Source organism: Pseudomonas sp. PDM01 (genome assembly GCF_014852325.1).
Lineage (GTDB): Bacteria > Pseudomonadota > Gammaproteobacteria > Pseudomonadales > Pseudomonadaceae > Aquipseudomonas > Aquipseudomonas migulae.
Map to the genome: position 1 here is coordinate 1 of NZ_JACVBK010000006.1, position 57,179 is coordinate 57,179.

Sequence of the window (57,179 nt, forward strand, 5' to 3'; positions counted from 1 at the left end):
TCGACTTGGTCGACGACCGACAATTTAAAGGTCAGCGTGTAGTCTCGCTGACTACGCCTTTTTGCTGATTCCATTACGTCCTCCTGAAAATAGATCAGAAGGTGTAAACCTTATTCAGGACGGGACACAGACAACAAAAAAGGGCCCACCTTTCGGTGAGCCCTTCTAGACCGCCCAGCAGAGCGGATTTTGTTTGGTAGGCGCGATTGGACTCGAACCAACGACCCCCACCATGTCAAGGTGGTGCTCTAACCAACTGAGCTACGTGCCTGCTGTGAGGCGGCATTCTACGGAATTCCGGAGGGGTGTCAACACCTTTTTTCGAGCTAACCCTATGAATATGCAAAATATTTAATTTCGCGGCTGCAAGGAAGATTTTGCGGTGGCTGGCGGTCGATTTTTAACTCGGGTAGGATCGATGCACTCGTAAAATATATTAAACAGAGGCAGCAGGATGGCGAACACACCCTACCCAGAGTCCTACTACGCCGCATCGGCCAATGCGGTTCCGCCGCGCCCGGCCTTGCAGGGTGATGTAGAGACTGATGTCTGTGTGATCGGTGCCGGTTACACCGGCCTGTCCTCGGCCCTGTTTCTGTTGGAAAACGGTTTCAAGGTCACGGTGCTGGAAGCCGCCAAGGTGGGTTTCGGCGCATCGGGTCGTAACGGTGGCCAGATCGTTAACAGTTATAGCCGCGACATCGATGTGATCGAGCGTAGCGTTGGCCCCAAGCAGGCGCAGTTGTTGGGGCAGATGGCGTTCGAGGGTGGACGGATCATTCGTGAGCGGGTCGCCAAATATAATATTCAGTGCGACCTGAAGGACGGCGGAGTGTTCGCCGCGCTCACCAGCAAGCAGATGGGCCATCTGGAATCGCAAAAGCGTCTGTGGGAGCGTTTTGGTCACACGCAGCTTGAGCTGCTGGATCAACGCCGCATTCGTGAAGTGGTTAACTGCGAGCAATACGTTGGCGGCATGCTCGACATGAGCGGCGGGCACATTCATCCGCTGAACCTGGTACTCGGCGAAGCCGCGGCGGTCGAGTCGTTGGGCGGCACTATCTATGAGCAGTCGCCGGCGGTGCGCATCGAGCGCGGCGCAACCCCGATAGTGCACACGCCTCAAGGCAGGGTCAGGGCCAGGTTCATCATCGTGGCGGGCAACGCGTACCTCGGTAATCTGGTGCCGGAATTGGCAGCCAAGTCGATGCCGTGTGGAACGCAGGTGATTACCACCGAGCCATTGGGCGAAGCGTTGGCCAAGAGCCTGTTGCCGCAGGATTACTGTGTCGAAGACTGCAACTACCTGCTCGACTATTACCGTCTGACCGGCGACAAGCGCCTGGTTTTCGGCGGTGGCGTGGTGTACGGCGCGCGGGACCCGGCGAATATTGAAGCGATCATCCGACCGAAGATGCTCAAGGCTTTCCCGCAGCTCAAGGACGTGAAGATTGATTACGCCTGGACCGGCAATTTCCTGCTGACCCTGTCGCGTCTTCCGCAGGTCGGACGCCTGGGCGACAACATCTACTACTCCCAGGGTTGCAGTGGTCACGGCGTGACGTACACGCACCTGGCGGGCAAAGTGTTGGCCGAAGCGTTGCGCGGTCAGGCTGAGCGTTTTGACGCGTTTGCTGACCTACCGCACTACCCTTTCCCCGGCGGGCAATTGCTGCGCACACCGTTTGCGGCGCTGGGCGCCTGGTACTACGGATTGCGAGACAAGTTCGGCTACTGAGCAACACCGCACTACTTTGTGGGAGCGAGCCTGCTCGCTCCCACAGGTCCGATTCAGAAATCGACAGTCGCCGAAAGCAAGTACGTGCGCGGCGTCGACAGCGTCAATCCCGGCTCGCTGTCATCCGAAGCACCGGCCGAACTCCAGTAGCGCTTGCCCGCCACGTTCTCGATGTTGGCGCGCAAGGTGATGTTCTTTTCCTCGACCTTGAACGCATAGCGGGCGCCTACATCAAAACGCTCCCACGAATCGATTTCCTTGACGTTGGACTGGTCCAGATACTGCGAGCTGGAATAGATGCCGCGACTGGTCAGCGTCAGCCCCTGCATGGTCGGCACATCCCACTCGGCGCCGAGGTTGACGTTGTATTCCGGCGTCGCTGGCGCACGGTTACCGTCGAAGGTGCCGTTGGCGGTGTTGGTCAACTCGCTGTCGATGTACATGACACCGCCAAGCAGGCGGAAACCCTTGAGCGGCTCACCGAACACACTCAGTTCCACACCTTCGTTTTGGCGCTTGCCGTTCGGGCCGAAGACGCGGGTCGTGGCGTTGGTTTCATAGGCCGGCTGCTTGATCCGGAACACTGCGGCGGTGACGGCAAACGCACCTGCGTCATACTTGGCGCCAACCTCGACCTGACGGCTGATAAACGGCGGGAAGATTTCGTCCTCGTTCACTGAAGTCGATGGCGCGATCTTGCCCTGGCTCAAGCCTTCCATGTAGTTGGCGTACAGCGACAGCTTGTCGGTTGCCTTGAAGAGGATGCCGCCCGACGGCGAAACCTTTTCTTCATCGTAGGCCGTGTCGCCTTTGACATTGTCAGTCCAGTCATCAACCTTCACCCGCTGCCAGCGGGCGCCGAGGGTCAGCAACAGGCGATCATCGAAGAACCCCAGCGTGTCGGACAGCGCCAGACCGCTGAAGCGGTTCTCGGTGTAGACCTTCGAATCGAGTCGAGTGGGCCTGACAGGTGTCGGTGTTACCACCGGGCTATAGAGGTTGCTGTTGGCCGTGGCATAACGGGCGCCGCCATTTTCGAAATCCATGTAGAAATAGCTGGCCGCCAGGTTGACCTCGTGACTCACGGGCCCGGTATGGAACCAGTTGCGCACCCCGGCAGTAGCCGTCCGGACACTTTCGTCACGGATGAAGTCACGGGGTTGAACGCTGAAGTCGCCCCGGTTGTTGGTGACCGCAACAGCATGACGGAGGAATTCATGATTGCTTTCGCGCGCGCCCACACCGCCGTACAGCATCACGTTATCGCTGACATCGAACTCACCGTTCACCGTGCCGAACGTGTCGTTGGTACTCGCCTTGCTCCAGGGCTGCGCATAGTTGTGGCGGACATCGCTGGCATGCGGAACCTGTGCGGCGGCGCCAACTTGCACGCGCTCCTGCGGGGCGTCGGTATCGCGCTCGGTGCGCCCCAGGTCGGTCGAAAGTCGCAGGCGCTCACCGCGGAAATCCAGCCCCAGTACGGCCATCTCGCGGTCGACATTCTGGTGATCCCATTCGGTGTCGCCGGACTGTTTTACGCCGTTGAAACGAATGCCGAACTTGTTGTCTTCGCCGAAGCGCCTGCCGATATCCACGGCACCGCCGGTCTGGCTGTCAGACGCGTAGTTGCCGGTAAACGAAGTGATCGGCTTGTCGGTCGCGCGTTTGGGCACCACGTTGATCCCGCCACCCACGGAACCTCGCGGCGAGATGCCGTTAATGAGCTGGCTCGGGCCTTTGAGAATATCGACGCGGTCGGCCATTTCCATGTCGATCGTATAGGTCGGCAAAACGCCGTAGAGGCCGTTGTAGGCGACATCACTGTTGAACAGGCTGAACCCGCGAATGGTGAATTGCTCATAGCGCCCACCGGCCGGGTTGGTGGCGCGAACGGAAGGATCGCTGGCGATCAGCTCGCCCAGGGTACGCGCCTGCAAGTTCTTGACCGCCTCGCTGGTGTAGGTGGTCATGCTGAACGGCGTTTCCATGAAGTCTTTCGAGCCCAGCAAACCTTGCGAGCCGCGACGCGCAACCTGACCGCCGGCATACACCTCGCCGTCCGCCCCGCCGGTGGCACCGAGAATCGAGGTCGGGGCCAGTTGCAGGCTGCTGCCTTCTGGCGCCGGGGTCAGGATGTACGCCTGCTCGCCCACCGCTTGCAACTGCAGACCGGAACCCTGCAACAGTCGCGCAAAGCCCTCCTCGACCGCGTAATCGCCAGACAGCCCGGTACTGTTGCGACCGCTGACCAGCGCCGGATCAACCGAGAGATTGACCCCAGACAACCCCGCGAAACGGGTCAGCGCATCACTCAGGCTGCCGGCAGGCACCTGATAACTGCGTCGGGCACTGTCTTCGGCCCAGCTTGCGGTTATGAACAATGGACTGGCACTCAGGCCAAGCAGCAGACTCAGGTGCAACAACGGACGCAGACGCGGATAACAAGGTGCAGGCATTGAATTTGCTCTCTTGATTCGTTCACATGCCTTGAATGACAAGCGAGTCGAAAAAAGGGGACAGGCTTTACACACTATTTTTGCGCGGCAGCAACGTGACCCAGTAGCGGGTTCGGGAATGCACCTCCAGCGGCAGACTGGCCGCAAGCAGCGCGAGGACGCGATCCGTGTCGTCGAGACGGAAACTGCCGGTGACACGCAGACTTTCCAGTTCAGGCTCCCAGCGCAGAACGCCCGGTCGGTAAGTGCCGAGTTCGCGCAGGAAATCCCCCAGCGGCTGGTTCTTCGCCATCAGCACGCCTTCACGCCAACCCGGCGCAAGCGCATCGAATGGCGTGATCGCGCCGACACCCGCCGCTTCAAGGCTGACCTGCTGCCCCTCGCGCAATGCCAGTGCCGGCCCATGCAGGGGCTGCAACTGCACGCTACCGTTGAACACCGACACCCGACAGCCCCGAGCCTCCTGGCGCACGCAGACTTCGCTCTGGCTGAGGATAACGTTGCCGAACTTCGTCTGGATCGTCAGCGGCGCAGTGCCCGGCACCTTCAGCGACAGCTCGCCTTCTATCAGCTTCACGCGGCGGTTCTGCACATCCACATCGACGGCACTGGCGGTATTGAGCTGCAAGGAACTGCCATCGGCTAGCTGCACTTTTTTGCGCTCGCCAGTGGCGGTGTGCAGGTCGGCACGCCAGACGTTCAGAGGCAATTGTCGACTGATCAGCCAAGCCGTCGGCACCAACGCCACGGCGCCCAATGCGCGCTTCAGCACTGCGCGTCGGCCCGGATCAGGACGGTCCAGGCTGCTCAGCGCCAGCGCCGACGGCAGATCGGCGAAACGCTGACGCAAGGCCTGGGCCTTCTGCCAGGCCTGCTCGTGACTGGCGCAGGTGTCGCGCCAACGCTGCAAGTTCGCGCGATCCTGCTCATTGGCGCCGCCAGATTCGAGCAACGCAAGCCATTGCGCGGCAGCCCGGACGGCCTGACGGGGATCGGATGAAGACTGACTGTTCACAGTTCCACCAACAGGCAATGCTCGTAGGCTTGCGCCATGTAACGTTTGATCGTGCGCTCCGACACCCGCAGGCGCTCGGCGATTTGCTGGTAGTTCAAGCCTTCGAGCTGACTCCAGAGAAACGCCCGGCGCACCGCCCTTGGCAGTCCGTCGAGCAGCTCATCCAGTGCTTGCAGGGTTTCCAGCAGCAGCCAGCGCTGCTCGGGTGATGGCGCACAGTCTTCAGGCATCGACGCCAACGCAGCCAGATAGGCTTGCTCAAGGCTGCGACGCTGATAGAAGTTGCTCAGCAGGCGTTTGCCGACGGTCAGCAGATAGGCACGGGGCTCTTGCAAGTCAGCGATGCGCTGAGAGCTGGCGAGCACGCGCAGGAACGTATCCTGGCTCAAATCCGCCGCATCACAGCCGTTGCCCATGCGCCTTCTCAACCAGCCTTCCAGCCAGCCACGGTGATCGCGGTACAGGTCGTGGAGGGTTTGCTCCTTCGGCATCGCCGCATCACTCATCTCAAGAAGCCCTGTGCCAAGGAGTTATCGTAAATGAGAGTGATTCTAATTAATGTCGGAGCCACGAAGGAAGCCCTTTATGCAACGGCCGTGCAGAAAGGTCATATGGGTAAGCGTGAAGTGGCATAAAAGCCAAATTTCAGACACAAAAAACCCCGGTCTTTCGACCAGGGTCTTTGCTATCGACTCGAAGATCACCAGAGGTTTCTTCGTAGCTCCAAGGCGTTCAGTGGGCCTTGAGGCAGATATGGCGCAGCGGACGGGACTCGAACCCGCGACCCCCGGCGTGACAGGCCGGTATTCTAACCGACTGAACTACCGCTGCGTATCGCTTTGGACTTGCGTCCTAACTCGTCTGATTGAAGCTTCGAGACTTTTCAATCTCTCTTTCAATCTCTCTTTCAATCTCAAATCAGGGATAAACCTGACTTGGAAAATATGGCGCAGCGGACGGGACTCGAACCCGCGACCCCCGGCGTGACAGGCCGGTATTCTAACCGACTGAACTACCGCTGCGCGTCGGTGGAGGCTTTTCAGCTTCCCTCCTGCTTTCGCAAGAGTCTCAAGAAGTGGTGGGTGATGACGGGATCGAACCGCCGACATTCTGCTTGTAAGGCAGACGCTCTCCCAGCTGAGCTAATCACCCTTTGCTTCTCTGAGGCCGCGAAATTTACGCACCTAACGAAGCTAAGTCAATAGCAGGATTGAAGTTTTTCTGAAAAAGACAAAATCGTGTCATCCCCGGGGATGTGCGCGGCCGTCAGACCGCTTCGCGAGCAGGCTCGCTCCCACAGTGGGCCGCGTTTTTAATGTGGGAGCGAGCCTGCTCGCGAAGAGGCCGACACATTCGGCATCAATGCAGAAGACCGCCCCCGCACTGCTATTCGCTGTAAATCATCTTCTTGGTCATGCCGCCATCGACCACAAACTCCTGGCCCGTGACGAAACCCGCATTCTTCGACAGCAACCAGGCAACCATCGCCGCCACGTCCTCGACCGTCCCTACCCGGCCCGCCGGATGCTGCGCATGGTCGGCTTCGGTGAGGGGTTCGGCACGCCGCACCCCAGGGTCTCGCGCATCGATCCAGCCAGGGCTGACGGCGTTGACGCGAATTTCCGGCCCAAGACTGATTGCCAAGGCGTGAGTCAAGGCCAGCAGTCCGCCCTTGCTCGCCGCATAGGCCTCCGTGTCGGGTTCTGACTGCCCGGCGCGGGTCGAGGCCAGGTTGACGATCGCACCGCTGTGAGCACGCAGGTACGGCGCACAGTGCTTGGCCAACAGCATCGGCCCGCTGAGGTTTACCGCCAGTACCCGATTCCAGTAAGCCAGATCGAGGCTTTCCAGGGTGATGTTGTGCGGATCGGCCACTGCCGCGTTGCACACCAGCGCATCCAGACGCCCGAACTGCCCCAGCACTTCGGCAACACCCAACGCCACCTGCCCTTCGTTCGAGACGTCCATGGCGATGAACCAGGCGTTGTCGCCCAGCACCTTCGCCACCTTCGAACCACGCACCCGATCCAGGTCCGTCAGCACCACCTGCCAGCCTTCGCTGATCAGCCAGGCCGCAATCCCCAGACCAATGCCCCGCGCAGCACCGGTCACCAGTGCGACGCGGCCATTGGAACTGGTAGTCGGCGTGGACAACTCGATCACAAGGCAGCCAACCCGCGCGCCAGATCAGCCTGCAGGTCGGCCACGTCTTCCAGACCGACCGCAATGCGGATCAGGCTGTCACGAATGCCCGCTGCTTCACGCTCTTGCGGCGCCAGACGGCCGTGGGAGGTGGTGCTCGGGTGGGTGATGGTGGTCTTGCTGTCGCCAAGGTTGGCGGTGATCGAAATCAATCGGGTTGCATCGATAAAGCGCCACGCGCCCTCTTTGCCGCCCTTGACCTCGAAACTCACCACGGCGCCGAAACCTTTCTGCTGACGCTGTGCCAACGCGTGTTGCGGATGGCTTTTCAGGCCGGCGTAATGGACTTTCTCGATACCGTCCTGCTGCTCCAGCCACTCGGCCAGTTGCTGGGCATTGGCGCAGTGCGCCTTCATGCGCAGGTTCAGGGTTTCCAGGCCTTTGAGGAAGATCCACGCGTTGAACGGGCTCAAGGTTGGCCCGGCGGTACGCAGGAAACCGACCACTTCTTTCATCTGCTCGCTGCGACCGGCCACTACGCCGCCCATGCAACGGCCCTGGCCGTCGATGAACTTGGTCGCCGAGTGCACGACGATGTCCGCGCCCATCTTCAGCGGCTGCTGCAGCGCAGGTGTGCAGAAGCAGTTGTCGACCACCAGCATCGCGCCTTTGGCGTGAGCGATTTTCGCCAGTTCGGCGATATCCACCAGCTCGGCCAGTGGATTGGACGGCGACTCGACAAACAGCAACTTGGTGTTGGCCTTGATCGCCGCGTCCCAGCCGGACAGATCCGCCAGAGGCACGTAATCGACTTCGATGCCGAAGCGCTTGAAGTACTTCTCGAACAGGCTGATGGTCGAACCGAACACGCTGCGCGATACCAGCACATGATCGCCGGCGCTGCACAGACTCATCACCACCGCCATGATGGCGGCCATGCCAGTGGCGGTGGCCACGGCTTGCTCGGCGCTTTCCAGGGCGGCAATGCGCTCTTCGAACGCGCGCACGGTCGGGTTGGTGTAGCGCGAGTAAACGTTGCCCGGCACTTCCCCGGCAAAACGTGCGGCCGCGTCGGCGGCGGTACGGAATACATAGCTGGAAGTGAAGAACATCGGATCACCGTGTTCGCCTTCCGGCGTGCGGTGCTGACCGGCGCGTACGGCCAGGGTATCGAACGCTACGCCTTCGAGGTCGCTGTCCAGCCGACCGGCATCCCAATCCTGACTCATGCTGTCACTCCTTGCCCTACTCGCTAATAGATACAAAAACGGCCTGTAGGAGCATGGCTTGCCCGCGAAGGGGCCTTTGGGAACACCAAAAGCTTCGCGGGCAAGTCGGGTCGCCGCACCGCTCGCTCCTACAGGCCGCGCGTTTACTCAGTTGTTGTACAGATCAATGATCGCGCTGACTGCCTGCGTCTTGACCTTGGAGGCATCGTTGCGTGCCTGCTCGATCTTGTTCAGGTAAGCCTCGTCGACGTCGCCGGTCACGTACTGGCCGTCGAACACCGCGCAATCGAACTTGTCGATCTTGATCTTGCCGCCACCGACCGCTTCGATCAAGTCAGGCAAGTCCTGATAGATCAGCCAGTCTGCGCCGATCAGATCCGCGACGTCCTGGGTCGAACGGTTATGGGCGATCAGCTCGTGGGCGCTCGGCATGTCGATGCCGTAGACGTTCGGGTAGCGAACGGCCGGTGCCGCGGAGCAGAAGTAGACGTTTTTGGCGCCAGCTTCGCGGGCCATCTGGATGATTTGCTTGCAAGTGGTGCCGCGAACGATCGAGTCATCCACCAGCATCACGTTCTTGCCGCGGAATTCCAGTTCGATGGCGTTGAGCTTCTGGCGTACGGATTTTTTCCGTGCGGCCTGGCCCGGCATGATGAAGGTCCGGCCGATATAACGGTTCTTCACGAAGCCTTCGCGGAACTTGACGCCCAAGTGGTTCGCCAGCTCCAGAGCAGCGGTACGGCTGGTGTCCGGAATCGGGATAACCACGTCGATGTCGTGATCCGGACGCTCGCGCAGGATCTTCTCGGCGAGCTTCTCACCCATGCGCAGACGGGCTTTATAAACCGAGACACCGTCAATGATCGAGTCCGGACGCGCCAGGTAGACGTGTTCGAAGATGCACGGAGTCAGGGACGGGTTGGTCGCGCACTGACGGGTGTGCAGCTTGCCGTCTTCAGTGATGTAGACCGCTTCGCCCGGTGCCAGGTCGCGAATCAGGGTGAAACCGAGCACGTCCAGGGACACGCTTTCGGAGGCGATCATGTACTCGACGCCTTCGTCGGTGTGACGCTGACCGAAAACGATCGGACGGATGCCGTGCGGGTCGCGGAAACCGACGATGCCGTAACCGGTCACCATCGCCACGACAGCGTAACCACCGACGCAACGGTTGTGCACGTCAGTGACGGCAGCGAACACGTCTTCTTCGGTAGGCTGCAACTTGCCACGCTGGGCCAGTTCGTGCGCGAACACGTTAAGCAGCACTTCCGAATCGGAATTGGTGTTGACGTGGCGCAGGTCAGATTCGTAAATCTCCTTGGCCAGCTGTTCAACGTTGGTCAGGTTACCGTTGTGCGCCAGGGTGATGCCGTAAGGCGAGTTGACGTAGAACGGTTGAGCTTCGGCCGAGGTCGAGCTGCCCGCGGTCGGGTAACGCACATGGCCAATGCCCATGTGACCGACCAGACGCTGCATGTGACGCTGATGGAACACGTCACGCACCAGGCCATTGTCCTTGCGCAGGAATAACCGGCCGTCATGGCTGGTCACGATACCGGCAGCGTCCTGGCCGCGGTGCTGGAGGACGGTTAGCGCGTCATACAGCGCCTGATTGACGTTCGACTTACCGACGATACCGACGATGCCACACATGCGACGCAACCCCTACTTAATGGATCTGAACTGAACACAACTCACTGAGGCGTTTTGGCCGTCGGCAAGAGGTGCTCCTTGAACGGTATTTCAGCGGGTACGCTGATACCGCTGGCAAGCCACTGACTGCTCCACCCGAGAATCAGGTTTTTGGACCAGTCTGCGACCAATAGAAATTTTGGCACGAGTTGCGACTGTTGCCACCACCCGTCCTGCTGTACCGGCCCCAGGCTCAACAGCCCGACCGCCACGACCACCAGCAACACGCCACGCGCGGCGCCGAAGGCCATGCCGAGGAATCGATCGGTCCCGGACAACCCTGTGACGCGAACCAATTCGCCGATAAGATAATTGATCATTGCGCCTACGATCAGCGTGGCGACAAACATTATTGCGCAGCCCGTGATCACACGTGCCGATGGCGTTTCGATGTATCCGGCGAGGTATTCGGACAATGCACCACCGAACATCCAGGCGACGACTCCTGCGATGATCCAGGTCACCAGCGATAATGCTTCTTTGACGAAGCCGCGGCTCAGACTGATCAATGCGGAGATGGCGACGATTGCAACGATCGCCCAGTCAACCCAGGTAAATGGCACAGTGCAGCCTACAGACGGATAAGGCGGCGCATTTTAGCAGAGCCCATGCTTATCGGTAAGCTGCGATTGTCAGTGCATTTCAAATCGGGTCGATAGTTTTCAACCGCGCTCAGGCTGGAAGCGCACCACAAAACCCTTGAGGTTCTGCTGGCGGTTCAACAAGTCGCGCAGACGATCGGCTTCCGCACGCTCGATCAACGGCCCTACGAACACCCGATTCTTGCCGTCAGCCGTGCGAATGTAGGCATTGTAGCCTTGGCTACGCAGGGTTTTTTGCAGGTTTTCTGCGCTGGCGCGGCTCGACAGGCTGGCCAGTTGCACCGACCAGCTGACCGACAGGCCATTGGCGTCGACGCGGCTTTGAGTAGTATCCGGCTTACCCGGTGCGGCGGTAATCGGCTGGCTCGGCGCAGTCGTCGGCTTGTTGACCGGAGCCGGTGCCGGAGGTGGCGTTACCGGTTTTGCGGCAGGCGCAGGTGCGACGGGCGCAGTCGGCGCGATCGGCATTACGGGCTCTTCCTGCTGCGCGATGTCGTCATCACTCGGCACAGGCTCCTGCGGCAAGACTTGCGGCTCAGGCACCGCCACCGGCTCGACCTGCACCTGCGGCACCGAAGGCGCTTGCGGGGCGGCTGGCGCTTCGACCGTCACCTGACGCTGCTCATCCTGACGGGAAAACAGCATCGGCAGGAAAATCACCGCCAGCGCCACCAGCACCAAGGCGCCGACCATGCGCTGTTTGTAAGCCTTATCCAGCAATGCCATTTGCCGCTTCCTCCGTGGAGCGCCGGGCCAGCCATTCAAGGGCCTCGGCAACACAATAAAATGATCCGAACAACAGAATTTCGTCGTCGCTCGTCGCCAGCGCGCACTGCCCTTCCAGGGCGGCGGCCACGCTGTCATAGGACGCGACTGAAGCACCAAGGTTGTGCAGCACCCCGTGCAAATCGGCTACCGGTCGTGCCCGCGGCGAATCCAGCGGAGCAACAGCCCAGTGCTGGACACTAGCATTCAATTCGCCGACAACACCATCCAGATCCTTGTCCGCCAGCAATCCAAACACCGCCAGACGCTTGCCGGCCGGCGGTCGGCTCGCCAAACGACGGGCCAGGTATTCGGCGGCGTGAGGGTTATGCCCCACATCCAGCAACAGGTTCAGACGCTTGCCCTGCCAGTCGAACTGGCGGCGGTCGAGACGACCAACCACCCGCGTGGCTTTCAGCGCATCAATAATCTGCGCATCGACCCAAGGCAAACCAAGCAACAGGTACGCCTGCAACGCCAGCGCGGCGTTTTCCATCGGCAGATCGAGCAACGGCAGATCATGCAACTCGACTACACGCCCTTGAGCGTCAAGACCGCGCCATTGCCAGTTGTGATCGGTGACACCGAGGTCAAAATCGCGTCCCCGCAGGAAAAACGGGCAAGCCAGCTCGCGCGCCTTGTCCAGCAGAGGTTGAGGAGGATTCAGGTCTCCACAGAGCGCAGGCGCGCCCTGGCGGAAGATGCCGGCCTTTTCATAGGCCACTGACTCACGGGTGTCGCCCAGATAATCCGCGTGATCCACGCCGATGCTGGTCACCAGCGCCATGTCGGCATCCACCACGTTGACCGTGTCCAGCCGCCCGCCCAGACCGACTTCCAGCACCACGGCATCCAGCGCTGACCGTTGAAACAGCCAGAACGCCGCCAGGGTGCCCATTTCGAAGTAAGTCAGGGAAGTTTCGCCACGCCCCGCCTCCACCGCAGCAAAGGCTTCGCACAGCTCGGCATCCGTCGCTTCGACGCCGTTGACCTGCACCCGCTCGTTGTAACGCAGCAGGTGCGGAGAATTGTAGACACCAACCTTCAGACCCTGCGCCCGCAGCAATGAAGCCACGAATGCGCAGGTGGAACCCTTGCCGTTGGTGCCGGTGACCGTGATCACCCGAGGCGCCGGCTTGCCCAGCCCCATGCGGGACGCTACCTGTTGCGAGCGCTCAAGGCCCATGTCGATGGCCGAAGGGTGCAACTGCTCAAGGTAGGCGAGCCACTCGCCAAGGGTGCGTTGGGTCATATGTTTGCAGGCACCGGCGGAACGACGATCGGCTCGATTGGCGCGGCAACGAATTTCGGCGTCGGCTTGCCGGTCAGTTGCGCCAGCAGGTTACCCAGGCGCGGACGCAGTTCCTGACGGTGAATGATCATGTCGATCGCACCGTGCTCCAGCAGGAATTCGCTGCGCTGGAAGCCTTCCGGCAGTTTTTCGCGAACGGTTTGCTCGATCACGCGTGGACCGGCGAAGCCGATCAGGGCTTTCGGCTCGCCGACGATCACGTCGCCAAGCATCGCCAGGCTGGCAGAAACGCCGCCGTAGACCGGATCGGTCAGCACGGAGATGAACGGAATGCCTTCTTCACGCAGACGCGCCAGTACCGCAGAGGTCTTGGCCATTTGCATCAGGGAAATCAGGGCTTCCTGCATCCGCGCACCGCCGGAAGCGGCGAAGCAGATCATCGGGCATTTGTTTTCCAGGGCGTAGTTGGCGGCGCGTACGAAGCGCTCACCGACGATCGCACCCATGGAACCGCCCATGAAGGAGAATTCGAAGGCCGAAACCACCACTGGCATGCCCAGCAGGGTGCCGCTCATGGAGATCAGTGCGTCTTTTTCGCCGGTCTGCTTTTGCGCAGCGGTCAGGCGATCCTTGTACTTCTTGCCGTCACGGAATTTCAGACGGTCGACTGGCTCCAGGTCCGCACCCAGCTCGCTGCGGCCTTCGGCGTCGAGGAAAATGTCGATACGGGCGCGGGCGCCGATACGCATGTGGTGGTTGCACTTCGGGCAAACATCCAGGGTCTTTTCCAGCTCCGGACGATACAGCACAGCCTCGCAAGACGGGCATTTGTGCCACAGACCTTCAGGCACCGAGCTCTTCTTGACCTCGGAACGCATGATCGAAGGGATCAGTTTGTCTACTAACCAGTTGCTCATGCTTTCTTTCTCCAGTACCGGCGGCCCGAACGCTCTGGTTCGCAGCCCCGCGTATGCCCTTGAGCTAAATTCATGTGTGTGGCGATGATCGGTGGGTGGCCGGGTCAGTGAAGCGTGACCTGCGTACAACCCATCAATCCTCAGCCGTGCCTGCTTTGTGCAGCGCAGTGCATTTTGGGACGGCGGCAGTCTGCCAGCCGTCACATCAACTACTTGCTGCTGCGTACCGCGTTAATGAATGCCTGAATCTTTGCGTGATCCTTGATGCCCTTGCTCGCCTCTACTCCCCCACTGACGTCCACGGCGTAAGGCCGAACCCGGGCAATCGCTTCGCCGACGTTGTCCGGCGTCAAACCGCCCGCCAGGATGATCGGCTTGCTCAAGCCTTGCGGTATCAGAGACCAGTCGAACGCTTCGCCGGTTCCACCAGGGACGCCTTCAACATAAGCATCGAGCAGGATACCGCTGGCACTTGGAAACGCATTGCATGCCGCCGCGATATCGTCGCCGGCCTTGACCCGCAGCGCCTTGATGTACGGTCGATGCCAGCCTTCACAGTCGGCAGCGGTTTCGTCGCCATGGAACTGCAACAGGTCCAGCGGCACGGCGTCGAGCAACTCTCCCAACTCGCAACGGCTGGCGTTGACGAACAAACCCACGGTCGTCACGAACGGCGGCAGCGCCTTGATGATGTCGCGCGCTTGCTGGAACGTCACGGCCCGCGGGCTCTTGGCGTAAAACACAAACCCGATGGCATCAGCCCCGGCCTCGACCGCCGCCAACGCATCTTCTATGCGGGTAATCCCGCAAATCTTGCTGCGAACGGCTGACATGTCGATAAAACCTCAGGGTAAATCCGAGAAAGTCCCGGATGGTAACAAATGCGTTCGAGGGCGTCAGCCGTCAAGTTCGGTGAAACCGGTCAGGAAGTGTGGGCCAATGTAACGTTCAGGCAATTCGAACTCGTCGCGGTACTCGACCTGCACCAGATACAGGCCGAATGGATGCGCCGTTACCCCGCCGGAACGGCGAATGCGGCTCTCCAGCACTTCCTTCATCCACTCCACCGGACGCTCGCCGGCGCCGATGGTCATCAATACACCGGCAATGTTACGCACCATGTGGTGCAGGAAGGCGCTGGCGCGGATATCCAGCACGATCATCTTGCCGTGACGCGTGACGCGCAGGTGATGCAGCTCCTTGACCGGCGATTTGGCCTGGCACTGGCCGGCGCGAAAAGCGCTGAAGTCGTGGGTGCCGACCAGGTATTGCGCAGCCTCGGCCATGCGCTCGACGTCGAGCGGACGGTGATTCCAGGTAATTTCTTCGTTCAGGTGCGCCGGACGGATCTGATCGTTGTAGATCACGTAGCGATAGCGCCGGGCGATGGCCTTGAACCGCGCATGGAAATGCGCCGGCATGACCTTGGCCCAACTGACGCTGACGTCGTGGGGCAAGTTGATGTTGGCGCCCATGACCCAGGCTTTCATCGACCGCTCGACCTGTGTATCGAAATGCACCACCTGCCCGCACGCATGCACGCCGGCGTCCGTGCGCCCGGCGCACAGCAGCGACACGGGTGAGTCGGCAACTTTGGACAAGGCGTTTTCCAGGGTTTCCTGCACCGTGAGCACGCCGGAGGCCTGACGCTGCCAGCCGCGATAGCGAGAGCCTTTGTATTCAACGCCCAACGCGATGCGGAAAAAGCCGTCGGCCGCCATTTCGGCGGCCGGGTTATCTATATTTGCCAAGGAGTGACAGCCTGCTGATCTACGCAAAGGCGGGCATTATAAGGCCGCCGGACCGGGACGCCAGAGGCGTGTGTCGTTTGTGCCGTTGCAGTGTCCATACAGACTTCGCTATATAGACAACTACACAACGAAAAAAACAGAACACCACCGAGACCTGATGATGAATGCACCTCTCAAAGAAGCCGTCGGCCTGGCGTACAGCCTGGAAGGCATGCTGCACGCCAAACGCAAGACGTGGGAAGCCATCGACGAAATGGCCCGACGCATCAAACCCGGCATGCGTGAGTCCGAGGCACTGGCCATGAGCCTCGACGTATTGAACGAACTCGGGATGGACCGCATCTGGCACCCGTCAAAGATCCGCTTTGGCGAAAACACCCTGAAAACCTTCAAGCAACGCTCCGAAGGCGATCCGGTACTGGCCGAGAACGACATTTTCTTTATCGACCTCGGCGTGGTCTGGGATCGCCATGAAGGCGACTCCGGCGCAACGTTCGTCGTCGGCGACGATTCCGAGATGAAGGCGTGCGCGACGGCCGCGAAGACCTTGTTCGATCAGGTTCACGATTACTGGCGAACCCGGCAGGTGGCCGGTCCCGAGCTGTATCGCTACGCCGACGAACAGGCGACGGCGATGGGCTGGAAGCTGAACCTGGAAATCAAGGGACACCGGGTCAGTGATTTCCCCCATGCGATTTATCGTGCCGGGGATCTGGGGAATTTCGAGGAATGTCCGAATGTGGGGTTATGGATTCTGGAAATCCAGATCGCCCACCCTACCCGGCCGTTTGGTGCGTTTTATGAGGATTTGTTGGCCTGAACCGAAAAGCTTCGCGGGCAAGCCTCGCTCCTACAGGTTCGGAGAGCCCTGTAGGAGCGAGGCTTGCCCGCGAAGACACCTCAACAGACTCCATCGCATTATCGATAAAACAAAAACGGCAGCCTCAATGGGCTGCCGTTTTGTTTATGCCTTACCGATCACTCAAGCCAGACGCGAAAGCATTTCCTTGGCTTCGCTCTTCTGACCCGCGTCACCTTCGCTGACCACCTCATTGAGGATGTCCCGCGCGCCGTCGGCGTCGCCCATGTCGATGTAGGCCTGGGCCAGATCGAGCTTGGTAGCGACTTCGTCGGTGCCGGAGAGGAAATCGAATTCCGGTTCGTCAGCTGCGGAAGCCAATGCGTCTTCGGCAGTGAAGGTCGGCTCGCCAATGCTCTGCGACAGACGATCCAGCTCGGCGTTGACGTCATCCAGCTCAGCGGCAAATGCATCCGGAGCGTCCATTTCATCGGCCAGCGACAGATCGAAATCCGCCGGCAGCTCCAGATCATCCAGCGCGACCTCAGGAGCGGCGGCAGGTACTTCAACGGCAGGCAAGTCCTTGACGTCGTCATCCAGGCTCAACAGGAAATCGTCTTCATCGAGGATCCCTGGCGACGGATCGGCACCGAGGTCCATGTCCAGATCGAAGTCCGACAGGTCGTCGAGGTTTTCCTTGATTTCAGTCTGTTGCTGCAACACCGACTCAAAGCTCAGGTCGTCGTCCAGCGGGAATTCATCCAGCTCGGCCAAAGCCTCTGGTTCTGGCTCAGGCGTCGGCTCAGGCGCGACCACCACAGGAACGACGTTTTCCAGATCATCCAGACTCAGATCAAACGCGCTGTCGAAGTCGTCATCGGCCAGTGCCGGCGCCGGCTCTTCGGACTCGTCCATCAACAGCTCTTTGACGTATTCGGCGTCCAGTTCGGCGGCGACGGCCGCAGCAGCCAGACCACCCGCCACGACGACCGCCATGGCCGGGAAGCGGCTTTTCAGCTCTTCGACACGGGCGAAGTTTTCGCCGTTGGCCACGAGCTGACGCTCCTGGGCCACGAACGCATCGCGGTCGCCCTGCTGGCCATAGACTTCCATCAGCTTCAGACGCAGGTCACTGCGCTGAGGCTCTTGTTTGATGCCCTCTTCCAGCAACGCAGCCGCCTGATTCAGGCGACCGGCGGCCATGTGCGACTGCGCCTTGGCCAGCACGTCGTCATCACGATCAGCGGCAGGCGCGACCAGTGGCGCGGCAATCGGCGGCATGACCACCACTGGCTCAATGACCGGTGCCGGTGCCGGAGCCGGGGTTGGCGCGGGTGCAGGAGCTGGCGCGGTCGCGAGCTTCACGCTTGGCGGCGGCACTTCCAGACCTTCGAAGCTGCTTTCAGGCAAATCCAGATCAGCGGAGAAATCCTGCTCCTCGGACAAGGCACGGGCCATCCGCAGGTGTTTCTCGGCTTCCTGCTGGGCTTTGCGGCGACGGGCCAGCAACAGCAGCAACAGCAGCAGAACCACTGCCCCACCGCCGACCAGACCCAGCAGCACCGGATTGGTCAGCAGGTCGTTGAATTTCTGATCGTCAGACGCGGCTGGCGCTGGCTCGACAGGCGTTTCAGTCGGAGCTGGCGCTGCCTCAGGAGCGGCCGCCACCGGGGCTGGCGTTACGGGTGCAGGGCTCGGCGTCAATTCGGCCGAGATCGCCGGGGCCGCCGCAACAGCAGCAGCCGGCGCACCCGCAGCACCTTCGGCCTGCATCTTGGCCAGTTGATTGTTCTTCAGCTCGATCAGGCGTTGCAGCTTGTCCAGCTGACTTTGCAGATCGGTCATGCGGCTTTTCAGTTCAGCATTGTCACGACGGGTCGTGTCGAGGCTTTCCTGGGCCAGGGCCAGTTTGTTGCTCAAGGCCTTCGCATCACCTGCAGCACCTTTGCCACCGGCCTTGCCGGACTCGGCAGACACCAGGCTCAGTTTGTCCTTGGCGGGCTGCACTGGAGCGCCTTCAGCGCGAGGGCGCTTGGTCGCGTCGAGTTGCTGCTGCCCTGCTCCAGGCTTCGCCACATAGCGACGCCCCTGACGCCACGCAGTGTTCTGCGCAGCGACTTCGGCAATGGCTTTGGGTTGCGGCACGCTGGCGACTTGCGTCTGATCCGGCAGGCGCAGCACCTGACCGGTTTTCAGCAAGTTGATGTTGCCGTTGATGAAGGCATCCGGGTTCAGCGCCTGGATGGCCAGCATGGTTTGCTGAACCGAGCCGCCATTGCGCGCCTTCGCAGCGATTTCCCAGAGGGTATCGCGCGGCGTGGTGGTGTATTGGGTCGGCTTGGTAGCGCCGGTCACCGGTGCAGCGACAGTCTGGGTCGGCGCCGGCTGCGCAGCCGCTTCAGCGGTTTGCGGCGAGAATTTGGACGGATCGAGCAGCACGCTGTAATCGCGCAGCAGGCGACCGTTGGGCCACATCACCTGAACCAGGAATTTCACCATCGGTTCGGACAGCGGCTTGCTGGAGGTCACGCGCAAGATGCTTTTGCCACTGGCGTTGAGCACCGGGGTGAAGCTCAGGTCATTGAGGAATGCCTGACGGTCGACACCGGCCTTGGCGAAATCTTCGGGCGACGCCAGGCTCGGCACCAATTCGGCGGCCGTGAGTTCCTTGACGTCGAGCAATTCGATTTCCGCCACCAGCGGCTGGTTCAGCGACGACTTCAGGGTCAATTCCCCGAGCCCGAGCGCATGCGCCATACCGGAGGACAGCGCCGAGGCGGCCGCTATTGCTAACACCAGTTTGCGAACTTGAACCATAGCCTCATCCTTTGTTTGAACATTCCTCGGCCAGCGAGAAGGTGTTGATAGTCGCTGCCGTAAGGCATTGCGCGCGGCGGCGAAGGGTCGTCGCGCGCGATCATTTCTTTCATGCCCCGGAAAGCCTCGCAGGGTGGCTTGCCTTCAGCAATCCGGTCGAGCATGACGCCCGACCAGAATCATTCTGCAAATTGTTGCCAAGTATCTTTTACAGCAGGTCTTTTATCAACAATTCAGCCACCTGCACAGCATTGAGCGCCGCGCCTTTGCGTACGTTATCTGACGTCAGCCACACATTAAGTTCCGACGGGTCGTCGATTCCAGCGCGAACCCGACCGACGTAGACCACATCCTGCCCTACCGCATCGCCGACCGGCGTCGGGTAATCGCCGGCTTCCACCAGCTCGATACCCGGAGCGTCTTCCAGCGCCGCGTTGACTTTTACCAGGTCCACGACGCTTGCAGACTGCAGGGTCACGTTAAAGCTATCGCCAAAAAACACCGGGGCTTGAATGCAAGTGACGGAAATCTTTAATGAAGGCAAGGCCATGACCTGACGCAGCTCACGCACCAGACGCTTTTCCAGCAGCGTATGGCCGTTTTCATCCGGCTTGCCGACTTGCGCCAGCAGGTTGAAGGCCATCTGCCGATCGAAAAAACTCGGCTCCAGCGGACGCACATTGAGCAGCTCGGCGGTTTGCCGGGCCAGCTCTGTAACGGCTTCGCGGCCCTGGGCAGAAACGGCCAGGCTGGCGGTCACATTGACGCGCTGCAGATCGAGCAGACCGAGCAAGGGTGCGAGCACCACGGCCAAGGTAGTGGCCGACGGGCTTGGGCTGCTGACCTGGAATGGCTTTTTCAGACCGGCCAGAACCTGAGCATTGGCTTCCGGCACCACCTGCGGCGCCTGATCGGCAGGCAAGGCGCCGGACAGATCGATCAGCGAGCAACCGGCCGCCGTGGCGCGCGAGGCGAAACTCAAGGTCACCGCCGGACCTGCGGCGAAGAACACCAGCTGTACTTTGCTGAAGTCGAACTCATCGACTTCCCGCACCCGCACGTTCTTGCCGCGAAACGGCACCGAATGACCGGCGGATTCGCTGCTGGCCAGCAGGTGCAGGTTACCGACCGGAAAGTCGCGTTCTTCGAGAATCTGCACGAGCGTTTCGCCGACAGTACCGGTGGCGCCGATCACGGCAATATCAAAGGACTGGCTCATGGTTGTACCTCTGGCGAAACGGGGGGAGCGGCACTTTACCGGGTGGAGGGTGTGCAGGCAATTTCTGCCGGGGATTTGCGGTGCCGGTACCGGCCTCTTCGCGGGCAAGCCTCGCTCCTACAGGTGCGGCGCGACCCCATGTAGGAGCGAGGCTTGCCCGCGAAGAGGCCCTTTCTGGCGACACAACTTCCATAAAAAAACCCGCGCCCCTTTCAAGGCACGGGTTCTTTCATTGGTTCAATCGATCAACGCTCAAGCAGAATCCGCAGCATGCGACGCAGCGGCTCGGCCGCGCCCCACAACAGCTGGTCGCCGACGGTGAATGCGCCGACGAACTGCGACCCCATGTTCAGCTTGCGCAGACGGCCAACCGGAACATTCAGGGTGCCGGTAACCTTGGTAGGGCTCAGCTCCTGCATGCTGATGTCGCGGTTGTTCGGCACCAGCTTGACCCAAGGGTTGTGCTGGCTGATCAGCCCTTCGATGTCGGCGATCGGCACGTCTTTGTTCAGCTTGATGGTCAGTGCCTGGCTGTGGCAGCGCATGGCGCCGACACGCACGCAGATGCCATCGACCGGGATCGGGCTCTTGAAGCGACCGAGGATCTTGTTGGTCTCGGCCTGGGCCTTCCACTCTTCGCGGCTCTGACCGTTCGGCAGTTCCTTGTCGATCCACGGGATCAGGCTGCCGGCCAGCGGTACGCCGAAGTTTTCGGTCGGGTACGCGTCGCTGCGCATGGCTTCGGCCACACGACGGTCGATGTCGAGGATGGCGCTGGCCGGGTCGGCCAGTTGATCGGCGACAGCGCCGTGGGTCACGCCCATTTGCTTGATCAGTTCACGCATATGCTGCGCGCCGCCACCGGAGGCTGCCTGATAAGTCATGGCGCTCATCCACTCGACCAGACCGGCTTCGAACAGACCGCCCAGGCCCATCAGCATCAGGCTGACGGTGCAGTTGCCGCCGATGTAGTTCTTGGTGCCCGCGTCGAGCTGCTGGTCGATGACCTTGCGGTTGACCGGGTCCAGCACGATGACCGCGTCATCCTGCATACGCAGGCTGGAAGCGGCGTCGATCCAGTAACCCTGCCAGCCGGCTTCGCGCAGCTTCGGGAAGACTTCGCTGGTGTAGTCGCCACCCTGGCAGGTCAGAATCACGTCGAGGGTTTTCAGCTCTTCAATGCTGTAAGCGTCCTTGAGCGGAGCAATGTCCTTACCCACGGACGGGCCTTGGCCACCGACATTGGAAGTGGTGAAAAACACCGGCTCGATAAGATCGAAATCCTGCTCTTCCAGCATCCGCTGCATGAGCACGGAACCGACCATACCGCGCCAACCGATCAGACCTACACGTTTCATCGCAACTACACCTTCTTGAAAAGTGGGCCGCTGCTTTCGAAGTGGAAAGTGGCAGCGGGCCCGAGAGATTACAGATTCCGCAGCGCGGCGACTACTGCGTCACCCATTTCCTGCGTACCGACTTTAGTGCAACCGGTCGACCAGATGTCGCCCGTCCGCAGGCCCTGATCCAGCACCAGGCTCACGGCTTTCTCGATGGCATCCGCTGCATCCGACTGGTTGAAGCTGTAACGCAACATCATCGACACCGACAAAATGGTCGCCAGCGGGTTGGCGATGCCCTTGCCCGCGATGTCCGGAGCCGAACCGTGGCACGGCTCGTACATGCCTTTGTTATGGGTATCCAGCGATGCCGACGGCAGCATGCCGATGGAACCGGTGAGCATCGACGCCTGGTCGGACAGGATATCGCCGAACATGTTGTCGGTGACGATCACGTCGAACTGCTTCGGTGCGCGCACCAGTTGCATGGCCGCGTTGTCGACGTACATGTGGCTCAGTTCGACTTCCGGGTAATCCTTGGCCACTTCTTCGACGATTTCACGCCACAGCTGGCTGGAAGCCAACACGTTGGCCTTGTCCACCGAGCACAGCTTCTTGCCGCGCACCATGGCCATGTCGAAACCGACACGGGCGATGCGGCGGATTTCGCTTTCGCTGTACGGCAGCGTGTCGTAGGACTGACGCTCGCCGTTTTCCAGGGTGCGGGTGCCACGCGGCGCGCCGAAGTAGATGCCGCCGGTCAGCTCGCGAACGATCAGGATGTCCAGGCCGGAAACGATTTCGGCTTTCAGGCTGGAAGCTTCGGCCAGTTGCGGGTACAGGATCGCCGGACGCAGGTTGCCGAACAGGCCCAGTTGCGCACGAATCTTCAGCAGACCACGCTCAGGACGGATGTCACGCTCGATGGTGTCCCATTTTGGGCCGCCCACGGCGCCCAGCAAAACAGCATCGGCGGCGCGAGCACGCTCCAGGGTTTCGTCGGCCAGTGGCACGCCGTGCTTGTCGATGGCTGCGCCGCCGATCACGTCGTGGCTCAGTTCGAAACCCAGGTTGTACTTGTCGTTGGCCAGTTCCAGCACCTTGACCGCTTCGGCCATGATTTCCGGGCCAATACCGTCACCTGGGAGAATCAGAATCTGCTTGCTCATGCTTTCCTCATGTCATCAGTCGGTGTGCCCTTGGGCACGCCCGGAAAAATTCTATCGCTCGGTGCTTATGTTTCCGAGCTTATCGTTCTGCCATCAGCACCAGTACATCGGTACTGAACGAACCATCGGCCTCAATCTCAAAATATTCGCGTACTTCGTTGCCCATCGACTGCTGCAATTCGAGGATCGCGGCGCGCATCACTTGTGGTGTGCGCATGCGCTCGACCCAGCTGGTGTACTCCAGACGCAGGCGTTGACGCGTGGTGCTGCGAGTGTGCAACCCCGCCTCGCTGACCTGACGCAGCCACTCGCCGGCGGAATAATCGCGCACATGGCTGGTGTCGCGCAGCACTTCGACACTTTGCAGGTAAGTGTCGAACAACGGGCTACCCGGTGACAACACGTCGATGAACGCCGCCACGCCGCCCGGCTTCAACACCCGCCGGACTTCACGCAGGGCCAGGCCGAGATCGCTCCAATGGTGCGCCGAATAACGGCTGAAGACGAAGTCGAATTCGCCATCGGCGAATGGCAACCGCTCAGCGGCACCCAGGACCGTGGACACGTTGCCCAACCCACGATCAACGGCAGCACCGGCGACCACGTCGAGCATTTGCTGCGACAGGTCGTAAGCCACCACCTCCTTGACCAGCGACGCCACGTGAAAACTCACGTGACCGGCGCCGCAACCGAGGTCCAGCACGCGGGCATCGCCCTGCCCGGCCAGCTCAGCCTGTAGCAGCGCAAACTCAGTGCCTTGAGCGTGGACGGCGCTGCTCAGGTAGGCCGAGGCCTGTTCACCGAATTGCTTTTGGACTACCTGGCTGTGCTGGGCGGTGCTGGTCATGTGGACTTCCTTTTTCGGGTGAGTCTTGGGGTGTTTTTTCGGGCCTCTTCGCGGGCAAGCCTCGCTCCTACAAGGACAGCGCAATACCTGTAGGAGCGAGGCTTGCCCGCGATGAGGCCAGCCCTGACTACATCAATTTCAAATCAAGCGTCGCGAAACAACCAGGGCTGGCTCGCACGGTGCTTGGCTTCAAACGATGCAATCGCCTCGTGATCCTGCAAAGTCAGGCCGATATCATCGAGGCCGTTGACCAGGCAATGCTTGCGGAACTCGTCAAGCTCGAAGCTGTAGACCTTGCCGTCCGGCCGGGTCACGGTCTGGGCTTGCAGGTCGATCTTCAACTCGTAGCCAGGATTCGCCTCGACCTGCTGGAACAGTTCATCCACTTCAGCGTCGCTCAAGATGATCGGCAGCAAGCCGTTCTTGAAGCTGTTGTTGTAGAAAATGTCGGCATAGCTCGGCGCAATGATGCTGCGGAAACCGTACTCTTCCAGCGCCCACGGCGCGTGCTCGCGGCTGGAGCCGCAACCGAAGTTTTCGCGGGCCAACAATACGCTGGCGCCCTGGTAACGCTCGGCGTTGAGGACGAAATCCTTGTTCAGCGGACGCTTGGAGTTGTCCTGGTAGGCATAACCCACGTCCAGGTAGCGCCATTCGTCAAACAGGTTCGGGCCAAAACCGGTGCGCTTGATCGACTTCAAGAACTGCTTCGGAATGATCTGGTCGGTGTCGACGTTGGCACGATCCAATGGCGCGACCAAACCGGTGTGTTGGGTAAAAGCTCTCATGTGCGGTTCCTCAGATCAGTTCGCGAACGTCGATGAAACGACCGTTGACGGCAGCCGCCGCGGCCATGGCCGGGCTGACCAGATGCGTACGGCCACCGGCGCCCTGACGCCCTTCGAAGTTGCGGTTGGAGGTCGATGCGCAATGCTCGCCCGACTCCAAACGGTCCGGGTTCATCGCCAGGCACATCGAGCAACCCGGTTCACGCCACTCGAAACCGGCTTCGAGGAAAATCTTGTCCAGGCCTTCGGCCTCGGCCTGCGCCTTCACCAGGCCCGAGCCCGGCACCACGATGGCTTGCTTGATGGTCGAAGCCACTTTGCGGCCCTTGGCGATCACCGCCGCAGCGCGCAGGTCTTCGATCCGCGAGTTGGTGCAGGAGCCAATGAATACGCGGTCCAGCTGAATGTCGGTGATCGCCTGATTGGCGGTCAAACCCATGTACTTCAGGGCGCGCTCGATGGAACCGCGTTTGACCAGGTCCATTTCCTTCGCCGGGTCCGGCACGTTCTGATCGACCGCCAACACCATCTCGGGCGAAGTGCCCCAGCTGACTTGAGGCTTGATCTGAGTGGCGTCGAGCTCGACGACGGTGTCGAACACCGCATCAGCGTCGGAAACCAGGTCTTTCCAGGCTTCGACAGCGAGGTCCCATTCCGCGCCTTTCGGGGCAAACGGACGGCCTTTCACATACGCCACGGTTTTTTCATCCGCCGCCACCAGACCTACGCGAGCGCCGGCCTCGATGGACATGTTGCAGATGGTCATGCGGCCTTCGATAGACAGATCGCGAATGGCGCTTCCGGCGAACTCGATGGCGTGGCCATTACCGCCGGCGGTGCCGATCTTGCCGATGACCGCGAGCACGATGTCCTTGGCGGTCACGCCGAACGGCAGTTTGCCTTCGACCGACACCAGCATATTCTTCATTTTTTTGGCGACCAGGCACTGCGTGGCGAACACGTGCTCGACCTCGGAAGTGCCGATGCCATGGGCCAGGGCGCCAAACGCGCCGTGAGTCGAGGTGTGCGAATCGCCGCAGACCACGGTCATGCCCGGCAAGGTGGCACCCTGCTCCGGACCGATCACGTGAACGATGCCCTGGCGCACGTCATTCATTTTGAATTCGGTGATGCCATATTCATCGCAGTAGTCATCGAGGGTCTGAACCTGCAAACGCGAGACCTGGTCGGTAATCGCTTCGATGCCGCCCTTGCGATCCGGAGTGGTCGGTACGTTGTGATCCGGCGTGGCGATGATCGAGTCGACGCGCCAAGGCTTGCGCCCGGCCAGGCGCAGGCCTTCGAAAGCTTGGGGCGAAGTCACTTCATGGATGATGTGGCGGTCGATATAGATCAGCGACGACCCATCGTCGCGCCGTTTCACTTCATGGGAATCCCAAAGCTTGTCGTAAAGCGTTTTGCCGGCCATCAGACGGTCCTCATCAGCTTGTTTCTATGCCCTGGGTCTTGAGAGATTCAATAACCCTTTGGCTTGTGAGGTCGATCCTAGGGGGTTACATTAAATAACTCAAATTCATATTTTTTATGCTTTGGATAACCAACTGGAATACGACGATGGATCTGGCCAACCTTAATGCCTTTATTGCCATTGCCGAGACAGGAAGCTTCTCCGGTGCCGGCGAAAGGCTGCACCTGACGCAACCGGCGATCAGCAAACGGATTGCCGGGCTGGAGCAGCAATTGAAGGTGCGACTGTTTGATCGACTGGGCCGCGAAGTCGGCCTGACCGAAGCCGGACGCGCCCTGCTGCCACGGGCTTATCAGATTCTGAACGTGCTGGACGACACCCGCCGCGCCCTGACTAACCTGACTGGCGAAGTGACCGGCCGCCTGACGCTGGCCACCAGTCACCACATCGGCCTGCACCGTTTGCCGCCCTTGTTAAGGGAATTCACCCGACGCTACCCACAAGTGGCGCTGGATATTCAGTTCCTCGATTCGGAAGTGGCCTACGAAGAAATCCTCCACGGTCGCGCCGAGCTGGCCGTCATCACCCTCGCGCCCGAGCCTCACGCCCTGGTCAAGGCCACGCCGGTGTGGGACGACCCGCTGGATTTCGTGGCCGCGCCGGAGCATTCACTGATCAGCAATGGCGCGGTCAGCCTGGCGGACATCGCCCTGCATCCGGCGGTGTTCCCCGGTGGCAACACCTTTACTCACCATATCGTCCGGCGCCTGTTCGAAGCCCAAGGCTTGACGCCGAACATCGCCATGAGCACGAATTATCTGGAAACCATCAAGATGATGGTGTCGATCGGCCTGGCCTGGAGCGTTTTGCCGCGCACAATGCTTGACGATCAGGTTGCGCGAATACCTTTGCCCGGCATACAACTGACTCGCCAGCTAGGCTATATCTTGCACACCGAACGGACGCTGTCGAACGCAGCACGGGCTTTTATGGCCTTGCTGGATGCACAACTCGATCTGCCAGGGACTCAAGGCTAATTTGTGCTACTCCTATAGAGCCTCAAATACCTGCGCCTAACGCCCCATTCAGCCCAAGGCCTGCCAATGCCGAAATCTGTTGACCGTATTCCGCCGATGCCACGTATTCAGGCGCTTGACCCGAAACGATCCGAGCAGAGCTGGGAGAGTGCGCCGCAGCTGCTGGCCGCCCTCAACGGAGCACGTTTGGGCGCCTGGTATTGGGACATCGAACGCGGGCAGATCAGTTGGTCGCGGGGTACGCAGGCGCTGTTCGGCTTCGACCCCCGGCAACCGTTGCCGGCGGATCTGGAATACCTCGACCTGCTGCCCCCGGAGGATCGAGCGAAAACCCTCCGTGCCTTCCACGCGGTGATCGCCGGCGCGCCACTGGAACAAGCGATGCATCACCGCATCCGCTGGCCCGATGGCAGCCTGCACTGGCTGGAGATCAACGGCAGCCTGCTGCCGGACAAACACGGGCGACCACGCATGATCGGGGTGATCCGCGAGATCACCCACCAGCGACAGCGCGAACAGGCACTGAGCAGCTCGGAAAAACGCTTCGCGACGCTGTTTCACCTGTGTCCGAACATGGTCCTGCTGACTCGCCAGGAAGATGGCCTGATCACCGAAGCCAACCAGTATTTCGAAAGCCTGTTCGGCTGGCCGGTGCAAAACGCGATTGGCCGCACCACGCTGGAACTGGGCCTGTGGGTACACCCGGAGCAACGGGAGAAACTGGTCAAGGCGACCAAGGCCAAAGGTGAACTGGTCAGCATGGAGGTGCAGTTCCGCGCCAGTAATGGCCAGGTCCACGACGGCATTCTCAGCGCACAAAAGGTCGAACTCGAGGGCCAACCCTACCTGCTCAGCACCTTTCTCGACACCACTGAACGCAAGGCTGCCGAACTCGCCTTGAAAGATAGCCAGGAGCGCCTCGATCTGGCGCTGGACTCGGCGCAGCTCGGCACCTGGGACTGGCACATTCCCAGCGGCATGTTGTATGGCTCGGCCCGCGCCGCGCAGTTGCACGGACTGGACCCCATACCGTTCCATGAATCCTTCGACGAGTTTTTCGAAGGCGTGCCCGGCGAGGAGCGCGACAGCATGCGCGATGCCTATCGCAGCCTGCGCGAAGGCCCGGCCGGCAACTATCAGTTGACCTACCGCGTACAGCTGGAGGACGGCACTTCGCGTTACCTGGAAAGCCGCGCCCGCCTCTACCGCGATGAAAACGGCGCACCGCTACGCATGGCGGGGACCTTGCTGGACATTACCGATCAGGTCGAACGCGAACAGAAGCTGGTCGCCTCCGAAGAGAAATTTGCCACCCTGTTCCAGGTCAGCCCGGACCCGATCTGCGTTACCCGCCAGGACACCGGCCAGTTCATCGAGATCAACTCCAGTTTCACCCAGACCTTCGGCTGGAGCACCGCCGAGGTGATTGGTCGCAGCGCCGACGAAATCGGCCTGTGGGACGCCTCGGCGAAAAGCCTGCGCCGGATCGAACAAGTCATCCGCGAACAAGGCCTGAACAACGTCGCCATCATCGTCCAGCACAAGGACGGCCAGTCGCTGACCTGCGTGATTTCCAGCCGCCAGATCAGTGTCGGCGACCAGCCGTGCATCGTTACCACTTTGCGTGATATCACCCAGCAACAACGCTCGGAAGCAGCGCTCAAGGCCAGCGAGGAGAAGTTCGCCAAGGCCTTCCACTCCAGCCCCGATGCCATCACCATCACCGAACGCGACACCGGGCGCTATCTGGAGGTCAACGATGGTTTCTGCCGCCTGACCGGCTACCGCGCCGATGAAGTCGTCGGCCGCACGGTGTACCAGGTCGGCATCTGGGCCGAAGAAAAACAACGCTCGGCGCTGCTGGCCGAGCTGCAGATCAAGGGCCGCGTGCATCACCAGGAAATGCTTGGGCGCAACAAGCATGGCGACTTGCTGACCGTTGAAGTCTCGGTAGAACCGATCACCCTCAATGAAACCGCGTGCCTGCTGCTGACCGCACGGGACGTCAGCTTGTTGAAAAATGCCGAAGCGCAGATCCGCCACCTGGCCTACCACGACCCGCTGACCAACCTGCCCAACCGCGCACTGCTGATGGATCGCCTGAGCCAGCAGATCGCCCTGCTCAAACGCCACAACCTGCGCGGCGCCCTGATGTTTCTGGACCTCGACCACTTCAAGCACATCAACGATTCGCTCGGCCATCCGGTGGGTGACACGGTGCTGAAGATCATCACTGCGCGCCTCGAAGCCAGCGTGCGCATGGAAGACACCGTGGCACGGTTGGGCGGTGACGAATTCGTGGTGCTGCTCAGCGGCCTGGAAGGTTCGCGCAATGAAGTCAGCGAGCAGGTCCGCGAACTGGCGGACACCTTGCGCGAACTGCTGTCGGAACCGATGTTCCTCGACGGCCAGCGCCTGCAAGTGACACCGAGTATCGGTATCGCGCTGATTCCCGATCATGGTTCGACCCCGACCGACCTGCTCAAACGCGCCGACATCGCGCTGTATCGGGCCAAGGACTCGGGACGCAACACCACCCAGATGTATCACAACACCATGCAGAAGGCCGCCAGTGAACGCCTGCGCATGGAAACCGACCTGCGCCTGGCCCTTTCCCGGGGCGAATTCGACGTGCATTACCAGCCGCAGGTGGACGCCCGCGACAATCGTATCGTCGGCGCCGAAGCGCTGGTGCGCTGGAACCATCCGGAATTGGGCGCGCAATCGCCGACTGAATTCATCAAGGTCCTGGAAGACAGCGGGCTGATTCTGGAAGTCGGCACCTGGATCGTCGACGAAGCCTGCGACGCCTTTAAACAGTTGATCGCCAAGGGTTTGATCGACCCGCTCGACTTCAGCCTGTGCGTGAACATCAGCCCACGACAATTCCGCCAGAACGACTTCGTCGAGCGCATCGAGCTCAGCCTCGCCACCCACGGCCTGCCCTGCTCGCTGCTGAAACTGGAGATCACCGAAGGCATCGTCATCCAGAATCTGGAAGACACCATCAGCAAAATGCGCCGCCTGAAAAAACTCGGCATCAGCTTCGCCATGGACGACTTCGGCACCGGTTATTCCTCGCTGACTTACCTCAAGCGATTGCCGGTCGACACCCTGAAAATCGACCAGTCGTTCATTCGCGATGCGACTACCGACCCGAACGACGCCGAGATCATCCGCGCCATCGTCGCCATGGCCCGCAGCCTGGAGTTGAAAGTGATTGCCGAAGGGGTGGAGACGCCGGAACAGTTGGAGTTTTTGCAGGGACTGGGCTGCCATTTTTATCAGGGCTATCTGCACAGCCAGCCGCTGCCGGTGGAAGCGTTCCAGAAACTCCTGAAATAACCCGCACCCTGTAGGAGCGAGCCTGCTCGCGATGGACGTCAACGATGACGCGTACTGCCTGGATAAACGCGTCGCCCAGAAGTCCATCGCGAGCAAGCTTGCTCCTACAGGAGAACAGCGGGCACAAAAAAGGGCGCCATTGGCGCCCTTTTTCATTGCCCCGCCTTAGTGCTGCAAAGCGGGTTTTTGCGTCCCGTTGATTGGGATGCGTTTGGCTTTCGCCTCTTCCGGAATGACACGCAGCAGGTCGATGCTCAACAGACCGTTGCTCAGGTCGGCGGCCTTGATCTCGATGTGATCGGCCAGGCGGAACGACAGTTTGAACGCGCGCTGGGCGATGCCTTGATGCAGGAAGGTCACGCCTTCAGTTGCGTCGCGTTTGCCGCCACTGATGGTCAGCACACCTTTCTCGACTTGCAGGTCCAGGTCTTCTTCCTGGAAACCGGCGGCCGCTACAACGATGCGGTATTGATCGTCACCGTGTTTTTCCACGTTGTAAGGTGGATAGGTGCTGCCTGGCTCGTTGCGCAGGGCGGTTTCGAACAGGTCGTTGAAACGGTCGAAGCCTACCGAGGAACGGAACAGTGGGGCCAGGGAAAATGCAGTAGTCATGGTTCAAATCTCCTGAAAACAATCAGCAAGTTTTTTGTCTCCGCGACCCGAATTCGGCATCGCGTAATCCTTAGATAGGGACCGCTGATTGCATTTCAAGAGATTATTTCGAGATTTTTTTCAGGCCGCTTCGGCTACCTGCAACCCCAGTAAACGCGAAACCTGATCCAGTTCGGTTTCACGGCGAAGCAGGGTGAACAGTTCAACCGCCTCGGGATAATTGCGCGTCAGCATCGCCAGCCACTGCTTCAGGCGACCGGGCGATTGGCGTGGCGTCATCTGGGCTTTGGCTTGCAGCCAGAAGTCCTGAATCAGCGGCAGCAGCTCGGCCCAGGTCATCTCCACCACCTCTTCACCGGCACGGGCGGCGGCGATCTGTCGGGCCAGGTCCGGACGCGACACCAGCCCGCGACCGAGCATGATGTCTTCCACGCCGCTGATTTCGCGGCAGCGGCGCCAGTCTTCGACGCTCCAGATATCACCGTTGGCAAATACCGGCACCTTGATCACTTCCTGCACACGAGGGATCCACTCCCAATGCGCCGGCGGCTTGTAGCCGTCCATCTTGGTCCGCGCATGCACCACGATGTGCTCCGCGCCGCCTTCGGCCAGGGCCGTGGCGCAGACCAGCGAACCGTCAGGGCTGTCGAAGCCGAGACGCATTTTCGCGGTGACCGGAATGTGCGCCGGAACGGCGCGACGGACATGCTCGACGATCTGGTTCAACAGCTCGGGCTCTTTGAGCAATACCGCACCGCCACGGGATTTATTGACGGTCTTGGCCGGGCAGCCGAAGTTCAGGTCGATGACTTCGGAACCCAGCTCACAGGCCAGCGCAGCGTTTTCCGCCAGGCACACCGGGTCGGAACCCAACAGCTGCACGCGCAATGGCACGCCGGAAGCGGTGCGCGCATCCGTCAGCAGTTCAGGACCGAACTTGTGGAAATAGGCAGGGGTGAGCAGTTGGTCGTTGATCCGGATGAACTCGGTCACGCACCAATCGATACCGCCCACACGGGTCAGCACGTCCCGCAGGATGTTGTCGACCAACCCCTCCATGGGCGCCAAAGCAATTTGCATGAAAAACACACTCGACGAAAAACGTGCGGCAGTTTACTGGTTTCGGCGGTTAGAAGGTATTTCGTCAGACCGGGCGGTGTTGATTGTGCGGACGCCTTCGCGGGCAAGCCACGCTCCTACAGGTTTTGTGTCGTTCCGCCATTATGCGAACGACACAAAACCTGTAGGAGCGAGGCTTGCCCGCGAAGGGTTCAATTAAATCGCGACTTGCAACGCCGGGCCGTAACCTTCGATGAACTCCGCCGGCATGCGCTTGGGTTTGCCCGTGGACAGCTCAATGCAGACAAACGTGGTTTGCGCGCGCAGTAACGTGGTGTTGTCGCTCGGGCGCTTGAGCTGGAAGTGTCGAGTCATTTTCAGGCGCTGGTCCCAATCGACGATCCAGGTCGCCAATTGCAACTCATCGCCTTCATAGGCCGCCGCCAGGTAATCGATTTCGTGCCGCACCACCGCCATCGCCCGATCCAGCCGCCGGTACTCGACCAGATCGAGGCCAAGCCGCTGCGAGTGGCGCCAGGCGCAGCGTTCGAGCCAGGTCACGTACACCGCGTTATTCGCGTGCCCCAACCCGTCGATGTCCTCGGCGTCCACCGCAAGATCAATGATAAATGGCGTTGCCCGATCCCAGCCCATGCCCCACTCCCGGTCAAATGATGTCGACCGGGGCAGTGTAACGGATGCTCAGGCCGATTGGCGCGATTGCAGACTGCGACCGGCCAGCAGTGATAACACGCCATCAATCACCCGCGGGTCGGCAAGCACCCGTTGATGACCGCCCTCCTCCAGCCGCAGCAAGCGACTGTCGAACCAGGCCTCGTGGATCAACTGGGACTCCTTGACCGGGACGAAGTTGTCGTCTTCGGCATGAACGATCAGGCCAGGCATGTCGAGCTGATAACGCGAGACATCCAATGCAGCCGCGCGCATGCCGACGTCTTTTTCGACTTGGCGAATGAACGCCGAACGGGCTTTTGGCGGTAGCCGCACGTAGCGGGCGAAACCGCGCAGAACCCCTAGAATCCGCGCCGGAGCGCCGATGGTCACCAGGGTTTCGGTGCGCAGGCCCAACTGAACGGCGAGCATGGCGCTGGCACCGCCCATCGAGTGACCAATGACCGCCTGCAGCGGCGGCAACTCGGCGGCGGCCTCAAGCATGGCCCGGGCGAACAGCACGACGTTGGCTTCGTTGCCCGGCGAGCGACCGTGAGCCGGACCGTCCAGGGCGACTACGGTATAGCCGGCGTCAACCAGCGCGGTGATCAGGCTGGCAAACTGCGTTGGCCGACCTTCCCAACCGTGCATCAGCAATACCGCCGGGCCTTGCCCCCAGCGCAACGCCGAGAGTCCGAAACGGAGTGTGATGCGCTCGGATTTCGCCAATAACGGCAACTCCCAATCACGCGGCGGCAGATCCCGCGGCGTCATGAACGCCAGTCGCATTTTGCTCGCGACCAGTTTCGGTGCAAACCAGCCCAAGGTGCCATTAACGCCACGAACCCACTTTAACGTGCTCATCGCTCTCACTCCTCAGGCCATTGCCTTCAGGTCATTGCACCGCCGACTTGGCGGCACGCAGCAATCGATCAGACAACTCTCCCGGCCCCAGCGCCCGCGCCAGAGCCAATCCACCGACCATCAAGGCCATGTCGGCCAGGGCTTTGTCGGTGTCTTCCGGGCTGGCCGCCAACTGCGCGACCATCATTTCCACGTGTTCATTCAACGCCACCCGAAATGCGTCCGGCAGGCGTCCCAGCTCGCCGACGGAGGCCGGGATCGGGCACGCGGATTCAGAGGAATCCCGGTGTTTGCGTGACAGGTAAAACGCCGCCACCAACGCGCGACGCTCTTCGCCGGTCAATTCGGCGTCCATGTCAGCGATCAAGCTACGGCGGTGACCGAGCAGTTGCTTGAACGCTTCCAGCATCATCGCGTCCTTGCTTTCGAAGTGCGCATAGAAGCCGCCAACCGTCAGGCCGGCTGCGCCCATCACTTCGCCCACGCTCGGTTCGGCCGGGCCACGCTGAATCAGCGCTGCGCTGGCGGCCTTGAGAATGCGTTCGCGGGTTTGAGCTTTTTTATCGTTCATCGTTGCCTCCGAATATTACGACTAGAATATTATTCTCATAATAATTTTCCGCAAGTCGTAGATGTGACCGCTGGTCTGAAGAACAGTTTGAGAGAAATGGGGGATTTGGCCAAACGCCAGACAAACAAAAGGGCCATTCAATAATTGAATGACCCTTATAAAATCCCGCAGAGCGGGTAATCGTGGCGTCCCCTAGGGGACTCGAACCCCTGTTACCGCCGTGAAAGGGCGGTGTCCTAGGCCACTAGACGAAGGGGACGCAAAACCTTCTATACAACTGATCAGTGCTGAGAGCTGATCGATTCAAGGCCGGTGTGGCCAGACCTTGAACTGTAAAATTGGTGGAGCTAGACGGGATCGAACCGTCGACCTCTTGCATGCCATGCAAGCGCTCTCCCAGCTGAGCTATAGCCCCGGATTTTTCGCCTCGCGGCGGAGCGGCATCTTGCGACATCGCTTCTGTAAAACTGGCGTCCCCTAGGGGACTCGAACCCCTGTTACCGCCGTGAAAGGGCGGTGTCCTAGGCCACTAGACGAAGGGGACGCAAACCCTTCTATACAACAGATCAACGCTGAGTGTTGATCGCTTCAAGGCCGGTGTGGCCAGACCTTGAAGTGTAAATTGGTGGAGCTAGACGGGATCGAACCGTCGACCTCTTGCATGCCATGCAAGCGCTCTCCCAGCTGAGCTATAGCCCCTCATCGCTGAGGACGGGGCGAATCTTAATGGCGCTTCGGAAACGTGTCAAATTTATTTTTAACAATTTCCAAAGTTTTTTGCCGACATAACAATCACTTACCGCCCTCCCCCCGTAAATCCGGGGTATACATCGATCTGTAGGAGCCAGGCTTGCCGGCGAACGGGACGCCTCGGTGTGTCTGGCACACCACGTCATCGTTCTTCGCGAGCAAGCAACGCTCCTACAGGACGGTGTTCATCAGGCGATGTTGCCCAGGAGTTTTTCCCACTCCTTGTTTTCCTTCTTCGACACGCCACCGAGCAGGTCGATGGCCTGGCGCAGACGGAAACGCGTCAGGTCCGGGCCGAGGATTTCCATCGCATCCAGCACCGACACCGAACTCGCCTGACCAGTGATCGCAGCGAACATCAGCGGCATGGCGTCGCGCAGCTTCAATTCCAGGGACTCGACCACCGCTTGAATGGTCGCGGTGATGCTGTCCTTCTCCCACTGACGCAGGCTTTCCAGCTTCCACAGAATCAACTGCATCAACTGACGAACCTGATCGCCCGACAGCTTTTTCGATTCAAACAGCTTGGCATCCGGGTTCACGCCACCGGCGAAGAAGAACCCGGCCAGCGGTGCGACCTGGCTGAAGGTTTCAACGCGGCCCTGCACGTGCGGCGCGATCTTCATCATGTACTCGGGGTTCAGCGCCCAGGTCTGCAACCGGCTGGCGAACTCTTCCACCGGCAGGTCACGCAACCACTGACCGTTGAGCCACGACAGTTTCTCGATGTCGAAAATCGGCCCGCCGAGGGAGACGCGGCTCAGGTCGAAGTTGTCGACCATTTCCTGCAGCGAGAACTTCTCGCGCTCATCCGGCATCGACCAGCCCATGCGCCCCAGATAGTTGAGCATCGCTTCCGGCATGAAGCCCATGCGCTCGTAGAACGTCACCGAGGTCGGGTTCTTGCGCTTGGACAGCTTGCTCTTGTCCGGGTTACGCAGCAGCGGCATGTAGCACAGCTCCGGTTGTTCCCAGCCGAAGTATTCGTACAGAAGAATCAGTTTTGGCGCCGAAGGCAGCCATTCTTCGCCACGCAGCACGTGGGTGATGCCCATCAGGTGGTCATCGACCACGTTGGCCAGGAAGTACGTCGGCAGGCCGTCGGTCTTCATCAGGACTTGCATGTCCATGCGATCCCACGGGATCTCGACGTCGCCACGCAGCATGTCCGGCACCACGCACACGCCTTCGCTCGGCACCTTCATGCGGATCACGTGCGGTTCGCCAGCGGCCAGGCGACGTGCAACTTCTTCCTTGGACAGCAGCAGCGCACGACCGTCGTACCGCGGAGTTTCGCCGCGAGCCATTTGCTCGGCGCGCATCTGATCCAGCTCTTCAGCGGTGCAGAAGCACGGGAAGGCATGGCCCATCTCGACCAATTGCTGGCAATACTTCTGATAGATGTCGCCGCGCTCGCTTTGACGGTAAGGACCGTGCGGGCCGCCGACGTCCGGGCCTTCGCTCCAGTCGATGCCCAACCAGCGCAAGGCGTCGAAAATCTGCTGTTCGGACTCGCGGGTCGAACGCAACTGATCGGTGTCTTCGATCCGCAGGATGAACTCACCGCCGTGCTGCTTGGCAAAGCAGTAGTTGAACAAAGCGATGTAAGCGGTACCTACGTGGGGGTCCCCGGTAGGCGATGGCGCGATGCGCGTGCGGACGGTGGTCATGGCAAGTCTCGAAATGAAGATAAAACAAAGGGCGAATGGTAACAGGCGTTGCCCGCCCGGCTCCAGTGAGCAGGGCATTTAAGCCAAGTTTGCGTCTACAACGGGCCTGGGCCGGGATGAATGGTGGATTATCAGCCGATGGCATTTACCCACTATCGACTGTATGCCAAATTCGCCTGCTGATAACTTTCCTTACAATTTCTCGACTACAGTTTGCCCCATGCCTGCCCAACTCAAGCGTCGCCTGTCTATTTTCCTGCTGATCGTCCTGCTGATTGCCGGGGCCTTGTTTGCCCAGTGGTTCTTCAAAGGACGGTTTTATGAAAGCACCGATAACGCCTATGTCCAGGGCGAGATCACCCGTGTGTCGAGCCAGTTGGGCGCACGCATCGATCAGGTGCTGGTGCAGGACAACCAGCACGTCGAAAAGGGCCAGTTGCTGATCAAGCTCGAAGGCGATGACTTCCACCTCGCTGTCGACCGCGCCAACGCCGCCCTCGCCACCCGCCAGGCCGAACGCCTGCAAGCCCAGAGCAAACTGACGCAGCAAGCCAGCCTGATCGCCTCCAGCGAAGCGCAAGTCGCATCCAGCCAGGCCAGCCTCGGTCGCTCGCAGATTGACCTGTCCCGCGCGCAAACCCTGCGCAAACCCGGCTACGTGTCGGAAGAGCGCGTGACCACCCTTTCCGCCGATACCCACATCGCCCGCTCGCAGGTGACCAAGGCCCAGGCAGACGCACAAAGTCAGCGCCAGCAAGTCAACTCCCTCAGCGCCGAGATCAAGCGCCTCGACGCGATGATCGCCAACGCCAAGACCGATCTGGCCCAGGCAGAATTGAACCTGACCCGCAGCGAAATCCACGCGCCCATCAGCGGCATGATCGGCCAGCGCGCCGCCCGCGAAGGTCAATACGTGCAGGCCGGCGCTTATTTGCTGTCGATCGTCCCGGATCAGGACATCTGGATTCAGGCCAACTTCAAGGAAACCCAGATCGGCCACATGCAGCCCGGCCAGAAAGCCGAACTGACCTTCGACGCCTACGGCGACACGCCAATCGAAGCGCGGGTCGACAGCCTGTTCGCCGCCTCGGGCGCACAGTTCAGCCTGCTGCCGCCGGACAATGCCACGGGCAATTTCACCAAAGTCGTACAACGGATTCCGGTAAAACTGACCTTCGCCGCGGACAACCCGCTGCACGGCAAGATTCGTCCGGGCATGTCGGTCACCGCCAAAGTGAACATCAAAGACACCCCTGACGATGGCCGGTGATCAACTGATCCGCCCGGCCGGCGAACCGACCCGGCGGGACTGGATCGCTGTGATGAGCGTGATGCTCGGCGCCTTCATGGCGGTGCTCGATATCCAGATCACCAACTCGTCGCTCAAGGACATTCAAGGCGCGCTGTCAGCGACGCTGGAAGAAGGCTCATGGATTTCCACGTCGTACCTGGTCGCGGAAATCATCATGATTCCGCTCACGGCGTGGCTGGTGCAGCTGCTGTCCGCACGCCGTCTGGCGGTGTGGGTTTCGCTTGGATTTCTTGCCTCGTCCCTGCTCTGCTCGATGGCGTGGAGCCTGGAAAGCATGATCATTTTCCGCGCACTGCAAGGCTTCACCGGCGGCGCGCTGATCCCGCTGGCGTTCACCCTGACGCTGATCAAGCTTCCCGAACACCATCGCGCCAAAGGCATGGCCATGTTCGCCATGACCGCAACGTTCGCGCCCTCCATCGGCCCGACGCTCGGCGGCTGGCTGACGGAAAACTGGGGCTGGGAATACATCTTCTACATCAACATTCCGCCGGGCCTGATCATGATCGCCGGCCTGATGTATGGCCTGGAGAAAAAAGAAGCGCACTGGGAACTGCTGAAAAGCACCGACTACATGGGGATTCTTACGCTCGGTATCGGCCTTGGCTGCTTGCAGGTTTTTCTGGAGGAAGGCCATCGCAAGGACTGGCTGGAATCAAACCTGATCGTGACCCTGGGCAGCATCGCGCTGATCAGCCTGATCACCTTTGTGATCGTGCAGTTTTCCAAACCCAATCCGCTGATCAACCTCGGGATCCTGGGCAATCGCAACTTCGGCTTATCGAGTATTTCCAGCCTGGGAATGGGGGTCGGGTTGTACGGTTCGATCTTTCTGTTGCCGCTGTACCTGGCGCAGATCCAGAACTACAACGCCCTGCAGATCGGCGAAGTGATCATGTGGATGGGCGTGCCGCAGCTGTTCCTGATTCCGCTGGTACCGAAGCTGATGAAGGTCATCTCGCCGAAATGGCTGTGCACCCTGGGCTTCGGCTTGTTCGGCCTGGCGAGTTTTTCCTCGGGGGTGCTGAACCCGGATTTCGCCGGACCGCAGTTCAACCAGATCCAGATCATCCGCGCACTCGGCCAGCCCCTGATCATGGTGACCATTTCGCTGATCGCCACCGCGTATATCCTGCCGCAGGACGCGGGCTCGGCGTCGAGCCTGTTCAACATCCTGCGCAACCTCGGCGGCGCCATTGGCATCGCCCTCCTCGCCACGTTGCTGGATGCGCGAACCAAGACCTACTTTGATTATTTGCGTGAATCGATTGTGCCGAGCAACCCGCAGGTCGCCGAGCGCATGGCGTCGCTGACGGACCGGTTAGGCAGTGAAGCGGCGGCGCTGGGCAAGCTTAGTGAGATTGCGCATCAGCAGGCGTCGATCATGGCTTACAACGATGCGTTTCACTTTGTCGGGATTGCGCTGGGGATCAGCATGATTGCGGTGTTGTTGACCAAGCAGTTGCCGGTGGGGCTCAAGGCCGGTGAGGCCCATTAGATCAATGGTGCGGCCTTCGCGGGCAAGCCTCGCTCCTACAGGTTTTGTGTCGTTCGCATAATTGAAAAACGACACAAGACCTGTAGGAGCGAGGCTTGCCCGCGAAGAGGCCCGCATATTCACCACAAATCTCAAACCGCGATCAACCGCTCCCGCAACTTGGCAATCTCGTCGCGCATCTGCGCCGCCGCCTCGAATTCCAGGTCGCGAGCCAACTGGTACATCTTCTCTTCCAGCGCCTTGATCCGCTTGGCGACTTCCCCCGGCGAACGCAATTCCGCTTCGTACTTGGCGTTTTCCTCGGCAGCCTTGGCCATGCCTTTGCGCTTCTTGCTGCGTGAGCCCGGCACGGTGGCGCCTTCCATGATGTCGGCGACGTCCTTGAACACACCCTTCGGCGTAATGCCGTTGGCCAGGTTGAAGGCGATCTGCTTGTCGCGACGACGCTCGGTTTCACCGATCGCCCGCTCCATGGAACCGGTGATGCGATCCGCATACAGAATCGCCCGACCGTTGAGGTTACGCGCCGCGCGACCGATGGTCTGGATCAGCGAGCGCTCGGAACGCAGGAAGCCTTCCTTGTCCGCATCGAGAATCGCCACCAAGGACACTTCCGGCATGTCCAGGCCTTCACGCAACAGGTTGATCCCCACCAGCACATCAAACGTGCCGAGGCGCAAATCGCGGATGATTTCCACGCGCTCCACGGTATCGATGTCCGAGTGCAGATAACGTACGCGCACGCCATGGTCGGCCAGGTAATCGGTCAAGTCTTCGGCCATGCGCTTGGTCAGCGTCGTGACCAATACCCGCTCATCCACTGCAGCGCGCTTGGTGATTTCCGAAAGCAGATCGTCGACCTGGGTCAACGCCGGACGGATTTCGATTTGCGGGTCCACCAGGCCGGTCGGACGCACCACCATATCAATGACACGCCCGGCGTGTTCCGCCTCGTAGTTGCCCGGCGTGGCCGAGACAAAAATCGTTTGCGGGCTGATGCCTTCGAACTCGTCGAAGCGCATTGGCCGGTTGTCCAGCGCTGACGGCAGGCGGAAACCGTATTCCACCAGCGTTTCCTTACGTGAGCGGTCGCCCTTATACATGGCGCCGACTTGCGGCACGCTGACGTGGGATTCGTCGATCACCAGCAAGGCGTCGGCCGGCAAGTAATCGAACAAGGTCGGCGGCGCTTGACCTGGATCGCGCCCCGACAGGTAGCGGGAATAGTTTTCGATGCCGTTGCAGTAGCCCAGTTCGAGAATCATCTCCAGGTCGAAACGGGTACGTTGTTCGAGGCGCTGCGCTTCCACCAGTTTGTTGTTGGAGCGCAGGTATTCCAGGCGCTCCTGCAACTCGACCTTGATCCCCTCGATGGCGTCGAGCAGGGTTTCTCGCGGCGTCACGTAGTGGCTTTTCGGGTAGAAGGTGAAACGCGGCAGTTTGCGGATCACCTCCCCCGTCAGCGGATCGAAGGCCGACAGGCTCTCGACTTCGTCGTCGAACAGCTCAATACGGATCGCTTCGAAATCGGATTCTGCCGGGTGGATATCGATCACATCACCGCGCACGCGGAAGGTCGCGCGGGCGAAATCCATGTCGTTGCGGGTGTATTGCAGATCGGCGAGACGGCGCAGCAAGGCGCGCTGATCGAGTTTGTCGCCACGATCGACGTGCAACACCATTTTCAAATAGGTTTCCGGACTGCCCAGACCGTAGATGCACGACACCGTGGTGACGATGATCGCGTCCTTGCGCTCCAACAACGCTTTGGTCGCCGAGAGTCGCATCTGCTCGATGTGATCGTTGATCGAGGCGTCTTTCTCGATGAAGGTGTCCGAGGACGGCACATACGCTTCAGGCTGGTAGTAGTCGTAGTAGGAAACGAAATACTCGACAGCGTTGTTCGGGAAAAACGCCTTGAATTCGCCGTACAACTGCGCGGCCAGGGTCTTGTTCGGCGCCAGCACCAGCGTCGGGCGCTGAACCTGGGCGATAACGTTGGCGATGCTGAACGTCTTGCCCGAACCGGTCACACCGAGCAACGTCTGGTGCGCCAGCCCGGCCTCGATGCCCTCGACCATCAGGCGGATGGCTTCCGGCTGGTCGCCGGCGGGCTCGAAGCGGGTGACTAGCTGGAATTCAGACATGAAATACCTCTGGGTTCACCCGTACGCGGTCAAACCGGACAGGAACGAGAAAGACCGCAAACGACCGACGTCGCCCGAGGAAAAAACTGGATTGTGCTCAATGTGGAGTCGATTGCCCTCTCTTTCAAGGCAAACGTCCTACATCCCTTGAAGCCTCTGACGCGGTCAATCGACTAACGGTCGAAAAATAATCGGAAAAACTTACGGTAAAAGCCGAATCGACTGTCGCCATCAATCGCGGATGACCTCTATACTAGCTCCCCGTTTGTGCACCGCTCTAGTGCATTCGGCTGGAGCGCGACACGTCCCTCCACACTCCATTCAGAGCCGCCGCAAAAATGAGCCTGTTCTCCGCTGTCGAAATGGCACCACGCGATCCAATCCTGGGCCTCAACGAAGCATTCAACGCCGATACCCGTACCAACAAGGTCAACCTGGGGGTCGGTGTTTACTGCAACGAGGAGGGGCGAATTCCACTCCTGCGCGCCGTTGTCGAAGCCGAGACGATTCGCGTCGCTCAACACGCTTCCCGTGGCTACTTGCCGATCGACGGCATCGCTGCCTACGACCAGGCCGTGCAAAAACTTCTGTTTGGCAATGACTCGCCGCTGATCGCTGCTGGCCGCGTCATCACCACTCAGGCCGTTGGCGGTACTGGCGCACTGAAAATCGGTGCCGACTTCCTCAAGCAACTGCTGCCGAACGCCGTCGTGGCGATCAGCGACCCGAGCTGGGAAAACCACCGCGCGCTGTTCGAAACCGCTGGTTTCCCGGTGCAGAACTATCGTTACTACGACGCCGCGACCCACGACGTTAACCGTACCGGCCTGCTGGAAGACCTGAACGCCCTGCCGTCCGGCTCGATCGTTGTGCTGCACGCCTGCTGCCACAACCCGACCGGTGTTGACCTGAGCCCGGCGGACTGGAAAAACGTTCTGGAGGTGGTGAAAGCCAAAGGTCACGTGCCGTTCCTCGACATGGCCTACCAGGGCTTTGGCGATGGCATCGACGAAGACGCCGCAGCCGTGCGTCTGTTCGCTGAGTCGGGCCTGACTTTCTTCGTCTCCAGCTCGTTCTCCAAATCGTTCTCGCTGTACGGCGAGCGCGTTGGCGCCCTGTCGATCATCAGCGAATCGAAAGAAGAAAGCGCGCGCGTGCTGTCGCAGGTCAAGCGCGTGATCCGCACCAACTACTCCAACCCGCCGACCCACGGTGCGAGCATCGTTGCCGCTGTATTGAACAGCCCGGAACTGCGCGCCCAGTGGGAAGAAGAACTGGCCGAAATGCGCCTGCGGATTCGCGGCATGCGCACCCAGATGGTTGACCTGCTGGCGAAACAGGCTCCTCAGCGCGATTTCAGCTTTGTCGGTCGTCAGCGCGGCATGTTCTCCTACTCCGGCCTGACGGTTGAGCAAGTGACCCGCCTGCGCAGCGAGTTCGGCATCTACGCCCTGGACACCGGCCGCATCTGCGTGGCGGCGTTGAACCAGAGCAACATCGACGTGGTGACCAAGGCCATCGTTGCGGTGATCTGAGTCGTGCGGTGATACAAAAAACGGGAAGCCCTTGGGCTTCCCGTTTTTTATTGACCGCAGATAATTCTCAACCCGCCAACCAAGCCCTCTAGACTGCACACATCTACCCTGTAGGAGCCGGCTTGCTGGCGATAGCGTCCGTCCAGCCAATAGATAAGTTGACTGATCCACCGCTATCGCCGGCAAGCCGGCTCCTACAAGGTTTGTGTACACCACCGGATTCGATGTGAGCCAATATGAAAAACGATGACCTGCGCGCTGAGCGCGATGACCTGGATGACCTGAATGACTTCATCCCCCGCACCCCGGCCAAACGCGGCAACAATCTGGTGCTGCAAGTGGCTGCGGGGGTCTTTCTTGGCGGCCTGGCGCTGTGGCTGGTTCAACTGGGCGCGACACTGCTGTACGCCAAACTGATGCTCGCCACCATTACGTTCGGCGGTTAAGCCAGTTCGGTCGCGCGTTGGCTGGCTGCATCGTCATAAGCGACGTACAGCGACTCGGCGACCTGGCTTTTGATGGCCTTGGTACTTTCCAGGCCCAGGACAAAACCTTCGGCCTTGCCGCCAGCGCGATTCAATTCGTCAGCGGTGCTGGCCTGAGTGATTGCGTCGAACAATTTTTCGGCGTGCGGACCGACCCCTTTGGGCAGGCTGATCTGAGCGATGCTCATGCGAACACCTCGTTGTGGCGAAGTGTGAGGGTTGGGTGATTCATGGCGCGTACCTTTTCGGCGAATGGCCGGCAGCGCGTGTCACCACTTCCGGGCGGCCATGGTAGACCTCTGGTGCGATTCTGGTAACCGCCAATCGCCGATAAACCGCCGTCCGTCCCGACGAATCGCTCAAATTGCCAACAGGTGCTTGACTTCTCTTTTTGAATCAGTAACATACACGCCATTCCGCGATAGCTCAGTTGGTAGAGCAAGTGACTGTTAATCACTGGGTCCCTGGTTCGAGTCCAGGTCGTGGAGCCAGACAGCAAGATAGAAAAGCCCCTGAATCGAAAGGTTCAGGGGCTTTTTTGTGGGCGGTGGAAAAGATGACTTAAGACCTGTAGGAGCCGGCTTGCCGGCGATGAGGGCCTTGAATAATGCATCGTTCTCAAGGCCGCCATCGCCGGCAAGCCGGCTCCTACAGTACGGGGTCATGTCATGTAAAAAGGCGCCCCTGGGGGCGCCTTTTTTATTCAGACATGTTCACTGCTTTTGACATGCACCGCCTTCGGCTCGCCATGCCCATGATCCGTCTCTATCACCGGGATTTCCTTCCCGTCGCAGTCATGCAACTTGCCTTCGCTGAAATAATCCCCTTCGCGCAACGCGGCCAGATCCTGATAGCGCAGGACTCGCTCAGTACCGGCAGCAAACACCGACTGCTGATCCGAGTTGCCGGCAGTGAGGTGGTTGAAGGCCAGGTTCAGCACGATGGCCATGATTGCCGAGGAGCTGATGCCCGAGTGGAAGATCGTCGCGAACCAGCTTGGGAAGTGGTCGTAAAAGTTCGGCGCGGCAATGGGGATCATGCCGAAACCGATGGACGTGGCGACGATGATCAGATTGACGTTGTTGCGGTAGTCGACCTTGGACAGCGTGCGAATTCCGCTGGCCGCCACGGTACCGAACAGCACGATCCCGGCGCCGCCGAGCACGGAGGTCGGTACCGCGGCGATGACCCGCCCCATGAAGGGCAGCAGGCCGAGGATCACCAGAAACAAGCCGCCGGTGGCCACCACGTAACGGCTCTTGATCCCGGTCACCGCCACCAGCCCGACGTTCTGGGCGAACGCACTCTGGGTGAAAGAACCGAAGATCGGCGCGATCATGCTCGACAGCATGTCGGCGCGCAGACCGTTGCCCAGACGCTTGGAGTCAACTTTGGTGTCGATGATTTCACCGACCGCGAGGATGTCCGCCGAGGTTTCGACCAGCGTCACCATGACCACGATGCACATCGACAGGATCGCAGCGAAGTGGAAGGTCGGCATGCCGAAGTGGAATGGCGTGGGGAAGCCGAACATCGGGCCCTGGGTGACGGACGAGAAGTCCGCCATACCGAGGAATACCGCGATGAGCGTGCCGATGACCATGGCCAGCAGAATCGACAACCGGGAGATGGTCGCGCTGCCGATCTTGCTCAGCAACAACACCAGCACCAGCGTTACCGCCGCCAGGCCGATGTTCGCCATGCTGCCGAAATCCGGCGCATGGCTGTTGCCACCCATGGCCCAGCGCGCGGCCACCGGCATCAGCGTCAGGCCGATGGTGGTGATCACGATGCCCGTCACCAACGGCGGGAAGAACTTGGTAATTCGCGAGAACACCGGCGTGATCAGCAAACCGATCAACGACGCGGCAATCACCGCACCCAGAATCGACTGAAACCCGCCCTCCCCGCCACTGCTGACAATCGCCACCATCGTCGCGACGCCCGAGAAGGACACGCCCTGCACCAGCGGCAACTGACAACCGAAAAACGGTAAACCGAGGGTCTGCAGCAATGTTGCCAAGCCCCCCGCAAACAATGAAGCAGCAATCAACAAACCGATGTCCGCCGGCGAGAGCCCGGCCGCCTGGCCGATGATCAAAGGCACCGCGACAATGCCGCCGTACATGGTCAGAACGTGTTGCAGGCCGTAAGCCATATTCGCGCCGACACCGAGGTTTTCGTCCTCAGGCCGTTGGTGTGAAACATGGGGCGTTTTCATGGTTGGGGGGTTCCCTGGTTTTTGTTATGCGCACACTGTATGCAAGACTCAGGACAAATGTCTATAGAGTTGTATACAACTCATCAGTCAGATTATGGACATGTGCCCATGCAGTCCTTTCCCTGCGCTGTTTCCCCCTCCAAAAAAACATTTGAAATACATCCTTCCTGCGCCTTCTCCCCCGCCCGCTAGTCTTTGGCATTCCAAGCGACCGCCGGCACGGACGCCTTCTCGCTTATACATATAAAGTATGCATAATGAAGTCATTCGAAATTCAGTTTCACAAGGCAAAGAACGCAGCTAACAAATTAAAGCACCAAGGGATCAGCCTCGCGGAGACCGAGGCCGTGTTTTATGACGAGAGAGCCCTCTCGCTGGAGGACAACCATCACGATGAACAGCGGTGGATCATCATGGGGCTGGATGCCAAAGGTCGATTGTTGGTCGTTGCGTACACCTGGCGCGAGCCGAATTTCGTTCGAATCATTTCCGCGCGCGTCGCTACCAAAAATGAGCGGCGCCGATATCTGGAGGCTTGAGCCATGAAAGACGAATACGATTTCAGTAACGCCAAACGCGGAGCGGTTGCCTCGAGCAAAGGCAAAACCCGCATCACCATCATGCTCGACGATGTCGTGTTAGACGCGGCGCGTCTCGCCGCCGAGAGCGAAGGTTTCGGTTATCAGACGGTGATCAACAACACCTTGCGCAAGGCCTTGCTCGACGATGGAAGCAAGAGCGCAGCGACCATCCCGAACACCGCTGTTGTAAATGCCGGACATTTCAAAGAAGGGATAACGGCCGCTGAGCTAAAAAGCCTGGAAAAAAAACTATCGGAGGTGCTCAGTGAAATTCATCGCGTGATGAAGCCTTGAGCTACGCCGCCACGATCAACCGCGCAAGCACTTGTTTGAGCGTTGCGTGCTCCGGCACCCGAATCCCGAACTCGCGCCCCAGCAACCCGACCAGCTCATCGACATCCGTCACCTGCAGGCGTTCGCTCTCGCCGCCCATCCGGTGAATCGCAAAACTGCCGTTGTTGAGCGTGCGCCGCCAGCCTTCTCCCGTTCGCGCCACCATCAGTTGCCTGGCAAAAGACGATTCAGGATGGGTCGAGACGTACCAGTTGCCTACGGCGAAATCGATGTCTTCCTGCCGTTGCAGGTCGAAGATGTACATCGCCCGCCACTCACCCGCAACGTTGGCGCGCAAGGTGTAGCCATCAGCATGTTGCTCGATGCGATAGGGTTCGTGGGGCGTGCGCTGTTCGGCCGGGGTATCGAGCAGCAGCGGTGCCGTAGGCACCATGCCACCGAAGCCGACATCGGTGATGTAGCGCACGTCATCCAGGATGACCAGGCTCAAGCGGTGTGTCCTCGCCGTCCACGCACCCTCGGGTTGGCCCATGACCACTCGGCCGGAGATTCCACGGGCATTGAAGCCCAGCGCCTGAAGCAGCGCCAGAAACAGATTGTTGAGTTCGTAGCAGTAACCTCCACGACCATCGTGCAGGACTTTTTGCTCGATGGACGGCAGATCGATGAGCACAGGCTCGCCTGACAGCGTGGTGAGGTTTTCAAACGGGAATGCGCCGGTGTGACGCAGTTGCAGTTGACGCAGGGTGTCCAGGGTCGGCGCCGGTGGCGCATCGAAGCCCAGGCGTTGCAGGTACAACGCAAGATTGCTCAGGCGTGGCTCGCTCATTGCTCGGTCCTTATGCAGTGGCCGCAGGTCTCTGCGCCGATGGCCGCCATGTATAAGGGATAAAACGGTACGACCGACAATTGATTTCGCCAATCGCCACACGACGATTAGCCCTGCCAGTTGCGTCAGCCGTCGGAACTACGGCGTAATAGGCGCCCGACGCCTGCCTGATCTGCCGAGAAAACCGACGCCATGGAAACACCGCTGGAAGGCAACAGAATCTGCCTGCGCCCACTGCAATACGCCGATGCCGATGCGCTGGTACACGCCGCCGAAGATGGCGAACTGTGGAACCTGACTGTCACCGTCGTGCCCTCCCCGACCACGGTGCACAGCTACCTGAAAAAAGCCCTCGACGGACGGGATGCAGGTACTGTTCTGCCCTACGTCATCGTGCTCAAGGACACCGGGGAGGTCATCGGTTCGACGCGCTTCTGGAAAATCGACCAGCTCAATCGCAAGCTCGAAATCGGCAGCAGCTGGATCTCGGCCCGCTGGCAAAAAACCTTCGTCAACACCGAAGCCAAATACCTGATGCTGCGGTACGCCTTCGACGTGCTGGACTGCGTGCGGGTGCAGTTCACCACCGACGAGAACAATCAGAAGTCGCGCAACGCAATCCTCAGGCTCGGCGCGCAACAGGAAGGTATCGTGCGTCACGAACGGATCATGCCGGACGGACGCAAGCGCAACTCGGTGCGGTTCAGCATCATCGATGATGAATGGCCGACGGTGCGTCAGCGGCTCGAACAAAAACTTGCCGACTACAGCCTTCGCTAATCCGCACAGACCGCTCGCGCCTGAGTCGTCTCAACGATCCGAGCGCATCAACTCCTCGATCCCGCCGTCGATGGACAGCACCGCCGAACGGTTTCGCCCTGAATGCTTGGCCTGATACAAGGCGGCGTCCGCACGCCCGATGAACACTTCGGTGCTGTCCAGCCGCGTGGGCACAAACGAATAGCAGCCAAGGCTGACCGTGACGAAACCGTTGGGCGAACCGCTGTGGCTGATGTTTTTGGCCATGACGGCGCGACGGATATGCTCGGCAATGACCATCGCACCGTGAATATCGGTATCCGGCAGCAACACTGCGAACTCCTCACCACCGTACCGCACCGCCAGATCGGCTTTTCGATGGCAGCAACTCTTCACCGCCCGTGCCACTTGTGCCAGGCAATGGTCCCCCGCCACGTGGCCATAAGCGTCGTTGTAGCGCTTGAAGTAATCGATATCGAGCATGATCAGGCTCAATGAGCTCGACTGACGGATGCCACGGCCGAACTCGATGTCCAGCGCCTGCTCGAACAGTCGGCGATTGGCCAGGCCGGTCAGGCTGTCATGGGTCGCGATGAGCTTCAGCGCCTCCTTGGCCTTGCGCAGATCCGCCTCGACCTGCTCGCCGAGGCGAACCTGGCGCACGAACACCCAGCCGAACAAGCCAATGCCCAGCACGACAAGGGCAACGATGACGCTGGATCGAAACGCGGTGTCGTACCAACCCTTGAGAATCGAATCCCTGGACGATGCCGCCGATACCACCAGCGGATAGGCGTCGAGCTGTCGGTAGCCATACAACCGCACGGTGCCGTCGACCACCGAACGGAACGTTGCATTGCCGGAGGGCGCGTTGGGCAGCAACGTCTGAAAGATCTCGCCATTGGCCAACGACGAGCCAATCTGCGCTTCGACAAACGGCCGGCGCGCCAGCAACGTCCCGTCGGTCAGCCCCAAAAACATCGAGCCATTGTCATCAAGGCTGAAGCTTTTGAAGAACTGGTCGAAGTAGGACATCTTGATGCCGGCCAGCAACACGCCCTGGAAATGGCCGTTTTTATCGTTGATGCGCTTGGAGACGGGAATGATCCACTCGCCATTCTCACGACTGCGAATGGCCGGTCCGATGTGCGCCACGGACGATACGTTCTGCTGGTGATACATAAAGTATTCGCGGTCCGCCACGCCCCGACCACGAGGCAGATCCGCAAAAGAGGTCACGATCCACTGACCCTTCTGGTCAAACAGCAAGATCCCGTGCAATTGATTCAGCGCCTGCACCCGCTGGGCGAACGTTTTCTGAAGACGTGGGCGCTGCGGCGGACCGTAGCCGTCGGCCTGAATCCAGTCAACCAGACTGGTCAACACCAGGTCGGCTTTCATGAAGGTGTCTTCGGCCTGCTGCGCCATGGCTCGCGTCAGGTTCGATGACGCCACTTCGGCCACGGCCAGATCGTGCCGGCGCGATTGCTCCAGTTGCAGGTAAAGCAAACCGCACAGGCACAGGCACACCACAGCAATGAACAGCATCGCTGCCTTGCGCAGCGGTAACCGTTTCAAAGCAACGCCAGTGGCGATGTGCGGGTCGTTTTGGAGATTAGGCAAAGCTCATCCTGCAAGGGTAAGGCATGGGCGAAGGCCCAAAACCCTTATATTTTGCGAGCTTAGTCTACGTCGTAGTGAGGGGCAATCGTCCTTTGGACAGTCTGCGCATCGCACTGTGCAAATGCGCCCGTGCGCTTTCGGCATCCCCCAGGCGCATTTGTTCGTAGGCGCGTCGGGCAATCGGCTCGGGCACAGGCTTGAGATCGCGCTGGGTCGCCATCGCCATCAGTTGCACCTGGGCGGCACGTTCGAGGTAATACAGATCGTCCCACGCCTCGGCAATGGTCGGTCCGGCGACAATCACACCGTGGTTTTTCAGAAACAGAATGTCGGCATTGCCCATGACACTGGCGATCCGGTCGCCTTCGGATTCATCGAGGGCCAGGCCGTTGTAGTCCTCGTCCACCGCCGTGCGGCCGTAAAATTTCAATGCCGTCTGCCCCAGCCACAACAGCGGTGGGCCTTGCAGCAAACATAACGCCGTGGCGTGAGGCATGTGCGTATGGAACGCCACTTTCAGCCTTGGCAGCTGTTGGTGCAGGCGGGCGTGAATGTAAAACGCGGTCGCTTCAGGCTGCCCTTCGCCGGCCACGACATTGCCGTGAAAGTCGCAAACCAGAAGATTTTCAGCGCTGACTTCTTCGAAGGCATAACCGTAGGGGTTCACAAAAAACAGATCATCCCGGCCCGGCACCATCGCGGAAAAGTGGTTGCAGATCCCCTCCTCCAGACCGTGCAGCGCCGCGAGCTGGAAGCACGCTGCCAGTTCCGCGCGCGCGGTGATGGCCGCCTGCGAGTCCAGATTCAGCTCGGTGTAACGGGTGGGACGGGAACCACCTGCAAGGGTGTGTGCCATGGCAATGACTCCGGGTTTACCAGCCAAGGGATTTGAACAAGGGCACGACTTGATCCAGCGTGTTTACTGTCGCATCGGGCTGGTAGTCCGGCAGCAATTGCCGACCGGTGCCGCGATCGACCCACACGCAGCGAAAGTGCATGTCCCGCGCGGCGGTGTGGTCCAGCGTCGGGCTGGCGCAGATGTGCACCACTTGATCACGTGTCACGCCCAGTTGCTCGTGAGCGTAGTCGAACAGTCGCGGATTCGGCTTGTAAGCACCGGCCTGCTGCGCCGTGATCACCCGATCGATGTGCCCGCCCAGTTGCACAACGTTGCCGGCGATGATGTCGTCATCAGTGTTGGACACAATGCACAGCTTGAAGCCCATCGCCTTGAGCCCGGCGAGCGTCTCGATCACTTCCGGAAACGGCGGCATCCGCGGGATCGCCGCGGCCAGTCGCAGACTGTCTTCGGGGGCACTCGCCAACGCCAGTTCTTCCAGGGCGAGATGCAACCCGCTAGTGCTCAACTCGCGGAACGAGCGATGCGGCGGCAACTGTTCCAGCCGGTGTTCATGCCGGTCGTACACCTCGATCAGACGATCGACATCAACGCTGTGATCCCCCTTGTCGCGCAAGATGTCCGCCACCACGGCTTTCAAGCCCTCATCCCACTGAATCAACGTGCCGTAGCAATCGAAGGTCAGCCACTTGGGGCGCGGGGTGATTGTGAGTGTCATGTTCGTTTCCTCTGAAGGGTGATCTTCAGGTTAAGAGCGATCAGTGATAGTGTGAAATTAAATTAATAACGACATGTCAGTGATAAATCGAATATCAAGAGGCCGCCATGCTCGATCTCGAATTGCTCAAGACCTTCGTTTGCGTGGCGGACGAAGGCAGCTTCACCCGCGCCGCCGAACGCGTGCACCGGACCCAATCCACCGTAAGCCAACAGGTGCGCAAACTCGAAGAACTGGTCGGGCATGCGCTGCTGTTGCGTGACCGAACCGGGCAGAACATCAGCGTGACCGAGCATGGCGAGATGCTGATTCACTACGCACGGCGCTTGCTGGCCCTGTCCTCGGAGGCGGTGGAAGCCTTGGCCAGCGACCTCGACCTGGAGATCCTGCGCATCGGCGTACCGGAAGATTTCGATGCCCGACGCATGGCCGTGATCCTTGCCGGCTTCAACCGGGCCAGGCCCGAAGCGCGCCTGGAAACCGTCAGCGGCATGAGCACCGATCTCAAGCAAAAACTCGCGGCGGGCACCCTCGATATTGCCCTGGTCAAACGCGAACCGGACAGCGGCCCCTGCTGGGCGGCGTGGCCGGAAACGCTGGTGTGGGTCAAGGGTGCGGGGGTCGACTCGGCCAACGGGGTATTGCCCTTGGCCCTGTTCCCACAGGGCTGCATTTATCGGCAACGGGCGATCCGTCTGCTGGATGTGGCGCAGCGGCCCTGGCGCGTTGCGTTTGGCAGTCACAGCCTGACGGGCATTCAGGCGGCGGTGGCCTCCGGGTTGGGCGTGTCGGTGCTGCCCGCTTCGGCGGTGTTGCCTGAGCATCGCGTATGCAACGATCTGCCCGAACTGCCGCCGACCGAGTTGGCGCTGATCAGCCGGGAAGGCGCGTTGACTGGATTGCAGCGAGCCTTGGTGGCGTTTTTGCAGGAAGAGCTGGGCAAGGCATGAGCCTGAAAAATGGGCGCGCAATAAACGCCCATTCGTGCGCGAAACCCGGCCTCAAGGCGTAAGTTTCAAGTGGGCATTAACTCTGCCGCTCTTCGGATCGACAAACCAGTACTCGTTATTGGCCGTCTTCAACTGGCCGCATTCGGTTGGGTAATCTTTCGGTTCAATACACACAACTCCATCTTTCAACGTCCATTTTTCCTTCTCCGGTTTGTTCGGCGCCATTTCGAAAATCTCTACTCCGTTCGAGGCGAAACTCATCGAGTAAGGGTGACTACCTTCCCTGGTGGTGCCATAGAACTTCTTGCCCACCAATGTGCTGGTGATTTGCTGATCATCCAGCGTCACCGCCGACGCAGGCACCGGTGGTGGTTCGTAATGGCTGCTGGTTACGCAGCCTGCCAGGCAGACCAACAGGATGGACGCGCCGAACTTTAATGAAGTCATGCCACACCTTCCTTGCAAGCACCGGAGGAATTTCCGATACCTCAAAGCTTAGGCGACACCGGTTGAAGCTCGCGCAAAAAAACGGGTGCCTCAAGAGCACCCACATTCATGAAGCACAGGTAATCCTTAGAGCATCCTGTCGACTTCATCCAACGTCACCCGGGGAATAAGTTCGCCAGGAATCCTTGAAGAGCCGGACAAGTTGTAAACTTGAAAATCATCATTCACGACGTACTTCGACAGGATTTTGAATGAGGGCAGAATTCTCGTAAAAAAATGCTGATCGAGCATGCACGGTGACGCGTCGGCATCATCTTCTTCATAGAAACGCCGCACTGATTGATTCAAGTCGACCCCCACCAGAAACACCTTGTTAAAACCTGCGTGGTAGGCAATTTGCAGCGCCAGATAGGCCACCGTGCGCGCATCAAAAAAGCCGCGCTTGAGGTTCTTGCTGAAACCCAGGGTTCTGTTGCGACCGTTTCCAAGCCTGCGACTTCTGATGAGTTCCTTATCACCCCTGAAGACCAGGTCACTCCAGGAAAGCTTGGGCGCCTTGGTCAGCAGGTACAGGTCCCCTTCGGGCATCACGGCCGAACGCCGGATGTGCTCTTCCCACACGGCAACCCGTTCACTGAGGTGCATCCCCGCCGCCAGCAATTCGGGCTGCTCCCGGTAAAAGGCAATGTCGGTGCAGGCATAAAAGAACGGCTTGATATCGGTACCGATGAACTTCGAGATGGCCCCGTTCATGGTGATCATCGGAATGTCTGCGTAGTTCTCCAGCGGAAAATCCTTGGCGGTTGCTCCCGAGGCAATGATGAACACCGGTCCTTTTTGAATGTTGCGGCACTCATCGAGGTCATGCACATGAGGCAAACCTGCAATGGGTACCGTGTTTTCTGGCACAACATCCATCTTCACTGTCCCTGTTCCTTTGGGTCTTTTTCATTGTGGTAGTTTTCAACCATGGCGCAAACCGCGTCGCTGCAGCCGCTGCGGACTGGCTTCGCCGAATGAACAGGAACCGCCCTCAACAACTGTGGCGCCCTGCTACTCGCCAGTGCTTTTTTGCCCGGCCGCCAGCGCAGGCGGTCCTGCCTGCTGCCATTGCGGAGCAGGCAGTTCCGAACGCAGATTCAATCCCCGCAGAACCGCAGAGTCGTACCCGTAGACATCGGGCTTGAACATCACGCGACCATCATTACTCAGGTCCACCGTCCAGTAAGCCAACAGCACTGGCACCTTGACGGGAAGCCGGATGTTTTCGGTCTTGCCGTTGGCCAACTGCGCCTGGATCCCGGCGCTGTTCCAATGCACCGGATCGTTGAACAACAGCTCCACCAACTGCAGCGGGTTCTCGACCCGGATGCAGCCTGAACTGGTGGCGCGGCGAGATTGAGCAAACAACTCGCGATGCGGCGTGTCGTGCAGATAAATCGCGTATTCATTGGGAAACCGGATCACGACCTGGCCCAGCGAGTTGTCCGGCCCGGCATCCTGTCGCAGCGTAACGCCGCGCGGGTTGGACCAATCGACCGTCGATGGGTCGAGCAAGTTCCCTTCACGGTCAATGGGCTTGATTCGGTTGGCGGCAAGGTAGCCGGGATTTTTCTGAATCTTGGGCAGCATGTCCTTGACCAGAATGGTCGGGGGCACGGTCCAGGTAGGGTTGAACGTGACGTAAGTAATCTCTGACTGGAACACCGGCGTACTGCGAAACGGTTTGCCGACTTGCACACGAGAACGCCAGATCGGCTTGCCGTCGCGGTAGAGCGCAACTTTGTAACCAGCTATGTCAACGATGACAAAAGTGCCCTGAAGTTTGTACAGCAACCAACGCGCACGCTCCATGTTCACCCGAACCTGGTCGATCCGCGCATCAACCGACACATTCAACGCCGCGAGCGTCGCCGCCCCGGCGACACCGTCTGCGCCCAGGTATTGTTCGGCTTGATACTTTTTGACCGCCGCGGTGACGACAGCGTCGTAGTCGCTACGTGGTTTCAACTGCGGGGCCAGATAACCACCGGCCGCCAAACGGGCTCGCAGCTGCGCGACCGCAGGTTCGTCCATACCCGGCTTGAGCGACTTGTCTTCGGCAACCTTCGGCCAGCCACCCGCATCCCGGACCTTGCGCAGTTGTGCCAAACCCATGCGCAAGCTGCCATAAACCGCTTCTTGCGGTGGCGCTTGAGCGAATGCCCGGGCGACGTCATGGCTGTCGAGGGCGGCGAAGAAGGTGTTCACGTCTTCACGCGGATCGACGCCGACCGGGTCGAAATTCCAATGAATGTCCAGGCGCGAAGGGTCGACTTTGCCGCGCCGCAATTGCAGGAGCGCGGCGATGAACGTCCGGGTAGCGACGACATCGAAACTCGCCCGCTGCGCCGGGGTTTGCATCGACGCTCGTGCCTTGGCCAATTCATCAATATGAAAATCTGCCGGCTCCAGACCATCCGCTTGCGTGTTGCCCAGGCTTTTCAGCAACTGGGCGACATCACTGTCTTGTGTCCACGCTGCGCGATAGCTGCGATGCATATAGAAATCCATGACCACACGGTTGACGTCTACCCGTTGATGCCTGGGGGATGTGAGCAGCGGCGGAAACGCCGAAGCCAACGGCGCCAGCATGCTTTGAATCGTCTGACCGACGATGTCATCCGCTGCAGCCTCACTGGCGTTGATAGGTGGAGATGACTGCTCGATCGGCGAAGTTTGCGCAATCGCTGCACCGCTGATCAGAAAGCCCATAAAAAATACACGGCTTATGACGAATAACCTTGTTAACTGCCCCATGGATAATCCTTAATCTCCCGCATTCACCGGCTAGCCGCGCTCTCGCTGCTAGACTCGAAACAATCATGATGAGACACGCATATGGCGCTAGACCGCTTCGGCTTCCTAATTACGGCCCTGCTGCTGAGTTCAACGTCAGTCACGGCAGCCTACGCCGACTCACTTGAAGCCGCTTTGGTCAAAGCCGCTCCAAACGCTAACGCCAAGGTGATTGCACTGGCCGTCCGTGCCTCTCAATGCAGCTTGGCCCAAGGTGCCGCACCTGTCCAAAGACTTGCCGTCATCGATTACTCCCTGCCCTCCACCGAACAACGCCTTTGGGTGTTTGACCTTAAACAGCGCAAATTACTGTTTCACGAATTGGTTGCCCACGGTCGCAACAGCGGCGAGAACATGGCGGTCAAGTTTTCCAATCAAAACGAAAGCTTCGCCACCAGCCTGGGCTTGTATCGCACGCAGTCAAGTTACGTCGGGCAGAACGGTTATTCGTTGCGCATGGAAGGACTCGAACCGGGCTTCAACGACAACGCCTTCGACCGGGCGATCGTCATTCATGGCGCGCCTTATGTCAGCCCGGTGCTTGCACGGGCAAACGGGCGGATTGGCCGCAGCCTCGGTTGCCCGGCGGTACGGCCGGCGATTGCGCACAAGCTGATTGACTCGATGAAAGACGGGCAACTGTTGTTTTCGTACTACCCGGATCAGCGCTGGCTGAAAAAGTCTTCGTATATCAATTGCGGTAGCAGGACGGTGGCGTCGACTGCCAAGCCTTCCACCAACCGTTGAACACCACGTTGAAACTGTCAAAACTGTAATCCCCGCCTCAGTCTGCTGAAAGGCATCGCCCGTTAGCCTCGTCGTCAAGTTGTCTCCCAACTGACGGACCGGGAATAAAAACGGCATGCACTCCAACACTTCAAGACGCACCTTCGTAAAGGGGCTGGCCGCGGGCGGATTGCTCGGCGGCCTCGGGTTATGGCGCACGCCTGTGTGGGCGCTCACCCGCGCTGGCGAACCGCAGATGCTCACGGGCAGCGATTTCGAGCTGTTCATCGGCGAAACCCCGGTCAACATCACCGGCAATCCGCGCACCGCGATGACCATCAACGGCGGCATTCCCGGCCCGCTGCTGCGCTGGCGTGAAGGCGACACGGTCACGCTGCGGGTGAAGAACCGGCTCAAGGAAACCACCTCCATTCACTGGCACGGCATTTTGCTGCCGGCCAACATGGACGGCGTGCCGGGGCTGAGTTTTCACGGCATCGAACCGGGCGGCGTGTACGTCTATCAATTTCAGGTCCGGCAGAACGGCACTTACTGGTATCACAGCCACTCGGGCCTTCAGGAGCAGTCCGGCGTTTACGGCCCGCTGGTGATCGACGCCAAGGAGCCGGAGCCCTTTGAGTACGACCGCGATCACGTGGTGATGCTGACCGACTGGACCGACGAAGATGCGGCCAGCCTGATGAACACCCTGAAAAAGCAATCCGATTACTACAACTACAACAAGCGCACCGTGGGCGATTTCATCGACGACGTCAGCAAAAACGGTTGGGCCGCCACGGTCGCCGATCG

Annotated in this window: 49 protein-coding genes and 9 tRNA genes (1 of these 58 running past the window's edge); 15 read left to right on the top strand and 43 right to left on the bottom strand. The window is 60.0% G+C overall.

From position 1 onward, the window contains the following. Nucleotides 1-194 precede the first annotated feature (194 nt). Nucleotides 195-271: transfer RNA gene (locus IB246_RS16035), tRNA-Val, on the bottom strand. Between the two features lie 183 nt (nucleotides 272-454). Here IB246_RS16035 and IB246_RS16040 point away from each other — a divergent pair. Then, on the top strand, nucleotides 455-1,738 hold the full coding sequence (locus IB246_RS16040) for an NAD(P)/FAD-dependent oxidoreductase (RefSeq protein ID WP_008037613.1): 1,284 nt from the start codon (nucleotides 455-457) through the stop codon (nucleotides 1,736-1,738). A 53-nt stretch (nucleotides 1,739-1,791) separates the two neighbouring features. Here the strand turns inward: IB246_RS16040 and IB246_RS16045 are convergent, their stop codons facing one another. From IB246_RS16045 to truA, 15 genes are all read right to left on the bottom strand, one after another. Then, a complete protein-coding gene (locus IB246_RS16045; RefSeq protein ID WP_008037614.1) occupies nucleotides 1,792-4,194 on the bottom strand; it encodes a TonB-dependent receptor in 2,403 nt (800 codons plus the stop codon). Between the two features lie 67 nt (nucleotides 4,195-4,261). Next, on the bottom strand, nucleotides 4,262-5,209 hold the full coding sequence (locus tag IB246_RS16050; RefSeq protein WP_008037615.1) for a FecR domain-containing protein: 948 nt from the start codon (nucleotides 5,207-5,209) through the stop codon (nucleotides 4,262-4,264). Continuing rightward, nucleotides 5,206-5,715, bottom strand: coding sequence for a sigma-70 family RNA polymerase sigma factor (locus IB246_RS16055; protein WP_008037616.1), 510 nt, complete (start codon nucleotides 5,713-5,715; stop codon nucleotides 5,206-5,208). The genes IB246_RS16050 and IB246_RS16055 overlap by 4 nt, the downstream gene beginning before the upstream one ends. Nucleotides 5,716-5,963: 248 nt before the next feature. Then, a tRNA-Asp gene (locus tag IB246_RS16060) sits at nucleotides 5,964-6,040 on the bottom strand. Between the two features lie 114 nt (nucleotides 6,041-6,154). Continuing rightward, a tRNA-Asp gene (locus tag IB246_RS16065) sits at nucleotides 6,155-6,231 on the bottom strand. Between the two features lie 54 nt (nucleotides 6,232-6,285). Continuing rightward, a tRNA-Val gene (locus IB246_RS16070) sits at nucleotides 6,286-6,361 on the bottom strand. A gap of 234 nt (nucleotides 6,362-6,595) precedes the next feature. Further along, nucleotides 6,596-7,372: an SDR family oxidoreductase gene (locus tag IB246_RS16075; protein WP_008037619.1), complete on the bottom strand. Its 777-nt coding sequence runs from the start codon at nucleotides 7,370-7,372 to the stop codon at nucleotides 6,596-6,598. Then, nucleotides 7,369-8,580: an O-succinylhomoserine sulfhydrylase gene (locus IB246_RS16080; RefSeq protein ID WP_008037621.1), complete on the bottom strand. Its 1,212-nt coding sequence runs from the start codon at nucleotides 8,578-8,580 to the stop codon at nucleotides 7,369-7,371. The genes IB246_RS16075 and IB246_RS16080 overlap by 4 nt, the downstream gene beginning before the upstream one ends. A gap of 147 nt (nucleotides 8,581-8,727) precedes the next feature. Then, nucleotides 8,728-10,233 (bottom strand): amidophosphoribosyltransferase, encoded by a 1,506-nt coding sequence (gene purF, locus IB246_RS16085; RefSeq protein WP_007935163.1) that lies wholly within the window; start codon nucleotides 10,231-10,233, stop codon nucleotides 8,728-8,730. Between the two features lie 41 nt (nucleotides 10,234-10,274). Beyond that, nucleotides 10,275-10,835: a CvpA family protein gene (locus tag IB246_RS16090; RefSeq protein WP_008028275.1), complete on the bottom strand. Its 561-nt coding sequence runs from the start codon at nucleotides 10,833-10,835 to the stop codon at nucleotides 10,275-10,277. A 99-nt stretch (nucleotides 10,836-10,934) separates the two neighbouring features. Continuing rightward, the gene (locus IB246_RS16095; protein ID WP_008037624.1) at nucleotides 10,935-11,600 is read right to left on the bottom strand and encodes an SPOR domain-containing protein; all 666 of its coding nucleotides are present in this window, start codon (nucleotides 11,598-11,600) and stop codon (nucleotides 10,935-10,937) included. Beyond that, complete coding sequence (gene folC / locus IB246_RS16100) at nucleotides 11,584-12,891, bottom strand: bifunctional tetrahydrofolate synthase/dihydrofolate synthase (RefSeq protein ID WP_008037626.1); 1,308 nt, start codon at nucleotides 12,889-12,891, stop codon at nucleotides 11,584-11,586. Before folC ends, IB246_RS16095 begins: the two co-directional genes overlap by 17 nt. Continuing rightward, on the bottom strand, nucleotides 12,888-13,808 hold the full coding sequence (gene accD / locus IB246_RS16105) for an acetyl-CoA carboxylase, carboxyltransferase subunit beta (RefSeq protein ID WP_008028281.1): 921 nt from the start codon (nucleotides 13,806-13,808) through the stop codon (nucleotides 12,888-12,890). Before accD ends, folC begins: the two co-directional genes overlap by 4 nt. Before the next feature lie 209 nt (nucleotides 13,809-14,017). Further along, nucleotides 14,018-14,641 carry a phosphoribosylanthranilate isomerase gene (locus IB246_RS16110; RefSeq protein ID WP_008037628.1) on the bottom strand — a complete coding sequence of 208 codons (624 nt, stop codon included), beginning with the start codon at nucleotides 14,639-14,641 and terminating at the stop codon, nucleotides 14,018-14,020. A 63-nt stretch (nucleotides 14,642-14,704) separates the two neighbouring features. Next, nucleotides 14,705-15,529, bottom strand: coding sequence for a tRNA pseudouridine(38-40) synthase TruA (gene truA / locus IB246_RS16115; protein ID WP_032828713.1), 825 nt, complete (start codon nucleotides 15,527-15,529; stop codon nucleotides 14,705-14,707). Nucleotides 15,530-15,719: 190 nt separating this feature from the next. On the opposite strand from truA, the gene IB246_RS16120 reads away from it, so the two are divergent. Further along, nucleotides 15,720-16,379: a M24 family metallopeptidase gene (locus IB246_RS16120; RefSeq protein WP_032832389.1), complete on the top strand. Its 660-nt coding sequence runs from the start codon at nucleotides 15,720-15,722 to the stop codon at nucleotides 16,377-16,379. Nucleotides 16,380-16,541: 162 nt separating this feature from the next. On the opposite strand, the gene IB246_RS16125 is transcribed toward IB246_RS16120, so the two are convergent. The 7 genes from IB246_RS16125 to leuC form a co-directional block, all read right to left on the bottom strand. After that, nucleotides 16,542-19,175, bottom strand: a complete 2,634-nt coding sequence (locus IB246_RS16125; protein WP_008037633.1) for a FimV/HubP family polar landmark protein — start codon at nucleotides 19,173-19,175, stop codon at nucleotides 16,542-16,544. A gap of 208 nt (nucleotides 19,176-19,383) precedes the next feature. Next, on the bottom strand, nucleotides 19,384-20,394 hold the full coding sequence (locus tag IB246_RS16130; protein WP_008037634.1) for an aspartate-semialdehyde dehydrogenase: 1,011 nt from the start codon (nucleotides 20,392-20,394) through the stop codon (nucleotides 19,384-19,386). Between the two features lie 245 nt (nucleotides 20,395-20,639). Then, nucleotides 20,640-21,752 (bottom strand): aspartate-semialdehyde dehydrogenase, encoded by a 1,113-nt coding sequence (gene asd, locus IB246_RS16135; RefSeq protein WP_008037636.1) that lies wholly within the window; start codon nucleotides 21,750-21,752, stop codon nucleotides 20,640-20,642. A gap of 68 nt (nucleotides 21,753-21,820) precedes the next feature. After that, nucleotides 21,821-22,903 (bottom strand): 3-isopropylmalate dehydrogenase, encoded by a 1,083-nt coding sequence (gene leuB, locus IB246_RS16140; RefSeq protein WP_008037639.1) that lies wholly within the window; start codon nucleotides 22,901-22,903, stop codon nucleotides 21,821-21,823. A 79-nt stretch (nucleotides 22,904-22,982) separates the two neighbouring features. Then, a complete protein-coding gene (locus tag IB246_RS16145; RefSeq protein ID WP_008037641.1) occupies nucleotides 22,983-23,750 on the bottom strand; it encodes a class I SAM-dependent methyltransferase in 768 nt (255 codons plus the stop codon). Between the two features lie 143 nt (nucleotides 23,751-23,893). Next, nucleotides 23,894-24,538 (bottom strand): 3-isopropylmalate dehydratase small subunit, encoded by a 645-nt coding sequence (gene leuD / locus IB246_RS16150; protein WP_008028298.1) that lies wholly within the window; start codon nucleotides 24,536-24,538, stop codon nucleotides 23,894-23,896. Nucleotides 24,539-24,548: 10 nt separating this feature from the next. Continuing rightward, nucleotides 24,549-25,967, bottom strand: a complete 1,419-nt coding sequence (gene leuC, locus IB246_RS16155) for a 3-isopropylmalate dehydratase large subunit (protein ID WP_008028300.1) — start codon at nucleotides 25,965-25,967, stop codon at nucleotides 24,549-24,551. A 146-nt stretch (nucleotides 25,968-26,113) separates the two neighbouring features. Between leuC and IB246_RS16160 the strand changes: the two genes are divergently transcribed. Together IB246_RS16160 and IB246_RS16165 are read left to right on the top strand one after the other, a co-directional pair. After that, a complete protein-coding gene (locus tag IB246_RS16160) occupies nucleotides 26,114-27,004 on the top strand; it encodes a LysR family transcriptional regulator (protein WP_008028303.1) in 891 nt (296 codons plus the stop codon). A 66-nt stretch (nucleotides 27,005-27,070) separates the two neighbouring features. Next, complete coding sequence (locus IB246_RS16165; protein WP_008028304.1) at nucleotides 27,071-30,349, top strand: PAS domain S-box protein; 3,279 nt, start codon at nucleotides 27,071-27,073, stop codon at nucleotides 30,347-30,349. 165 nt (nucleotides 30,350-30,514) lie between these two features. Here the strand turns inward: IB246_RS16165 and IB246_RS16170 are convergent, their stop codons facing one another. The 10 genes from IB246_RS16170 to gltX form a co-directional block, all read right to left on the bottom strand. Further along, nucleotides 30,515-30,961 carry an Hsp20 family protein gene (locus tag IB246_RS16170; protein WP_008028306.1) on the bottom strand — a complete coding sequence of 149 codons (447 nt, stop codon included), beginning with the start codon at nucleotides 30,959-30,961 and terminating at the stop codon, nucleotides 30,515-30,517. Between the two features lie 120 nt (nucleotides 30,962-31,081). Next, complete coding sequence (locus IB246_RS16175; protein WP_008028308.1) at nucleotides 31,082-32,041, bottom strand: tRNA dihydrouridine synthase; 960 nt, start codon at nucleotides 32,039-32,041, stop codon at nucleotides 31,082-31,084. Nucleotides 32,042-32,236: 195 nt separating this feature from the next. Then, the gene (locus IB246_RS16180; RefSeq protein ID WP_008037643.1) at nucleotides 32,237-32,674 is read right to left on the bottom strand and encodes an acyl-CoA thioesterase; all 438 of its coding nucleotides are present in this window, start codon (nucleotides 32,672-32,674) and stop codon (nucleotides 32,237-32,239) included. Nucleotides 32,675-32,722: 48 nt separating this feature from the next. Then, complete coding sequence (locus tag IB246_RS16185; RefSeq protein WP_008037646.1) at nucleotides 32,723-33,556, bottom strand: alpha/beta fold hydrolase; 834 nt, start codon at nucleotides 33,554-33,556, stop codon at nucleotides 32,723-32,725. Between the two features lie 31 nt (nucleotides 33,557-33,587). Beyond that, nucleotides 33,588-34,127, bottom strand: coding sequence for a TetR/AcrR family transcriptional regulator (locus IB246_RS16190; protein WP_008037648.1), 540 nt, complete (start codon nucleotides 34,125-34,127; stop codon nucleotides 33,588-33,590). A 183-nt stretch (nucleotides 34,128-34,310) separates the two neighbouring features. Further along, nucleotides 34,311-34,386: transfer RNA gene (locus tag IB246_RS16195), tRNA-Glu, on the bottom strand. Nucleotides 34,387-34,466: 80 nt separating this feature from the next. Continuing rightward, a tRNA-Ala gene (locus IB246_RS16200) sits at nucleotides 34,467-34,542 on the bottom strand. 53 nt (nucleotides 34,543-34,595) lie between these two features. Beyond that, a tRNA-Glu gene (locus IB246_RS16205) sits at nucleotides 34,596-34,671 on the bottom strand. Nucleotides 34,672-34,750: 79 nt separating this feature from the next. Continuing rightward, nucleotides 34,751-34,826, bottom strand: a tRNA-Ala gene (locus IB246_RS16210). Nucleotides 34,827-35,065: 239 nt separating this feature from the next. Beyond that, complete coding sequence (gene gltX / locus IB246_RS16215; RefSeq protein ID WP_008037650.1) at nucleotides 35,066-36,547, bottom strand: glutamate--tRNA ligase; 1,482 nt, start codon at nucleotides 36,545-36,547, stop codon at nucleotides 35,066-35,068. Between the two features lie 220 nt (nucleotides 36,548-36,767). On the opposite strand from gltX, the gene IB246_RS16220 reads away from it, so the two are divergent. Together IB246_RS16220 and IB246_RS16225 are read left to right on the top strand one after the other, a co-directional pair. Further along, complete coding sequence (locus IB246_RS16220; protein ID WP_008028317.1) at nucleotides 36,768-37,817, top strand: HlyD family secretion protein; 1,050 nt, start codon at nucleotides 36,768-36,770, stop codon at nucleotides 37,815-37,817. 49 nt (nucleotides 37,818-37,866) lie between these two features. Then, nucleotides 37,867-39,357, top strand: coding sequence for an MDR family MFS transporter (locus IB246_RS16225; RefSeq protein ID WP_177318164.1), 1,491 nt, complete (start codon nucleotides 37,867-37,869; stop codon nucleotides 39,355-39,357). A 131-nt stretch (nucleotides 39,358-39,488) separates the two neighbouring features. On the opposite strand, the gene uvrB is transcribed toward IB246_RS16225, so the two are convergent. Further along, nucleotides 39,489-41,504 (bottom strand): excinuclease ABC subunit UvrB, encoded by a 2,016-nt coding sequence (gene uvrB / locus IB246_RS16230; protein WP_008037657.1) that lies wholly within the window; start codon nucleotides 41,502-41,504, stop codon nucleotides 39,489-39,491. A 338-nt stretch (nucleotides 41,505-41,842) separates the two neighbouring features. Here uvrB and IB246_RS16235 point away from each other — a divergent pair, with 338 nt between their 5' ends. After that, nucleotides 41,843-43,039, top strand: coding sequence for an amino acid aminotransferase (locus tag IB246_RS16235; protein WP_008037658.1), 1,197 nt, complete (start codon nucleotides 41,843-41,845; stop codon nucleotides 43,037-43,039). 236 nt (nucleotides 43,040-43,275) lie between these two features. Then, nucleotides 43,276-43,485 (top strand): hypothetical protein, encoded by a 210-nt coding sequence (locus IB246_RS16240; RefSeq protein ID WP_008028325.1) that lies wholly within the window; start codon nucleotides 43,276-43,278, stop codon nucleotides 43,483-43,485. On the opposite strand, the gene IB246_RS16245 is transcribed toward IB246_RS16240, so the two are convergent. Further along, nucleotides 43,482-43,712: a hypothetical protein gene (locus IB246_RS16245; RefSeq protein ID WP_008007186.1), complete on the bottom strand. Its 231-nt coding sequence runs from the start codon at nucleotides 43,710-43,712 to the stop codon at nucleotides 43,482-43,484. The genes IB246_RS16240 and IB246_RS16245 overlap by 4 nt on opposite strands. A gap of 227 nt (nucleotides 43,713-43,939) precedes the next feature. On the opposite strand from IB246_RS16245, the gene IB246_RS16250 reads away from it, so the two are divergent. Next, nucleotides 43,940-44,015 (top strand) — tRNA-Asn (locus IB246_RS16250). A gap of 212 nt (nucleotides 44,016-44,227) precedes the next feature. On the opposite strand, the gene IB246_RS16255 is transcribed toward IB246_RS16250, so the two are convergent. Then, nucleotides 44,228-45,745 carry a nucleobase:cation symporter-2 family protein gene (locus IB246_RS16255; protein WP_008028327.1) on the bottom strand — a complete coding sequence of 506 codons (1,518 nt, stop codon included), beginning with the start codon at nucleotides 45,743-45,745 and terminating at the stop codon, nucleotides 44,228-44,230. A 257-nt stretch (nucleotides 45,746-46,002) separates the two neighbouring features. Between IB246_RS16255 and IB246_RS16260 the strand changes: the two genes are divergently transcribed. Both IB246_RS16260 and IB246_RS16265 read left to right on the top strand, forming a co-directional pair. Further along, nucleotides 46,003-46,284: a BrnT family toxin gene (locus IB246_RS16260; RefSeq protein ID WP_008037659.1), complete on the top strand. Its 282-nt coding sequence runs from the start codon at nucleotides 46,003-46,005 to the stop codon at nucleotides 46,282-46,284. A 3-nt stretch (nucleotides 46,285-46,287) separates the two neighbouring features. Then, entirely contained in the window at nucleotides 46,288-46,620 is a 333-nt protein-coding gene (locus IB246_RS16265) for a BrnA antitoxin family protein (RefSeq protein ID WP_008037660.1), read from the top strand. A gap of 1 nt (nucleotide 46,621) precedes the next feature. Here IB246_RS16265 and IB246_RS16270 read toward each other — a convergent pair whose 3' ends face one another. Then, nucleotides 46,622-47,449, bottom strand: a complete 828-nt coding sequence (locus tag IB246_RS16270; RefSeq protein WP_008037661.1) for an arylamine N-acetyltransferase family protein — start codon at nucleotides 47,447-47,449, stop codon at nucleotides 46,622-46,624. Between the two features lie 192 nt (nucleotides 47,450-47,641). On the opposite strand from IB246_RS16270, the gene IB246_RS16275 reads away from it, so the two are divergent. Further along, nucleotides 47,642-48,229 carry a GNAT family N-acetyltransferase gene (locus IB246_RS16275; RefSeq protein WP_008037662.1) on the top strand — a complete coding sequence of 196 codons (588 nt, stop codon included), beginning with the start codon at nucleotides 47,642-47,644 and terminating at the stop codon, nucleotides 48,227-48,229. Nucleotides 48,230-48,259: 30 nt separating this feature from the next. Here IB246_RS16275 and IB246_RS16280 read toward each other — a convergent pair whose 3' ends face one another. From IB246_RS16280 to IB246_RS16290, 3 genes are all read right to left on the bottom strand, one after another. Then, nucleotides 48,260-49,831 (bottom strand): GGDEF domain-containing protein, encoded by a 1,572-nt coding sequence (locus tag IB246_RS16280; RefSeq protein ID WP_008037663.1) that lies wholly within the window; start codon nucleotides 49,829-49,831, stop codon nucleotides 48,260-48,262. A 64-nt stretch (nucleotides 49,832-49,895) separates the two neighbouring features. Continuing rightward, complete coding sequence (locus tag IB246_RS16285; protein WP_008037664.1) at nucleotides 49,896-50,687, bottom strand: aldolase; 792 nt, start codon at nucleotides 50,685-50,687, stop codon at nucleotides 49,896-49,898. A 16-nt stretch (nucleotides 50,688-50,703) separates the two neighbouring features. Continuing rightward, complete coding sequence (locus tag IB246_RS16290) at nucleotides 50,704-51,408, bottom strand: haloacid dehalogenase type II (protein ID WP_008037665.1); 705 nt, start codon at nucleotides 51,406-51,408, stop codon at nucleotides 50,704-50,706. 107 nt (nucleotides 51,409-51,515) lie between these two features. Here IB246_RS16290 and IB246_RS16295 point away from each other — a divergent pair, with 107 nt between their 5' ends. Next, nucleotides 51,516-52,358, top strand: coding sequence for a LysR substrate-binding domain-containing protein (locus IB246_RS16295; RefSeq protein ID WP_008037666.1), 843 nt, complete (start codon nucleotides 51,516-51,518; stop codon nucleotides 52,356-52,358). Nucleotides 52,359-52,409: 51 nt separating this feature from the next. On the opposite strand, the gene IB246_RS16300 is transcribed toward IB246_RS16295, so the two are convergent. From IB246_RS16300 to IB246_RS16310, 3 genes are all read right to left on the bottom strand, one after another. After that, a complete protein-coding gene (locus IB246_RS16300; protein WP_008037667.1) occupies nucleotides 52,410-52,805 on the bottom strand; it encodes a hypothetical protein in 396 nt (131 codons plus the stop codon). 126 nt (nucleotides 52,806-52,931) lie between these two features. Continuing rightward, on the bottom strand, nucleotides 52,932-53,723 hold the full coding sequence (locus tag IB246_RS16305) for a hypothetical protein (RefSeq protein ID WP_008037668.1): 792 nt from the start codon (nucleotides 53,721-53,723) through the stop codon (nucleotides 52,932-52,934). Nucleotides 53,724-53,858: 135 nt separating this feature from the next. Next, complete coding sequence (locus IB246_RS16310) at nucleotides 53,859-55,604, bottom strand: L,D-transpeptidase family protein (RefSeq protein WP_008037669.1); 1,746 nt, start codon at nucleotides 55,602-55,604, stop codon at nucleotides 53,859-53,861. Between the two features lie 81 nt (nucleotides 55,605-55,685). On the opposite strand from IB246_RS16310, the gene IB246_RS16315 reads away from it, so the two are divergent. Together IB246_RS16315 and IB246_RS16320 are read left to right on the top strand one after the other, a co-directional pair. After that, the gene (locus IB246_RS16315; RefSeq protein WP_008037670.1) at nucleotides 55,686-56,390 is read left to right on the top strand and encodes a murein L,D-transpeptidase catalytic domain family protein; all 705 of its coding nucleotides are present in this window, start codon (nucleotides 55,686-55,688) and stop codon (nucleotides 56,388-56,390) included. A gap of 115 nt (nucleotides 56,391-56,505) precedes the next feature. After that, nucleotides 56,506-57,179 carry the beginning of a copper resistance system multicopper oxidase gene (locus tag IB246_RS16320; protein ID WP_008037671.1) on the top strand. It continues 1,018 nt past the right edge of the window, so the window shows 674 of its 1,692 coding nt (coding positions 1-674); the start codon lies at nucleotides 56,506-56,508; its stop codon lies off the right edge, out of view.

Excerpts from the sequence above, each read along its gene's own strand:
- IB246_RS16040 (WP_008037613.1), top strand. The coding sequence starts at position 455 with ATGGCGAACACACCCTACCCAGAGTCCTACTACGCCGCATCGGCCAAT.
- IB246_RS16045 (WP_008037614.1), bottom strand. The coding sequence starts at position 4,194 with ATGCCTGCACCTTGTTATCCGCGTCTGCGTCCGTTGTTGCACCTGAGT.
- IB246_RS16055 (WP_008037616.1), bottom strand. The coding sequence starts at position 5,715 with ATGAGTGATGCGGCGATGCCGAAGGAGCAAACCCTCCACGACCTGTAC.
- IB246_RS16080 (WP_008037621.1), bottom strand. The coding sequence starts at position 8,580 with ATGAGTCAGGATTGGGATGCCGGTCGGCTGGACAGCGACCTCGAAGGC.
- purF (WP_007935163.1), bottom strand. The coding sequence starts at position 10,233 with ATGTGTGGCATCGTCGGTATCGTCGGTAAGTCGAACGTCAATCAGGCG.
- IB246_RS16095 (WP_008037624.1), bottom strand. The coding sequence starts at position 11,600 with ATGGCATTGCTGGATAAGGCTTACAAACAGCGCATGGTCGGCGCCTTG.
- folC (WP_008037626.1), bottom strand. The coding sequence starts at position 12,891 with ATGACCCAACGCACCCTTGGCGAGTGGCTCGCCTACCTTGAGCAGTTG.
- accD (WP_008028281.1), bottom strand. The coding sequence starts at position 13,808 with ATGAGCAACTGGTTAGTAGACAAACTGATCCCTTCGATCATGCGTTCC.
- IB246_RS16110 (WP_008037628.1), bottom strand. The coding sequence starts at position 14,641 with ATGTCAGCCGTTCGCAGCAAGATTTGCGGGATTACCCGCATAGAAGAT.
- truA (WP_032828713.1), bottom strand. The coding sequence starts at position 15,529 with ATGGCGGCCGACGGCTTTTTCCGCATCGCGTTGGGCGTTGAATACAAA.
- IB246_RS16120 (WP_032832389.1), top strand. The coding sequence starts at position 15,720 with ATGAATGCACCTCTCAAAGAAGCCGTCGGCCTGGCGTACAGCCTGGAA.
- IB246_RS16125 (WP_008037633.1), bottom strand. The coding sequence starts at position 19,175 with ATGGTTCAAGTTCGCAAACTGGTGTTAGCAATAGCGGCCGCCTCGGCG.
- IB246_RS16130 (WP_008037634.1), bottom strand. The coding sequence starts at position 20,394 with ATGAGCCAGTCCTTTGATATTGCCGTGATCGGCGCCACCGGTACTGTC.
- asd (WP_008037636.1), bottom strand. The coding sequence starts at position 21,752 with ATGAAACGTGTAGGTCTGATCGGTTGGCGCGGTATGGTCGGTTCCGTG.
- leuB (WP_008037639.1), bottom strand. The coding sequence starts at position 22,903 with ATGAGCAAGCAGATTCTGATTCTCCCAGGTGACGGTATTGGCCCGGAA.
- IB246_RS16145 (WP_008037641.1), bottom strand. The coding sequence starts at position 23,750 with ATGACCAGCACCGCCCAGCACAGCCAGGTAGTCCAAAAGCAATTCGGT.
- leuD (WP_008028298.1), bottom strand. The coding sequence starts at position 24,538 with ATGAGAGCTTTTACCCAACACACCGGTTTGGTCGCGCCATTGGATCGT.
- leuC (WP_008028300.1), bottom strand. The coding sequence starts at position 25,967 with ATGGCCGGCAAAACGCTTTACGACAAGCTTTGGGATTCCCATGAAGTG.
- IB246_RS16160 (WP_008028303.1), top strand. The coding sequence starts at position 26,114 with ATGGATCTGGCCAACCTTAATGCCTTTATTGCCATTGCCGAGACAGGA.
- IB246_RS16165 (WP_008028304.1), top strand. The coding sequence starts at position 27,071 with ATGCCGAAATCTGTTGACCGTATTCCGCCGATGCCACGTATTCAGGCG.
- IB246_RS16170 (WP_008028306.1), bottom strand. The coding sequence starts at position 30,961 with ATGACTACTGCATTTTCCCTGGCCCCACTGTTCCGTTCCTCGGTAGGC.
- IB246_RS16175 (WP_008028308.1), bottom strand. The coding sequence starts at position 32,041 with ATGCAAATTGCTTTGGCGCCCATGGAGGGGTTGGTCGACAACATCCTG.
- IB246_RS16180 (WP_008037643.1), bottom strand. The coding sequence starts at position 32,674 with ATGGGCTGGGATCGGGCAACGCCATTTATCATTGATCTTGCGGTGGAC.
- IB246_RS16185 (WP_008037646.1), bottom strand. The coding sequence starts at position 33,556 with ATGAGCACGTTAAAGTGGGTTCGTGGCGTTAATGGCACCTTGGGCTGG.
- IB246_RS16190 (WP_008037648.1), bottom strand. The coding sequence starts at position 34,127 with ATGAACGATAAAAAAGCTCAAACCCGCGAACGCATTCTCAAGGCCGCC.
- gltX (WP_008037650.1), bottom strand. The coding sequence starts at position 36,547 with ATGACCACCGTCCGCACGCGCATCGCGCCATCGCCTACCGGGGACCCC.
- IB246_RS16220 (WP_008028317.1), top strand. The coding sequence starts at position 36,768 with ATGCCTGCCCAACTCAAGCGTCGCCTGTCTATTTTCCTGCTGATCGTC.
- uvrB (WP_008037657.1), bottom strand. The coding sequence starts at position 41,504 with ATGTCTGAATTCCAGCTAGTCACCCGCTTCGAGCCCGCCGGCGACCAG.
- IB246_RS16235 (WP_008037658.1), top strand. The coding sequence starts at position 41,843 with ATGAGCCTGTTCTCCGCTGTCGAAATGGCACCACGCGATCCAATCCTG.
- IB246_RS16240 (WP_008028325.1), top strand. The coding sequence starts at position 43,276 with ATGAAAAACGATGACCTGCGCGCTGAGCGCGATGACCTGGATGACCTG.
- IB246_RS16245 (WP_008007186.1), bottom strand. The coding sequence starts at position 43,712 with ATGAGCATCGCTCAGATCAGCCTGCCCAAAGGGGTCGGTCCGCACGCC.
- IB246_RS16255 (WP_008028327.1), bottom strand. The coding sequence starts at position 45,745 with ATGAAAACGCCCCATGTTTCACACCAACGGCCTGAGGACGAAAACCTC.
- IB246_RS16260 (WP_008037659.1), top strand. The coding sequence starts at position 46,003 with ATGAAGTCATTCGAAATTCAGTTTCACAAGGCAAAGAACGCAGCTAAC.
- IB246_RS16265 (WP_008037660.1), top strand. The coding sequence starts at position 46,288 with ATGAAAGACGAATACGATTTCAGTAACGCCAAACGCGGAGCGGTTGCC.
- IB246_RS16270 (WP_008037661.1), bottom strand. The coding sequence starts at position 47,449 with ATGAGCGAGCCACGCCTGAGCAATCTTGCGTTGTACCTGCAACGCCTG.
- IB246_RS16275 (WP_008037662.1), top strand. The coding sequence starts at position 47,642 with ATGGAAACACCGCTGGAAGGCAACAGAATCTGCCTGCGCCCACTGCAA.
- IB246_RS16285 (WP_008037664.1), bottom strand. The coding sequence starts at position 50,687 with ATGGCACACACCCTTGCAGGTGGTTCCCGTCCCACCCGTTACACCGAG.
- IB246_RS16290 (WP_008037665.1), bottom strand. The coding sequence starts at position 51,408 with ATGACACTCACAATCACCCCGCGCCCCAAGTGGCTGACCTTCGATTGC.
- IB246_RS16295 (WP_008037666.1), top strand. The coding sequence starts at position 51,516 with ATGCTCGATCTCGAATTGCTCAAGACCTTCGTTTGCGTGGCGGACGAA.
- IB246_RS16300 (WP_008037667.1), bottom strand. The coding sequence starts at position 52,805 with ATGACTTCATTAAAGTTCGGCGCGTCCATCCTGTTGGTCTGCCTGGCA.
- IB246_RS16305 (WP_008037668.1), bottom strand. The coding sequence starts at position 53,723 with ATGGATGTTGTGCCAGAAAACACGGTACCCATTGCAGGTTTGCCTCAT.
- IB246_RS16310 (WP_008037669.1), bottom strand. The coding sequence starts at position 55,604 with ATGGGGCAGTTAACAAGGTTATTCGTCATAAGCCGTGTATTTTTTATG.
- IB246_RS16315 (WP_008037670.1), top strand. The coding sequence starts at position 55,686 with ATGGCGCTAGACCGCTTCGGCTTCCTAATTACGGCCCTGCTGCTGAGT.